The organism is uncultured Pontibacter sp., assembly GCF_947495565.1.
Classification (GTDB): Bacteria; Bacteroidota; Bacteroidia; order Cytophagales; family Hymenobacteraceae; genus Pontibacter.
This window is the reverse complement of record NZ_CANLZM010000010.1, coordinates 115,344-173,014: the sequence shown is the minus strand read 5'-3', so window position 1 is coordinate 173,014 and position 57,671 is coordinate 115,344. Positions and strand designations below refer to the sequence as shown.

Sequence of the window (57,671 nt, the reverse complement as noted above, 5' to 3'; positions counted from 1 at the left end):
CAGATGCGTAGTTTCTGCCATAAACTGCACTCCGGCGAGTGGACCGGCTATACCGGTAAGCGCATCCAAAGTGTGGTGAACATTGGCATTGGCGGCTCCGACCTTGGGCCTAAAATGGTGATTGAGTCCCTGAAAAAGTATCAGAAACCGGATCTCGAAGTATACTTTATCTCCAATGTAGACGGTACCGACGCTGCTGAAGTGCTGCGTAAGCTGGATCCTGAGACGACGCTGTTCATCATCGCCTCCAAAACTTTCACCACCAAAGAAACCATTACCAACGCAGAAACCGCGCGTGGCTGGTTCCTGAACAAAGCTGTGGACCGCGAGCATATCAAAAAGCACTTTGTGGCGCTATCTACCAATATTGAGGCAGTAACAAAGTTCGGGATTGCAGAGGAAAACGCCTTCCGTTTCTGGGATTGGGTTGGCGGCCGTTTCTCGCTTTGGTCAGCCATAGGATTGTCGGTGGCCTGTGCTTTAGGCTACGATAAGTTTGAGGAGCTGCTGCGCGGAGCCGAATCCATGGATAAGCATTTCCGTGAGGAGCCTATGGAGCAGAACATCCCTGTGCTGATGGCGCTGCTAAGCATCTGGTACACCAACTTTTTCGGATGCCAGACCCATGCCATACTTCCATACGACCAATACCTGCGCCTGTTGCCAGAATACCTGCAGCAGCTGCTGATGGAGAGCAACGGCAAAAGCACAGACCGCAACGGCAACCGCGTAGATTACCAGACCCAGCCAGTGGTTTGGGGAGCGGCAGGCACCAACAGTCAGCACTCGTTCTTCCAGCTTATACACCAGGGCACCATACTTATACCGTGTGATTTTATAGCGCCTGCTGAGAGCCACAACCCGATAGGCAACCATCACCCGCTGCTCTTGTCTAACTTCTTTGCACAGACTGAGGCTTTGATGAAAGGCAAAAATGCAGACGAGGTGCGTGAGGAACTGGCTCAGAAAGGTATGGCCGGCGACGAACTGGAGCAGCTGCTGCCCCACAAGCTTTTTGAAGGCAACAAGCCAACCACATCTATCATGATGAAAAAATTAACGCCTTTTGAGCTTGGCAGCCTGGTAGCCATGTATGAGCATAAGACTTTTGTGCAGGGAGTAATCTGGAATATCTATAGCTTTGACCAATGGGGCGTGGAGTTAGGCAAGCAGCTGGCAGGCACAATTGAAGGTGAACTGCTGCACGGCAAGGCCTCCAACCACGACGGCTCCACCAGCGGCCTGATAGAGTATTATACCGGAAATAAATAACCGCTTAGGTTAAGAGTATTTATAGCAGAAAATCAAAAACTATACTTTTAGCTCTTAACAAACAACTACATAAATTATGAAGCAAGCGGTGTTGGTGCTTATTAGCAGCCTTTTATTAAGCGGCTGCGCAGACGAGGATTTTTTTCAGCACGACGCCCTTGCAACAGAAGCAGAGTTAGACGGAAAAGCCGCTGCCGGCCCGGACAGCGCCTGGGTAATTGCCGGGCGCCACTACGACCGCAGCGGCTTTCACCGTTTTTTCTGGGGAGACCACAACCGTAAGCTCTGGGTAGCGCCTGTCCATCTTCCCGTTCTTCAGCTCGACTCACTTTATGGAGGTTTAACGGTAGTAAAGAAAGGCGGTGGCTACCAGACAACTAGTTTTGAGCTAAAAGACGAAGCCGGCCGTTTGTACGCCCTGCGCTCCATCGACAAAGACCCTCGGCATGTAGTCAGCAAATTCTGGCAGGGCACTTTTGTAACCAATATCCTTCGCGACCAGACTACCGCCTCCAATCCTTTTGGCGCATTGGTTGTGCCTGTTCTGGCTGAAGCCGTGGGCATCTACCACACCAACCCTAAACTATACTACGTAGCTGCCAATGATGCAACTTTCGGAGAGTATAGCCCAGATGTACAGGGCAAGGTATTTATGCTGGAAGAAAAGTATGAAACCCCTGCCGACATTACTCCTGCTTTTGCCAGCGATGTAATTAATTTCGAAGAATCAGAAGATGCCCTGCGGAAGCGGTTTAGCCGCAACACAAACCATTTTAACCAGAAAGCTTTTGCCCGCGCCCGCCTGCTGGACCTGCTTTTAGGGGACTGGGACCGACACAAAGGCCAGTGGGATTGGGCTGTGACAACACAGGGCACAGACACTATTTATCAGCCAATACCAAAAGACCGGGATCAGGTTTTCCTGAAAATGAAGGATGGCTTTATTCCGTTTATTGCCACCAGTAAGCTGCTTGCCCGCAAATTCCATACTTTCGACCACGACTTCAGTGACGTGAAAGCTTACATGATTAATGCTGAATTCCTGGATAAAAGGCTGCTGCATGAGCTAAGCTTAGAAGACTGGCAAGGTATAGCCACCCAAATGCAACAGCAACTATCGGATAAGGTAATTGAGCAGGCGGTTCAGCAACTGCCAACCCCGATTTATTCTTTGATAGGCCAGGAAATGACAGGTAACCTAAAAAGCCGGCGTAATTTACTGCCAGAAGCTGCCGCAAAAATGTATAATATACTGGCTAAGAGAGTTACTGTTCCGGGCTCTGATGCTGAAGAGGTTTTCTCTGTTGCTAGAGTAGACGACGAGCAAGTGCAGGTAATTGTTACTCGCCCCGCCTCAGGAGCCTTGCCTGCAAAAACAATCTACCAGCGAACTTTTAAAAGAGGCGAAACAGAAGAAATCATACTTCACGGGTTGGCAGGAGATGACACATTCATACTTACAGGCAATGTTCAGGAAAGTATACTTGTAAAGATTTACGGCGGCCTGGGCGAGGATGAAATTACAGACAAATCCAGTGTCAGCGGCTGGAAAAAGTATACGCAGGTTTACGACACCGAGCGGGGCAATGAAATTATCTTCGGCAAAGAGACAAAAGACATGACCACGGATGATGTGCGCGTCCACGCTTATGACCGCGAAGGTAACTGATGGTGATTTTAGAGAAGGTATTCAGCTGATTTATACTTGCGTACAGCAATTCATCTGCCTTTTGCGCGTTTAATCAGGTAAGAATACAGCACCTTATCAAACGGTGCGCTGATATCTACAGGCACAAAATCAATTTTATACTGCCCGCATTTAAGCGCCAGCTCCTTTTTATACTTTTCAACTGCAGCGCGGTAATGCTCCCGCACCTGAGAGGGTTGCAGCTTCAGCTCCTGCCCTGTTTCCACATCCACAAACACGTAGGGCCGCTCGGCAAACTCGAACTCCTCCTCGGTCTTGCGATCCATCACATGGAATAAAAGGACTTCATGCTTCTGGTGCTTGAGGTGCTGCAAAGCTGCAAAAACGCTTTCCATATCATCTACGCGGCTCAGCATATCACTGAAGATAATAACCAAAGAGCGCTTTGAAATCTGCTGCGCGATCTGGTGCACCACATCCGCCACACGCGTGTCTTTAGCGGTTGGCTGCTGCTCCAGCTGCTGCTGCAAAAGCAATAGCAACGTGTGCAGGTGTGAGGCCGTGGAGCGCACAGGCGTTTGCTGCTCAATGATATCGGAGAAGGTAACCATACCAACGGCATCACGCTGTCGGCGCAAAAGGGTTGCCAGCGCGGCCGCACACAAGGCAGAGAAACGAAGCTTGCCGTTATTCTCCACAGGGTAGTACATAGACGGCGAAACATCCAGCAGGATATGGCAGCGCAGGTTGGTTTCCTCTTCGTAACGCTTAACAAAAAGCTTATCGGTGCGGGCAAATACTTTCCAGTCTATATGGCGGGTGCTTTCCCCGTTGTTGTAGAGGCGGTGCTCCGAAAACTCCACCGAAAAGCCATGGTAAGGCGACTGATGCAGCCCCGTGATAAAACCCTCTACCAGCTGCTTGGCCAGAAACTCCATGTTCTCGAATTTCTGCACATCGGCTAGTGTAAGGGGCTTTTTCATAGGTTACTACTTTGGTGTGGCTTCTGAGTTTGAAACGGCAAATGGGGCTTCTTGTTGTGCCTCCTCCTCTGATACTAGCGCGAGGCTCACTGTGGCTGTTCCGTCGCGCACCATATCCAGTTCTTTGGCAGCAGCTCTGGAAACATCTATAACGCGGTGGCGGCTGGAGGCCATGCGGTCGTTGATGCGCACTATTACTGTTTTTCCGTTTTTCAGGTTGGTAACCTGTACTTTGGTGTTGAAGGGAAGCGAAGCGTGAGCGGCCGTAAACTGTAATTTATCATACTTCTCTCCGCTGGCTGTTCTGTGGCCCTGCAAGCGGTCTGCGTAAAAAGAGGCTTTGCCAGTTGCAGTGTATTCGGCGGTTACCGAAAAGAACGAAAGCAGAGAAATCAATACTACTGAACACATATTCATAGTATTACATGGTTGGTCCGGCTACAAATATAGAATTAAAATTATTTAGGCGAATTTTAAATTACAAAACTTTTATATATCAGAAGTATATATTACTTTTAGGTTCTCAAGGTTGAATTTAACGTCTAAATAACGGTGGAAGAGAACAACGAAAAAGCAGAAATTTATTCCCAGAGAGTAAGAGCCGGGAAGAGAACGTATTTCTTTGATGTAAAGTCAACTCGGTCTAACGACTTTTACGTGACTATCACGGAGAGTAAGCGCAAATTTAAAGACGACAGCTTCTCGTACGAGAAACATAAGATCTTCCTTTACAAAGAGGACTTCGTGAAATTCTTGGATGCGCTTCAGGGAACAATTGACCACGTTAAATCCGAACTCTTGACAGAAGAGGCACTCGCTGCACTGGAGAACCCAGTGATACAAGGAGAAGAAGCCCCTTTTGATGAAGAACTGAAGTGGGAATAACGCACCACTTTTTCATATAAGTTAAACGATAAAGCCCACGGCACCGCTGTGGGCTTTATCGTTTAGCGTTACCTCCTGCCCTACTTCCTTTAATTCAGGGACAAAGGCGCGCATAGCTGGCTAAAATATTGTATATTTGCGCCCTGAAAATAATAACTAAAGTATAAATGGGACTACGATGCGGTATTGTGGGCCTGCCAAATGTTGGCAAGTCTACCCTGTTCAACGCTATTTCTAATGCCAAGGCAGAGTCTGCCAACTATCCTTTCTGCACCATCGAGCCAAACGTGGGTGTTATTACAGTGCCTGATGAGCGCCTGCAGGTGCTGGAAGATCTGGTGCACCCGGAGCGTGTGCTGCCAACAGTAATTGAATTTGTAGACATTGCAGGTTTAGTGAAAGGCGCCAGCAAGGGCGAAGGACTCGGCAATAAATTCCTGGCTAACATCCGTGAGGTAGATGCCATTATACATGTGGTGCGTTGCTTTGAAGATGAGAACATCGTGCACGTGGATGGAAAAGTAAACCCTATTGCCGACAAGGAAATCATAGACACGGAGCTGCAGCTGAAAGACCTGGAGTCTATTGACAAGAAGATTCTGAAGGTTGTTCGCTCTGCCAAGTCAGGGGATGCGAAAGCCAAGAAAGAAATGGCAAGCCTGGAGAAGTATAAAGCGCATCTGGAGGCCGGCTTAAACGCCCGCAGCCTTGATGTGACGGAAGATGACCTGGAAGCCGTAGAAGACCTGAAACTGCTGACCGCCAAGCCAGTAATATATGCTGCCAACGTAGACGAGAATTCTATGATTGACGGCAATCAGTTTTCTGAAACACTGCGTGAGCACGTGAAAGATGAAAATGCCCAGGTTGTGCTTATCTCCGCCTCTATCGAAGCGCAGATTGCCGAGCTGACTGACCCGGAAGAAAAAGAAATGTTCCTGTCAGAGTATGGCTTGAAAGAGTCTGGCCTGAACAAACTGATCCGTGCCTCTTATGACCTGTTAAACTTAATTACATACTTTACTGCCGGCGTGAAAGAAGTACGCGCCTGGACAATTGAGAAAGGTTGGAAAGCACCTCAGGCTGCCGGCGTTATTCACACGGATTTTGAGAAAGGCTTTATTCGTGCCGAGGTAATCAAACTACAGGATTACAAGGAGTACAAGACAGAAGCAAAGATTAAGGAAGCCGGTAAAATGGCTGTAGAAGGTAAAGAATATGTGGTGCAGGACGGAGACATTATGCACTTCCGCTTTAACGTGTAACCAAAAGCTTATCTACTACTATAGAAGCCGCCTTAGCACTTAGCTAAGGCGGCTTTTTTTATAAACTATGCAAAACCAGCCCTTCACCCCAGCTAAAGGGTTAACGCCTCAATAATCAAACATTAGCGCACTTAGCGATGTTCAAAGATATATAGGTTTGTGAAATCTTTCCAGAATCTGTTTTAACCTCTAATCTTTTAAAAGTATGACACCAAAATCAATGGCTTCTATCATGCTAATAGGCTCAGTGCTTTATTTCGTTTATGAAATTATAGCAGACAAGTCGGCATCATAGCGGAGGGGCAACCCTAAATCAGAAAGCACACTTCTTGCCCGTAGTGTAGACACAGTCAGCTTTGCATGGGAATTTCTTTGCCTGCCAAATTTCCGCTCTGCTCATACTTTTCTGAGGTTATTAAAGCATATTAAATTGCCGCTTGATAGTTAATTAAACTCAATCATTTTAAAGTTCTGCCTTAACTTCAAAATACAGTTTGTGATTTAGTTCGTATGTACAGACATGTAACTAAACAATTTGACTATGAAAACAAACTGGAACAGAAATCTAAGACAGGTCTTGGATGCACGGTGGTTAAAAATTCCGTTAGCAACAGGATTATTGCTTGGAGCAGTAGCATGTGCATCAGATACTACGAATGAGCAGGCAACAGAAGCAACAGCTGCTGAGGCAAGTATGGAAACTCAGGACACAGACGCTATAGTAGCCAATCTTACACCTGCAAAACCAAAACCAGCCTGGGCACCTGAAATCACGAACCAGATGCAGGTTGTTTTAGAGGCCTTGGATAGCCTGCAAAGCGGACCGCCACTATCGGAATTATCGGCTGAGCAGGCACGTAAAGCCCCTACGCCAGCAGATGCAGCAATGGCTGTAGTCAAAAAAAATAATATACCGCAACCCCCAATGCAGGTGGATACCACTGGCCAATCTGTGCCTGTAGACGGAGGCAACATTCATGTACGAGTTTATACACCTCAAAACAGCGGCAGCTCCAATCCGGGAATCGTTTACTACCACGGTGGCGGTTGGGTGATTGCCGGCATAGATACCTATCACGCCTCAGCGCGCGCATTGGCAGAGAAAACAGGGGCTGTAGTTGTCTCGGTAGCGTACCGCCAAGCTCCTGAGCATAAGTTCCCGACAGCGCACAACGATTCTTTTGCCGCTTATAAATGGGTTATAGATAATGCACAGTCCCTTAAAATTAACCCGGATAAAGTTGCCGTAGCAGGCGAAAGTGCCGGCGGAAACCTGGCAGCTGCTGTAAGTATGATGGCCCGTGATAACAACACGAAGATGCCTGTGCACCAACTTCTGGTTTATCCTATTGCAGGGCATGACTTTAACACAGAATCTTATAACAAGTATGCGGAGGCTAAACCATTAAGCAAGGCTGGCATGCAATGGTTTTTTGATAAATACTTAGCTAAGCCTGCGGATGCGCAAAACCCAATGATCTCTCTGGTGTCTGCCCCTAACCTCAAGAACCTGCCTCCGGCCACTATCATTAATGCGCAGCTAGACCCTCTGATGACGGAAGGCCAGATGTTAGCAGATAAGCTTAAAGATGCAGGCATACCCGTTGAGACAAAAGTATATGATGGCGTTACGCATGAGTTCTTTGGGATGGCAACCGTACTGCCTCAGGCCAAAGAGGCACAGCAAATGGCCGTTGATGAGCTGAAGAAATCGTTTAACAAGTAATTAATCTCTGCACATACTAAAAAGCCAAAGCCCCTGCTTAGTGAGCAGGGGCTTTGGCTTTTTAGTATGTATAATAATGATTTATCAGAAACCTTCCACTTTAACCATTCCGTGGAAAAGAATTTCTGTTTGATTAGAAACAGGAAGTTTGAGCACTTCACAACCAATAATCTAAGTTAAATCGGTTATTTCCTGTTAAAGAATAGCTGATCATATCCAATCAGGAGATCGGCGCGGGAACCTGGTGGGCGGTAGTAGATAAGTATATCGTAGGTGTTTCCGGTTTCGAAATGGCTGCCTTCAAAATAGCTGTCATCTGGCGTGGCAGATCCTGACTTTAAAGTATAATAGTAATTATAGTAGCCCTGCTTCAGCAACATTCGCCCTGTATAAGCCTGTCGCTCCGGATCAAAGGTAAGTTTAGCATCTGCAGTCGGTCGCCAGTTGGTAAGCTCACCTTGCAGGTATACTTCCCCCGGCACTTTCTCCGACACCTGCAGCTCAAAATCAACCCAGGTATAATCTCCGTTCACGTCGCCGTTGCCGTACTGTCTGTTACCGAAAATACGCTTGCCGTTCACATCCGGATCCTGACTGTAGGCCAGGCCACTGCGGCTTTTGTCGGTATGCAGGTATACTACTGCCGGGTTTTGCTGTAGGTCTATTTCATCAACCCCGATCCCTTTGTAGTTTAAGCTGCGGGTATCGAAAGCGCGGAATTCACTGAGCCCTTTAAAAATCTCATTAGGTTCAAAAAAAACATACTCCAGGCGTCGCTGTGCATCCTGTACATAAGTGGGGCGAGTCAGTCTTTTTGCATTATCCCACCTGAAGTTTTGCCGCATAACCGCTTTTACTTCGGCAGCGGGGTTTACGAGCTCATAATCCGCATAAAACACATTGAACTCAACTGGCTGCCTTGTCTCACGGCCCTGCGGACCAAGCGGTGCCCCTAGTTTGGCTGCCACCGTCACTAACTCCTGGTACACCATGAAGCGCTGCGTCAGAAGCAGGCTGCCGCCCTCCTCCTGCACTACCAGCAGGTAATTTCCGCTGAGCTTTACACGTGGCACCTGAAACTGGTAATGCACATAAGGCACGCGGGTGTTTACAGAATTCTGCGCATCCGTGATGAAAAATTCATTAAAGCCACTTAAGAATTGGGAATCGTTGAGTGTGGAGGGTCTCCAGTGTGCATCGCAGTGAATTAATTTAGCAACTAACCGGTTTGGCGTGGCATTTAAGCGGTCAAACTCCAGCACCATAGGCTGCGCTTGGCTGATTGGCACAACAGGCGGCTCCAGCACCTCCTCCTCAAAACCCGTGGCTACATAAGCCTGCACCGACTGTACACTTTCGTCATACACATAATCCTCGTACAGCAGCTGCGCCTGCGCGGTGTTACTGCTCTGCACCTGCTGCTCTATCGGCACGCAGGCTACCGCACCAACTGCCAATACAGCCGCTAACAAGTATGTTCTAATTGATCTTTTATGCATGATGGTTCATTCTGGCTTTACCTGCAGGCAAGGCCTTATGGTTATCAGAACGAATATAGGTAAAAAGTATAAGAAGTATTTATTGGCGTTTACTTCTCCGCGTTTTATACTTTCGGGATTATACTTTAGAGAAGTTTTGTCTCAACGGAAATGCCTGACATTAAAGTTTTCTGCACCGGGCATTTTCCTGAAATCAGCTTAAGGCGCTTGCGTTGTTCTTCTGTAAGATCGCCGGTAAGGCGCAGGTGTTTGGTAACATGGGTAAGTTTGGCTTCCTTTTCCTCGCATTGCTGGCAGTCATTAGCATGTATACGCTCATGCCGCAGGCTTACTTCCGCACGCTCCAATGGCCAGCCTTTGCGTTGCGCATACATATGCAGTGTAATGACAGTGCAGGAGCCGAGGGCCGCCAAAATATAGTCGTAAGGGTCAGCGCCGGACTTAACGCCCTCCGCTATGCCAGATTCATCGATGGTCATGGTGTCTATGCCTGCGCTAATGTTGGCTACCATTGGGGCATTGCTATCGGCACTTACTGTTACAAATCCTTCTTTTTCTTGTAAGCTCATGAGGTGGGTTTAAATGGATGCTATAGTATATGGGGCGGCCGCAGAAAGGTTACGAAAGTCCGCCAGGCCTCCAGGTTAAAACCGCAGGGCAAAAGTGGTGCCTTGGTCTACGGCTGAGTTAACTGAAATGGTGCCTTTGTGCAACCGCATCATTTGGCGGGAGAGGCTCAGCCCAATACCCGAACCGGTGCTTTTAGTGGAGTAAAAAGGGATGAATATTTTAGACATAGCTTCTTCGGTCATACCCGGTCCGTTATCTGAAATAGAAATGCAGACGCGGCTACGCTCATCCAAAGACGCCTTTAGAACTACCTGCCCGTCCTGCTGATCGTGGGCAGCCTCTGCGGCATTTTTCACCAGGTTTATCAGCACCTGCTCTATCATACTCCTATCCGCTGAGAGCAGCATGTTATCACGGGGAGACTGCACCACCAGCTGCACATGCTGTTTAGCCAGCTGTTCGCGCATGAGCAACTGTATCTCCTGCAGCAGCTCGCCAACCTCAAAGCGGCTAATTTTAGGCACTGATACGGCGGCCAGGCTGCGGAATTCATTTACGAAGCGTATGAGTCCTTGGGAGCGCCGGCTGATAGTTTGTAGGCACTGCCCCACATCCTGTAGCTCCTCGCGCAGCAGGGTGATTTCCTCTGCCTCTGTATCCGTGTAAGTATGAATCTCTTCAGAAGCACTGGCCGAAAGCGAGGAAATAGGCGTAACCGAGTTCATGATTTCGTGCGTCAGCACCCGGATCAGTTTCCCCCAGGCCTCCATCTCCTGCTCCTCCAGCTCCCGCTGAATGTTTTGCAGCGAAGCCAGGCGCACTCTATCCCCCAGCAGCGAAAGCTCAATTACATGCACCGCTAAGTTAGCCTGCTCGCCCCCCTGCCTTACTGGCACTAACTGCTTGTCGCCACTCTGCAGTTGCTGCAGCCCCAAGGCCAGCTCGGGACTAACCTGCTGCAGCTGCTGCACTTTTTGGATATGGCCTACCTGTAGCAGTTTTTTGGCGGCGTTGTTCATTAAAAGTATACTTCCATCAGGCTTAAAAGTGATGATGCCGATGCCAATGTGCTGCACGATCACCTCAAAATACTGCAGATGCGCCTCTTTCTCTGCTCGCACCTGCCGAAATTTCGACATTACATCGTTTAGCCGCTGCGCCAGCTCAATTTGTGTTTTACCCTCACCCTTCGAGAGAAACTGCTCTGTAAAATCATCATACTTGATGGAGTTCAGGAAACGGAGAAAAAGCCTGGACGTGTGCTCCAGATAGCGCACCAGCAGCCATACTTGTACCAGTATAAAAATGCCCAACCCTAGCAAGGTGCCACGGTACTCCTGGCTGAACTCAATCTTAGCAAACGCAAAGACAGAAGCCGCCAGCACCAGCAAGCGCAGCAAAAGCTGAAGTTTATGATGCCTAAAGCTCATACTTTTCCAGTCTTCTGTAGAGTGCGCCCCGGCTCAGGCCAAGCTCTTTGGCTGCTTTAGATATGTTCCCTTCATGTTTCTGCAGCGCCTGCTGCACCGCCTCGCGCTCCAGATCGTCCAGATCCAGGGTTTGTGCCTTAACAGCCGGGAAAGGCGCAGATTCCTCTTCGGCCAAAAAGAAAAAGTCCTCTTCCTGCAGCTCACGGTTGTCGCTCATGATAGACGCACGCTCCAGGGCATGTTGCAATTCGCGTACGTTACCGGGCCAGCTGTAGCGCCTCAGCCGTGCCAAACCAGTATCTCCCAAACGTTTTACAGGCTGCTTATACTTCTGGGCATAAACCTGCAGGAAGTGTTCGGTAAACAGCGGGATATCATCAAGGCGAAGCCGCAGGGGCGGCAGTTGCAGCTCAACCGTATTGATGCGGTACAGCAAATCCTGGCGAAACTCTCCTCGCTGCACCATCTCTTTTAAAGGCATGTTAGTGGCGCAGATCAACCGCACATTTACCGGCACCGGTTTGTTGGTGCCTACCCGTATAATCTCGCGCCGCTGCAAAACTGTAAGTAATTTGGCCTGCATGGCTGGTGATAGGTTACCGATTTCATCCAGGAATAGTGTTCCGCCGTTAGCTGCTTCAATTCTGCCAACCCGGTCTTCTTTGGCATCAGTAAAAGCGCCTTTCTTATGCCCGAAAAGCTCGCTTTCAAACAGGGATTCTGTGATGGCTCCCATATCTACGGTTACAAAAACTTTATCGGCGCGGGAGGAGCGCCCATGAATGGTGCGCGCAATTACTTCTTTGCCAGTCCCGTTCTCACCCAACAAAAGTATGTCAGCATCAGTAACAGCAACCTTATCTATAATGGAGAACAGCTGGCGCATGGCTTTGCTCTCACCCTGGATAATATCTTTGCCTGTATTGAGTTGCGTATTGAGTGTGCGGTTTGCTTCTTTCAGTTGGCTGACTTCTTTATAAGAATTGCGCAGCTTAGCGGCTGCAGACAGCGTTGCAACCAGTTTTTCATTTTGCCAGGGTTTCAGCACGAAATCAGTTGCTCCTTCTTTCAGTGCTTTAACTGCCATCTCTACATCCCCAAATGCTGTAATCATCACCACTACAGCCGATGGATCATACTTTAAAATCTCGTTGAGCCAGTAAAAACCTTCCTGCCCGCTTGTAATATCCTGGCTAAAATTCATATCGAGCAGGATAAGGTCAAAATCCTCGTTGTTCATCAGAAACGGAATCTTCTTCGGATTCTTCTCCATCACCACTTCCCGGGCGTGCTTCTTTAACAGCATTTTTGCTGAGAACAGCACATCTTCGTTGTCGTCAATAACAAGTATGCGCCCCAGATTTTGCTCTTCCATAGATTTGTTGTGCTTTATGATTCCACAGAAACCACCATGTGCCTGGCTCATACTATAAGAATACTGTGCCAGCCTTCAACACTACTAATATAGCGAAATTAAACAGTATTGTGTAGTATGGTGTGTCCGCCACTGGACATAAAGTGTCCGGCAATGGACATAGCTAAAAGTATATACTTGCGCATACTTTAAGCAAGTGTAGTTTCTGCGCTTTGGCACAGCAGTTGGCTTAAGCAAAGTATACTTGCCCAAATTCAGGATGTAAAAATCATACTTTGCTACTACTATACTTACAGAACTATGTTAAAAATGTACTTCCTCACCGCCTTCCGTTCGCTGCTGCGTAATAAGAGCTATACTTTGCTTAATGTTGGGGGACTTGCCCTGGGCATTACCTGCAGCATACTGCTGTTTCTGGTGATACAGTACCAACTAAGCTATGACAGCTTCCACGCCAAAGCAGACAGGATTTACCGCCTCAACGTTGATTTCCCGGAGCGTGATTTCCATACCCCTGCCTCTCATTACCCGTTAACTGACAACATGCGCAGCAACGGCAAGCTCGGCTTTGAGGAGGTGACGCAGATTGAAGGTGCTCTTGGTGCTCAAATCAATATAGCCGGGTCAGATAATGAGCCTCCGCGCAAGTTTCTGGAGGAAGAAAACATTGGATTTGTGGAGCCGTCGTTTTTCAGCATGTTTGATTTTGATATAGGCCCCGCAAACCCTGCCCCATACTTCTCAGAGCCCAACGTGGTTATGCTTACCCAAACACTTGCAGATAAATATTTCCCCGACAAAGAAGCTATTGGGCAGGTACTCCGCTACAATAACCGCTATAACCTAAAAGTGGTGTCGGTGATGCCTGATATGCCAGGAAACACGGAATTCCCGTTTGTTATGCTTATTTCTTACCAAACAATTAAAAATGAGCTGGCCGATGATTGGGGAAATCTTTCCAGCGCCCACCAAACCTTTGTGCTTTTGCCCGAGCAAATGGCAGTTAAAACGGCCAAGTCAACTGTAAACAAATTTGTGGCGCAGCACAACGGCCAAAAAAACATGAAAAACAACTTTGTGTACATGCTCCAGCCTCTAAGTGACCTTCACCACAACCCGCAGTATTACGGTGGCTTCGCCCAAACACCCGTCAGCCGAGAAATGTTACTGGCAATGGGGGCGGTGGGCATTGTGCTCCTACTGACAGCCTGCATCAACTTTATCAACCTTGCCACTGCACAAGCCATTAAACGCGCTAAAGAGGTGGGCATACGCAAGGTGCTGGGCAGTAACCGTTGGCAACTGGTGCTACAGTTCATGAGCGAGACTCTGCTGATAGTGGTTTTCGCATCCTTGATGTCTGTTATACTTGTAGAGCTAACGCTGCCGCACCTCAACGAGCTTCTGGGCCTGAAGATGACCTTCAGCTTGTTAAACAATCAAACACTGCTGTTTTTCCTGATTGCCCAAACCTTACTTGTAACTTTGTTTGCAGGGTTTTACCCAGCTTTTGTTTTGTCTGCCTTTGAGCCCACTACAGCGCTTAAAAGCCGCATGAGTGTACAACGCTTCGGCGGGATATCCTTACGCCAGGTGCTGGTGGTGCTGCAGTTCACCATTTGCCAAGCACTGATCATCTGTACCTTTTTAGTAAACGAGCAAATGATCTTTTTCAATAACAAGTCACTGGGTTTTGACAAAGAGGCGGTGGTGCTGGTTACGCTGCCACGCGAGATAAGCAGCAAAATGCAGGCGTTACGCCAAGAGTTGTTGAAGAACCCCGCTGTGCGCAACGTCAGTTTCGGGTCTGATGCCCCCTCCTCCGGCAATATCAGCTATGGCAACTTTTACTTTAACCATGCCTCGCAGGATGAAGGATTCCAGATCCACAAGAAGTTTGTTGACAAGCACTATTTCCAGCTGTACGGCATGAACTTTCTGGCGGGTACAGCTTACGCCAACGCGGACTCGCTGCAGTACATGGTTATTAACGATGCCTTGCGTAGAAAGCTTGGTCTGCAATCTCCGGAAGAAGCTTTGGGGCAAACTCTTACCTTCGGAGGAAAAGAGTATTCTGGCCCTATAGTAGGAGTGGTGGAAGATTTTCATCAGTCTTCGCTTGCATCGCCCATAGAGCCGCTGGTTATGACTAAAAACCCGGCGGAGTATGTAATACTTTCAGCAAAGATCAGCATGAGCCAGAAGCAGGAGGCACTGCGGCACCTGGAGCAATTATGGGAGCAGGTTTACCCGAATGATGTCTTCAGTTATCAGTTCCTGGATGAAAACATCGCCCAATTTTATGAGGATGAGGCGCGGCAGAATACATTGTTTAAAGTGTTCTCAATCATTGCGATATTTATTGGTTGCCTCGGCTTGTATGGCCTGATTGCCTTTATGGCTGCACAGCGTACCAAAGAAGTTGGCATCCGCAAAGTGATGGGAGCTTCTACGCTGCACATTACAGCCCTGTTTTCTAAGGAGTTTGTGAAGCTTGTGGCTATAGCTTTCTTATTAGCTGCGCCCATTGCCTACTATTTAATTGAACTTTGGCTGCGCGATTATACTTACAGGATCACCATCAGCATCTGGCCTTTTGTACTGGCCGGCTTAGCGACACTCTTTATAGCTCTAATAACCATGAGCACTAAAGCTATTCAGGCTGCACTTGCAAATCCGGTTATCTCACTCAAAAGTGAATAGTTCATTTTGCCCCTAACAGCACAAGAGCCACTTTATATAAGCGGCTCTTGTGCTGTTAGGGGCAATACAAAGTATAGTTTAATAATTAACTTCTGTAGCAGGCACGTCCACAAGTATAAAAGTGGCTTCGGCGCTTCCGTGCAGGCTAACCACATCCTGGCTTTCTAAACGTACCTGGTCGTTTGCGTCAGTCTCTACATTATTGATAAGCATACTTCCGGTCAGCACATACACCAGTGTCTTCCGGATCTTAAAAGTCTTAAAGTCAATCTCCTCGCCTTGCCCCACTTGACCGTAATAAACAGTAGAGTTAGAGTTAATGTATGCGACGTTCTCCAGCACCTTCTGTCCGGTCACTAAAGGCACCAACTTGTTTTTCGTATCCAGAAAATCAATGTTCATGTGCTCGTAAGATGGTGCCAATCCGCGTTTGTTCGGCAGAAACCATAGCTGCAGCAGCTCAGCATCATTATCTGTTTCGTTTGTCTCTGAATGCGTAAAACCAGTGCCCGAGGTCATTCGCTGCACATCACCGGCTTTTAGCGTCACCTCATTGCCAAGGCTGTCTTTGTGCATCACTTCTCCATCCAGCACCACAGACACGACCTCCATTTCTGCATGTGGGTGCAGCGGAAAGCCGTTTTGCCCTTTTATACGGTCATGGTTCAAAACCCGAAGCGGGCCGAACTGTACATTAGCCGGGTCATAATAATCAGCAAATGAGAAAAGGTAGTAAGACTCCAGCCAGTCCCCTACTTTAGCATGATGATGCTCTGAGGCAGGTATTAGTTTTATCATAGTTCTATTTAGATAAGGTGCATTGATTAATTCGAGCACAAAAGTATAGTATCTGCTATGGCTTTACGGAAGCGGCTAATTTCTTGTTAGCAAATGCCGCTTATCAGTTGTTTCAGGCACAAAAAAGCCTGATACTGTTTAATATGAACAGCATCAGGCTTTAAATTCTGATTTGAAATTGATTATTCTGCCTTCTTCAGCTTAAGCATCTCTTTCTGCAGATCAAGCACTATACTTGATAGTTTATCGAGCGACAGGTCAGCAATAGGAAAAGTAGAGCTAATGTAGGATTTCGCTTCCCATATTTCCACTACATCCTCCACATGCACCTCGTAAGGAGAATAAACCGGGTTATCAGAATGCAACCGCAGCATAGACGCGTCTTTAAGCTTATTGAAAATGCGCTTGAACACAATTCCTTCTTTCTGGCTGACAATGACACACGGGGTGCCATCTTTGATCAGGCTCCAGTCCTCAATAAACCGCCCTACTATAACCGTACCTGAAGCAATAGGAAGCATAGAGTCTCCGCTGATCTCAAAAGCACGGTAAGTACCTCCGGCACCCAGCATGGGCAGACGGAAACGTGGCAGCTCCTCAATAAATTCAGAATCGGCATACCCGTTCAGGTAACCTGCGCTGGCTTTATAAGGCACTAGCTCTATATTCTCATTTTCCTGCTCATCTACAGTAATGGCAAGTACGCGCAAATTACCACCGCTTAAACGGTTGCCATCTGCAGCACCTGCCGGAGCTTCATGTATTAAGTTGCGGGTAATCAGGTCATCAAGCGACACATGGAACAATTTAGCAATGTTAACCAGCGTGCTTAGCTTAGGCTCTGCCCTACCCTCTTCATAAGCCCCCACAAGTGAGCGCTTGATATCCAGTTTCTCAGCTAGCTGTGCCTGCGTAAAGCCGGCATGCCTGCGCAAATGTCTTAGATTTGATGTGACTAACTGCATAGTAGCTGTTTTAAATGATCATGGCTTAAAAAACTATCGCCTCAAATGTAAAATTACTTATTCTTTAGCAAAAAAGCTAATTAATTTAGCAATATTAGCAAAATATAACCTACCTGATATTAATCTAATTTCTTGATAGAATTTGATATTTCTAACAAAATTGCAATTTATTAGAAATATGCAATTTTATATAATATACTCACATCATTAATATTTTGATATTACCTTTTTAAAGCAGACTTTTAGGCCATCGAACAAAATATTAAACAACGAGGATATTTAATTTGTAACAACTTTACCACTCCTAAATATTTAGAGTCATACAAAATAGTCCTAATACAACAGGTACTATTCCGATATTAGGTATATTTTTTATACTGAAAGTATTATTTGCGTCTGAAATATAATTATTAAAGGCACTAAATAGTAAAATCTTCTAAAAGCAGTGGAAAATTGTGAACTTTTCAAACAAAGTATCGCGTTACGAGATCTAATAATTAAAGTTGCACATTTAACTAATAACCCAAACCCTATTACTTAATTTCTCCTGCTATGATTAGAAAGTATACACTCCGACGTTCAGTTGCGCTAGCCACTTTTGTAGCTGCCATGTCACTTACAGGTTGCCAGAAAGAAGAGATGCTGGAAAATCAATTTTCCGAGCCCCAGGCTAGCTTCTCTTCTCAAAACGGAGAGGCAATCGAAGGCCAGTACATTGTTGTATTTAAGAAGAACGGCTCCAGTTTATCTGGTTCTGACAGCCAAAGCTTAAAAGCTTCTAAAGTAGAAGCAGCTGTAATACGTGAACGTGTTCTAAACACTTCTAACGTAGACGCTCGTGAGGTGTCGCAGGTTTATGAGGGTATCGTTAATGGTTTTGCTGCTAAACTTAATCCTGAGCAGATTAAAGCATTAAAAAATAACCCGGATGTAGCTTATATTGAGCAGGACCGTATTATTGCGCTGGCTCCGAAATGGAAAGACACTTACACGTCCTCTAAAGGTAATAGCAAAAATAGCTCAGAAGATGACTCTGCTAAAACTAACGCTGTCAAAGGAAACGGCAAAGTTAAAACCAAGCCGACCCCAACCGAACCTACTCCTACTGAACCTACCCCAACGGAGCCTACACCTACAGAGCCTACACCTACAGAGCCAACGGAACCAGCTCCAACAGAGCCTACCCCAACTGAGCCAACTCCTGCTGAACCGGTGCCAACTCAACCTACTGAGCCTGCTCCTGCTTATGCTACTATTACTCCCCTTGCCGGTGAGACTGTTCCTTGGAACATCGAACTTGTTGGTTATGGCGATGGCACAGGCAAAACAGTTTGGGTAATCGATTCTGGTGTTGATACAGATCATGCAGACCTTAACATAGACTTTAATAGAAGTGTCTCGTTTATTTATGGCAACGCATCTGTTGAAGACGGCTATGGCCATGGCACATCAGTTGCCGGTGTTATTGCCGCTAAAAACAACGGTTCAGGTATGATAGGTGTAGCAGCTAACGCTACTATAGTAGCTCTTCGCGTATTCGATGATGCCGGTGCCGGTACAGTATCCAGAGCGATATCTGCTGTAAACCATGTAAGCCTTAACGGTAAACCAGGTGATGTTGTAAACATGAGCCTTGGAAGCGGTATTTCTTCTACCCTTGATAATGCCGTACAGACTGCAGCAGCAAAAGGCATCCTTTTCGCTATTGCGGCTGGTAACAGCTCCGTAGACTGCTCTGGCACATCTCCGGCTCGAGTTAATGCTCCGGGTGTTTATACTATCTCAGCGATGGACAACTATAACAGAATGTGGTCTTCTTCAAACTTTGGTGCCGGTGTTGATTTCGCTGCCCCAGGTGTAAGCGTCACAGCAACAACTAAAAACGGAAGCTTTTCAGGTGGCCACTATGGTACTTCTCTGGCGTCTCCGCACGTAGCAGGTATACTTGCGCTGCGTGGCGAAGTGCTAAGCCAAGGCTACATAACTGGCGATAAGGACTCAACTCCAGACCCAATTGCTTCTTTAAAATAAGTTTCGTTTCACGGCATAAAAAAAGGCGCTCAGTAACGAGCGCCTTTTTTTATGCCGTGAAACGAAAGCCTTAAGCTTACCAAGCATTTTCTTTCTTAAAGATAGACACAGAAAGCCTGATCTTATAGTAAGCAAACTCTTCGCCCAACAACTCGAAAATATCCTTCAGCTTTGCATCAACTCCCAGCTTAGCTATAGCTTTTGAGATAGCCTTATATTCTTCTTTACTCACATAGCGGTTCAGGTCTACTTTGTAACCCTGCTCATAGAGCGTTGCCAAATGAGAGAAAACCGTCACTGGATTCAAGTTACGCTCTTTGGCGATCAGCTCTATACTATAACCTTTCTGGAGCAACTCAAGCGTAGCCAGATGTGTGGCTCCTTTTATTTTATTGCCTTTATTCTGCTCCTCATTTATGAAATCAATAATCTCTGTGATAAAGGCATCGCCGTAACGTTCAAACTTCTGTGCACCAACTCCCGAAATCGCCAGCATCGAGACTTTATTGGTTGGGCGCTCAGCAGCCATTTCCTGCAAGGTAGTATCAGTGAAAATAACATAGGGCGGCACTCCATACTCATCGGCAAGGCTCTTGCGCAATGTGCGTAGTTTCTCAAAGAGGGCATCCTTAATCAATTCGCGTTTCGGACGGGCTTTTACAGCGGCTTCCTCCTGCTTCACCTCCTCAAACTTCACGAGCTGCACCTTACGGCCTTCAAACAGCACTTGCTTGCTTTGATCCGTCAACTTTAAAGTATAGCCTTGGTCGTAGGCCATTTCGATAAGTCCTTCGTTTAGCATCTGATGCAGGTAGCGGTTCCAGTCCAAGGTGCTTACTTCACGGCCTGCGCCATAGGTTTTTACCCGATCAAAGCCTGCCTGCAGCACCTGCGCATTACGGGCTCCACGCAATACGTCTACCAGTAAACTCATATTAGCCCGTTCCTGGGTACGTGCAATAGCAGAAAGAGCTTTTTGCACGATAACTGTTCCATCAAATCGAGTGGGTGGGTTTCGGCAGATATCGCAGTTTCCGCAGTCATGAGGCATGGTTTCGCCGAAATACTGCAACAGGATACGCCGCCTACAAGCTGCAGCCTCGGCAAATTGCTGCATACGCTCCAGCTTAACCAGCTGCAGTTCTGTCTGGTTGGCGTTCTGGCCATCCTGCAGCATGCTCCGCATGTTCATGACATCGGCATAACTATAAAACAGGAGCGCGTCCGAGTTGGCACCATCCCTGCCAGCACGACCTATCTCCTGGTAATAGCCTTCAATGTTTTTTGGCAGGTTATAGTGAATCACCCAGCGGACGTTAGACTTATCGATGCCCATACCGAAGGCGATGGTAGCGCAAACTATCTGCACGTCATCATTTAGGAACTCCTCCTGGGCCTTTGCCCGCAAATTGGCCGACATGCCTGCGTGGTAATATGTTGCGTTGTAGCCGCTCCGCTTCAGTTTATCCGCCAGGCTTTCTGTCGCTTTCCGGCTAAGGCAGTAGATAATACCCGGCTGGTTTTGCCGACGCATCAGAAAATCAGTGATCTTATTAAAACGGTCACGGCCGGGCTTCACCATCAGGTTGATGTTGGGCCTATCGAAAGAGGCTACGTATACCTCCGGATTGCGCAGATGCAGCTGTTCCTGTATGTCTTTCTGTGTGAGCCTGTCGGCGGTGGCGGTAAGCGCTATAACGGGCTTATCAGGAAACTGCTGTTTCAGTGCCTTCAGTTGGGTATACTCAGGGCGAAAATCATGGCCCCAGGATGAAATACAGTGTGCCTCATCCACAGCAAAAAGAGAAATTGTAATGCGGCGCAGAAACGCAAGAAAACCGGATGACAGTAACTTCTCCGGCGAAACATATAATAGCTTTAGCTTTCCCTCCAAGCACTTATTCTCGATCTGGTACTGCTGCTCAGCGCTCTGGGAGCTGTTAATGTAGGCAGCCGGAATACCGTTTGCCAGAAGCGCCTCCACCTGATCCTTCATCAAAGCTATCAGCGGGGATACCACCACGCACATGCCGGGCTGCACAATGGCAGGCACCTGGAAACACACGGACTTCCCTCCTCCAGTCGGCATCAGCACCACAACATCCTTGCCCTGCAGCACACCGTCTATTATCTGCTCCTGCATCGGCCGGAACTGCTCGTAGCCGAAGTATAATTTTAATGCCTCTCTTGCCTCTCGTATCGTTGCCATAGTATTCAATCTCCCGCACGGTTTTGTACCTGCTTCTACTGCATCTTTTTACTTTTCAAAGATAACCATTATGGATTTCAATTACGAGGGCACCGCTTGCTTTTAGCTCTTTGAAAACCATAGGTGCCTGCTACCGTACCTTTAGTCATACAACAAAAAAATTAAAGCTATGAAATCAGAGATAACAAACAACCTGGAGCATGTACTGATAAAGTGCATGACAGCCTGTGAGACTTGCGCTACTTTATGTTTGCAGGAGGATGACGTAAAAAAGATGGTCAGATGCATCATGATAGACCGCGACTGTGCCGACATTTGCCTGCTTACGGCACAATTTGTGGCGCGTAACTCTCCGCATGCCAAGCACGTGATGAAAGAATGTATTGAGATTTGCCGCATATGTGAGGAGGAGTGCCGTAAACATGAAATGGACCACTGTCAGAAATGTGCAGATGCCTGCCGCGAATGCGCAGAAGCTTGCGAAAACTGGATGCAGAATAAATAACAATACATTGCTTTCAATGCGAAGAGGCGGGCCAGTTTTAGGTCCGCCTCTTTGCGTTTATCTATACTTTATACTTTTAGAAAATCATATCAAGTATGGCTGTGATAATGGACAGCAGCAAACTGAAAAGCAGCGCCCATATAAAGCCATCTACCGCAAAACCGGGGACAATGGCGCCTGCCAAAAGTATGATCACGGCGTTAATGACGAGCAAAAACAGACCTAGCGTCAGGATAGTGACAGGTATAGTCAGCAGTATCAGAAGCGGTTTTACAACAGCATTTAATAGTGCTAATACTAATGCAAGTATGATTGCGGCCACGAAACCGGAAATGTGCACCCCCGGCAGCAAGTATGATGAAAGAAGCGCTGCGGCTCCAACTATTAACAATCTTACAACAAATCCCATGATATACTAAATATAGCTTTTACAAATTATTTAAACGTGGCTATGTATACGGCACCTATAGTATAAAGATAGGTTAGCCATAACACCGATAGCAAGTAGCTTCTGTATATCTGAGTATGTTATCATCAAAGATGTTGCATGAAACGGCCCCGCTCCAATTAGAAGAGTTAATGCTTGATTAGAAAAAGAAGCTATGCCCACTTCTCGTATGAAATTGGCACAACAGCCAAGTATAAAAAAAGCCTGCGGCAGGTGCCGCAGGCTTTTTAAAAGTATAGGAGATGAGGCTTGTTAAAACTGAGCCTCTAACCTTTTTTGAGATACAGCCATCCAGTTACACAGCTTCATCAGCATGCGGGCACCAACGTTGCCGTTCCACTCGCTATCGCCCGGGGCCACTTCGCACAGATCAAAGCCAATGATTTCTCGGCCTGACTTTACCAGTTGCTTAATCAGGTATACAGCCTGTTCAAACTCTAACCCGCCTGGTACCGGTGTACCGGTGGCTGGGCAAAGTTTTGGGTCCAGGCCGTCTATATCAAAGCTGATATAGACTTTTTGAGGCAACTGAGCGATAATCTTCTTGCACTCTTTTTTCCAACTGTCGCCACCATACATATTTTCCTTCAGTATGGCATCGTAGAAAATAGTAACACGCCCGTTAGATTGCTCAGCCAACTCGGCTTCTGCCTGGCAAATATCGCGGATACCTACCTGCACCAGCTTTTTTACCTGCGGCAGCTTTAAGGCGTTAAACATAATGGAGGCATGAGAATACTCAAATCCTTCGTAAGCATCGCGCAAATCTGCGTGTGCATCAACTTGAAGTATGCCATACTCCTCATGCTTTTCTGCCAGCGCATGCATCAGCCCGAGCGGCGTACTGTGGTCGCCGCCTAATACGCCAACCAGTTTACCCTGCTCCAGGTGCTTTAGTGCTCTTTGCTTCAACCACTGCAGTAGCTCCTCGCCTTTGGCTGTTACCTCGGCAGGCAGGTTTTCAAACTCAGTTTTACCAACCTCAGGGCTTCCGGCCTCCAGCCAATTAATATAAGCCTCTGCTTTATCTCGAAGTGCATTGCTGGTGGCTACCCACTCTTCAGAAATTTCCTCCATCGCGATACCTAATTTCCAGGCATCTTTTATACTTGGCTCAAACAAATCGAGCTGAGGAGAAGCATCTTTTATGGATTGCGGGCCATTGGCCGTACCAGCGCTGTAAGACACTGTTACCTCCCAAGGCATTGGTATAATAACCACTTCCGATTCCTCTACGGTGAAAGGCAGACCAAACAGGCCACCACTGATATCACCAACACCGTTCGGATCGAAGTTCTGGATTTTCTGTTCTTTACTATTCATCTGTTGGTTCAGCTGAGTATGCTTCAATTGCTTTCTGAGATCCACTGCTTAGCAGCTCCTTCACAAAATTAGGCAAAGCAAAAGCAGCCGTATGAATTTCTTCGTTGTAATACTTAAGCCCCTGCTCTTTAGAGAATCTTGCAGCAGCCTCGCGATCGAACTGAAGCGGTGTTGAGTTGCCTTTGGATGAGTACGAGAAGCTCCAGGTGCCAGTAGGGTAAGTAGGGATAGCAGCCAAGTAGCAATGCACTTTGTTCTCGCCAAAGATCTGCTTGTACGTATCGTAAATTTCTACGAAAACGGCACTGTTAAAGCGCGGCGACTCAGACTGCGTGATCATCACACCGTCCGGTGTCAGGCAACGATGCACCTGGCTGTAGAACTCAGCCGTGAACAAGCCTTCACCCGGTCCAACCGGATCTGCCGAATCCACGATGATCAGATCGTAACGGCCGTCTTCGCACTCGTTAATGTACTTGATGCCATCTTCCACCAGCAGGTTTAGGCGAGGGTTATCAAACGCTACCGCAGTTTCCGGCAAGTGCAGTTTACAAGCCTCAATCACCAGCTCATCTATTTCAACCAGCGTTACCTCCTCCAGTTGCTCATGGCGCAATAACTCACGCACAGTACCTCCGTCGCCTCCACCAATTACCAGCGCGCGCTTCGCTTTGGTATGGCTGAACATTGGCACATGCGTAATCATTTCGTGGTACACATACTCATCTTTCTGTGTGCACATTACCATTCCGTCCAGTGTCAGCATGTTGCCGTAAGCCAGTGTTTCAAACACTTCCACGCGCTGATAGTCGGATTCCTTTTTGTAAAGCTGATTGCCAGAGTGCTTTAGGGATAGTGCAATGTTCTCATCGCGCTCCGTAAACCACACATCGCGGGTGATGGTGCCTACCTCCTCCTGTGGTTTTGCTGAAACATCGCGTAGCGACTCCAGGTTGAAATCGTTGCGCTTCAGCAAGCTCAGCTGGCCGCGGCGCAGCTCCATAGAAGAACCATGGCCTGCCTCGAAAGCTTCTTTCAGGTAATTGTAAGATACCCACGGATCAACAGAATCGCCACAGGTAAAAAGGTCCACAGCGGCATAACCGTATTCAGGCCAAGTATGAATAGCCAGGTGACTTTCCTGAATTACTACCACGCCGGAAACACCGTATGGCGAGAAGTGGTGAAATGTACTGTTGATGACTGTGGCACCGGCTGTTTCGGCAGCGGCTACCATGCTGTTTTCGATATGAACTACATCGTTCATCAGCTCTGGAGAGCAATCGTAAAATTCAACTAAAATGTGTCTGCCTAAAGCGTTCATCAATGGGTATAGAAAGTTAAAAATTCAATATGAAAGCAAAAAAACGAAATCTACCTTTATTATCAAAAGTATAACAAGGCCTCCATGTTATACTTCATTGTGCTTCAATGGGTTAATAATTTCAAGGTATTTGCCTTTATTCCTCTTAAAATGCTTATTCAGCTTATTTCCCCTGCAGCTCCTGCCCTATTATAAATTCTGCTTTATACGACTCGTTCATGTCTTCAAATACATCAAAGACATTATCAAAGGCGTTAAACTCTTTGAGAAGGTTAAATTGGGCAACGTGGTAAATCAGAAATAGCTCGGACTGCGTAAAGTTGGCTTTGGTTATAAAGCTGTAATATTCGCCCTGGTCCTGTGTTTCTGCCCTGTACCGCTGTATCAGCTTAAAGAGCACGCTCAGGTTTTTAAGGTATGGGTTAAGGGAGTTTTGATAGAAGGTGAAATGGTAGGTGAAATAGTCTTTGAAGATATGCTGCAGCGCACTTTCGGATTTGTCTGCCGGCTCCAGGCTCCTTACCTTCTGTACAAATGAGGTGAGTACTTTTTCCTGAAAGAAGACGAAGAAGTTGGTTCCCCGCCAGTCGCTCTGGTTTATGTCATAAGCCACAAGCGAGTCTATGATATCGTTGTGCTTTTGAATGAAGCTGATGTATAACGTCGAGAAGTTCTGCTGCTGAAAGATCTTCTGCGTTTTGTGCAGTTCAAAACGCTGCAACTCAAACTCCCGCTTTTGATAGGTAAGTGTGGCGAAGAAAAGGAAAACGCCCGCTAATGCCCAAAGAGAACCGACAATACCGCCAATAAACTCTCCGTATTGCCCGAAAACACCTTCTCTATCGGCTGGGTCCAGGTACAGCTCCTCGGTAAGGTTGAACTTTATCGTGCCCCACACCAGCACAACCGCTCCGGTTATGATCAGTATATACCCAAAAATTTCATACTTACTGAGTTTTAGCTTAGGCATGTATGCAGTATATCTATATAATGTATGTAGCGGCTGCGCTTTATGGGTTATTTAGCAAATAAACCCTAGTTCTTAATTAAGCTATACTACTGCCAGCTAACTCAGTCGATATTCCGAAAGTTGTTTTTACCGAGGTCAAACGTACGGATAATCTCGATGATGCGAATAAAAGTTTTAGAATCGAAGAAAAGCAGCAGAGGCAGCTCTACGCTCCTGGAGTTGTGCGTAAACTGGGTAATTACGGTAAACACAAGCGGCTGAAACAAAGGGTGCTGCACCAGGATATCTTTCAGAGAATCGGCGATGTGGCCTTTAGGCGCTTTAGGAGGCGACCCGTAGATATTGGCTTTAAGGATGTTTGCCATCTGGGTTACTAATGCTCCAGTAATGATGTTGCTGATCTCCAGAAGCAGCGACTCCTGCATAACCGACAGCTCCCCCTTCTGCACATCCAGCAAGGCAAGGCATACTTCTGACAGCCGAACGATATGATCATCAGAGAAGAGCATAAGGGTGGCTCCGTTGAAGTCGCCTTTAATGTCTGATTGGATGATGACATGCGTATCCTCATACTTTGATACTAGGTTCAGGAGTTCCTTCACCTCTATCAGTTTAATATCTGGCACTTTCAAGAGCACCCTGTCCTTGGCAATGGCAGCAAAAGAGTCAGCGGCCCTTGCTAAGCCGATGTTGAGTATCTCTTTTATAATATCTCTTTCTAACTCTGATATTTCAGCCTCCATCATCATAGTTGTCTCATTTATAGTTGACTTACCCATCGCTTCAAGCCTGCTTTTTGGTTATAAAGTAGCGTGTGATCGCCGGCACATCCAATACCAAACATACTTTTCCGGTGCCTAAAAGCGTAACGCCTCCATAAATATCAATTTTATCCAGCGGTTTACTGAGTGCCTTCACTACAATATCCTGCTGCCTGTACAGTTTGTCTACAATAAGACCGAGCTTCCTGTTGTTGTAAGATACAATTATTATATTCTGTACCGCACCGTTCAGCCGGCTTTTGTCTCCGAGATTCATACTTGCCTCTGGGGCGTTCAAGAGCTCGTTCAGGTATACTACCGTTACGGTCTCTCCTTTTAAATTCGCAATCAGCACGCCACCTACCTCATGCAGTTCGTCCTTATCCAGCGACACCACCTGATCTGTGTGTATGAGCGGTATAGCAAAATAGATGCTGTCTACCTCAAATAACAAAGCGCCTTTAACAGCAATAGAAGATGGCAGCTGCAGCGAGAAAGTCGTTCCTTTTCCTTTTTCGGAGCTTATGTTTATACGGCCGCCTATCGAGTCTATAGCATTTTTCACCACATCCAGCCCAACGCCACGGCCAGAGAACTCCGTTATTTCCTTTGCAGTAGAAAAACCGGGCTCAAACAATAAAGACAGAGCTTCATCGTCGCCCATCCCATTTGCAGCTTCCGCAGAAATAAGCTGTTTTTCTACAGCGGTGCGCTTTACCTGTCTCAGGTCTATGCCTCTTCCGTCATCCTCAAGCTTTATCAGCACGTTGTCGCGATCACTTTGGGCGACCAGCCTCAGAATGCCGGCTGTATTTTTCCCATTAGATTCCCGCTCCTCCGGCTGCTCCAGGCCATGCGTAATAGCATTTCGCACCAGGTGCAGCAGCGAGTCTGCCATAATCTGAAGTATATTTCTGTCTATCTGGATGTCGTGCCCATCTAGTTTCAGGTTTACTTCTTTGCCTTCGGCAGAGGCAATGTCACGCACGATGCGTGGAAACTTGTTAAACAAAGACCCAATGTTTACAAGCCGGGCATCCATAACACTGTACTGCAAGTCTTCGGTTATGCGGTACAGGTGAGAGCTTACGCTCTTAAGTTCATCGTTATTGAGTTCGCGGCTGATAGACAGAATGCGGTCGCGGTCAATCATCAACTCACCAACCAGGTTCATCATGTGGTCCAGCTTTTTGATCTGGATATAGATGAGCTCCGATAGCGACAGTTTTTTAGAAGTGTTATACTTCTGAACCTTCGTTAGTTCAATAGTGCTATCGGAGAGGTTCTCCACTATAATATCGAGGTTGCGCAGCAGCACCGGATCAGGCTCCCCGTAGTTTGCATTGTCAATGTTGTGAATCAACTCGCCTAATAGGTCGATGCCATCAAAAAGCACCTTCACTACCTCATCACTAAACACAAGCTCTTTGTTGCGGATAAGGCTGAAAGCAGTCTCCAACTTGTGCGAAACGTCCGAGATCTGTAAGTAACCTATAGCCTTTGAGTTAGCTTTCAGGTTATGCAGCAAACGAAAGATCTCGGCAAGCGTTTTGTCGCTGTCCGGCTCTTTTTCTAGGGTGCTGATATGCCTGTTTAGAGCGTCAAAATACTCTAGGGCCTCGGCTATAAATATTTCTTTATACTCCTGTTCTCTCGATTTCATAGTTACTGTCAGTTGTACTGACCTGCTGCCCTGCAACATACTTGTTCAGGAAGTCTGCAATTTCATGCAAAGGGAGCACCTTGTTTATATACCCGCTGTCAATGGCGGATTTTGCCATTCCGAAAATGGCTGAGGTTTCCTCATCCTGTGCTACCACAATGCCTCCACGCGCTTTAATAAAGGCGGCACCAGCAGTGCCATCCTTTCCCATACCCGTTAATATTACGCCCACCACCTGCTTTACAGCGCTTTGCGCCACAGACTTCATCAGCAAGTCTATGGATGGTTGATCAAATAAAACAGGTACTTCTTCTGTAAAATCAATTGTCAAGTTTTTCTTATTGCCCATCACAGACTGCACCACCATGTTTTTGCCTCCTGGTGCTACAATCACCTTTCTCGGCTTCAGCTTAAGTCCTTTCCGGCCTTCTACAACTCTTAGCGATGTCTGCGTTTGTAATCTTTCAGCATATGCCCTGGTAAAATTGTGGGGCAGGTGCAGCGCTACCAACACAGTTGCATTCAGGTTAGGGGATAGTTGCCTAATGATACTTTCGACAGCCTTTGTCCCCCCTGTTGATGCGCCAATAATTACAACAGTATTGGCACTATCCATACTTGTATCTGGATCAGGAGTATCCCGCAGAAGCGCCACCTCCTGATGCATGGCATCATAGCGTAACTGCGGATCATTTAAATTTGAGCTGCGCACAGCCATTACTTTCTGCAGTACATCCTGGGCTATACTTCGGTAGCTGGTATAAAACCGGCTTCTGCCGGGCTTCAGCACAACACCGTAAACTCCCAGCTCAACAGCCTGTTTCAGTAACTCCAGGTTTAGCTCCTGCTGCTGCAAGAGCAATAAAACAGGTACAGGCGCTTCGCTAAAAATCCTTTTCAGAGCCAGCAGATCCTTGTTCTCTGGCAAATCATGGTCCAGCACAACAAGGTCCGCCTTTGCTATCTTCAGCTTTTCGAGTAGTTCATTAACATCACTGGCCAGCCCAGTAATATGCACACCAGCCGCTGTACCAATAATGTCTTGTAAAACTATTCTTGAGTAACTGGAGCCGTCAGCAATCAGCACACGCAACATTTTACCGTTCTCCTCCACTTCTATAAACTTTGAAGCACTCCTCGCCCAACTTAGTTTTTACCTGATTTACTCTTCTGCCAGAACTTTGCTTACCACCTCCAGCACATTCTCCTCTGAAAAAGGCTTCACAATGTATGATTTGGCACCATTTTCCATTGCCTCATTCACGATCACCTCCTGGCCAACGGCACTTACAATAATCACCTTCTGGTCAGGCTGCTCCGCTCTGATTCCTTTTAAAACTTCTAACCCCGTGTTATCGGGAAGTATAACATCTAATGTGATCAGGTCAGGCTTGGTTTCCTTAGCGAGTTCCAATGCTGTCTGCCCGTTCGGAGCCTCCCCTACAATTTCGTAGCCGGCATCCGAAAGCATATTTTTCAGCATCGTGCGCATGTAGAAAGAGTCATCTACAATTAATATTCTTTTCATACTTTATAAAGTATAGTTTCTAGTTTGATTAGTTTGGCAATTGGTTTATCTCATCCTGCGTCAGGATTTTGTGCATGTCCAGCACGATAATAAGCCTTTTGTCTGTCTTGGCAATCCCTTCAATGAAATTCTCGTTGACACTCACATCCTGCAGAAAAGAAGGAGTTTTGTCGATTTTAGTTAAAGCAAGATTCAGTGACTGCGGCACCTCCTTCACATCTACACCAATGCTGTATTCCTCAGCTTCCACCACTAGCGTATAACTTGTAGCCGCACCTTCAACCTCTGGGTTTGGCCTGATGTTAAAGCGCTTCTCCAGGTCTATAATGGCAATAATATCACCGCGGATATTTGCCACGCCTTTCACAAAATCTGGCGTTCGGGGCATACGGGTTACATTTGGCGTAACGGTAACCTCTTTTACCTGATCGATTCTGATGGCATACTCTTCAGTGCCTAATCTGAACACAATAAGGTGTACCATTTCCGAATTTACCTGCTCGCTTGCTGCTTCTGCGGCAGAGCTTTTCCTTTTATCAGATGCAGCTTGTGCCTTAGCCGCTGCAGGTTGCCCCTCGGCAGTGGCAGCTTGCTTTGAGTTTTTACTTTCGGTCACCATTATTTATTCTTTCCCTCTCCTAGCCTAGCTGCTGCACCATTCATTTTCCGTGGAGAGTCTGTTGCCACTCTTTTATTGCCAGTCTGGCTGCGTTGCTTGCGCTGATTAGACGGGATAGTAGTCATCAGTCCTTTTTTCTCATTGAAAACAAGGTTGCCGTCAATTAGCTTGAAGGCAGATATACTTACCTGCAGGTCTGCGGCAATGTCGTTCAGGTTCTGAGATGAAGACGTCAATTCCTGCATCGAGCCTGACAGTTGCTTGGCAGTACTTGCCACCTGCTGCGTACCGGATGCAGTTTGCTCGGCAATGGCAACCACTTCTTCCACATACTTTACAACATCTCCAATAGTGGTTTTCTGCACTTCCGTGGCTGTTAATATGTCCTGCGCTGTACGAAGCGTTTCGCCACTGGAAGCAGCAATGTTTTTGAAAGCCCCAGATGCCTCAAATGTGGCATTCTTACCTTTCAATACTCGGCCCTCCATGGTTGAGATCGCAGTTGCGGCAGAGGCTGTATCTTTTTTCACATCGTCTACAAGCGTCGCAATCTCACTGGCTGATTTACGGGATCCTTCTGCAAGTTTTCTAATTTCCTCGGCAACCACCGCAAAACCGCGTCCTGCTTCACCGGCACGAGCCGCCTCAATGGCAGCATTCAGCGCCAGAAGGTTCGTCTGTGCAGCAATATCCGTGATTACGCCAAGTGATTTGGAGATCTCCTGAGAGCGCGTGCTAAGTACTTCAATCGTTTTGGAAGTTAGGGCGGCTGAGCTAGAGATTTCTTCCATGTTCTTAACCACTTCCGCCACAGTCTTCAGGCCAATCTGAGAGCTTTCCTCACCTAGTAAGGCTGATTTATTCACTACCTCAGCTCGGTTAGCGGTTTCCTTTGTCGCTTTCATGATTTCTTCAATCAGCTTGAAGGCCTGATCTGTTTTTAGTGCCTGGTTCTGAGCGCCCTCTGCCATTTGCTGCATAGCCAAGGCCACATCCAGTGTCACCTTGTTCATCTCTAACCCTTTGGCTGCCATTTCTTCAGAAGAAGAACCTACTACCAAAGAAGAATCATTGATTTCGCCAAGAAGAGCATTCAGATTATCAACGGCAAGGTTCAGCGCGTTTGCCATGTCCAAAATATCACCGGCTGTTTGCGCCTCCACTTTCTGAGTTAAATCACCCTCAGAGATGGCACGTACCACACGAGATACATCTAACACTGGCGTTACAATGGATTCGAGCAGGTCGTTAAGCGTATCAACCAATTCTTTCCAGCTACCGCCCACACCTTGCAGTGTCGCGCGCTCTGTCAGTTTTCCTTCCACACCGGCCACTCTGGCCACACGAGATACCTCACCGGCCAAGCGGTTCAGGTCAACCACCATGGTATTAATTGTATCAGCCAGATCAGCCATTTCTCCTTTCGCCTCCAGCATCAACTTTTGCGTCAGGTCACCTTTTGATACTGCAGTTACAACTTTTACGATACCTCTCACCTGCGTTGTCAGGTTAGAGGCCATTGTATTTACATTGTCTGTCAAATCTTTCCATACGCCGGCCACATTCGGAACATTCGCCTGGCCGCCCAGACGCCCCTCTGTACCCACTTCCAGGGCCACACGGGTTACCTCGCCGGCGAAGATGTTGAGGGAGTCCACCATGCGGTTCATGTTCTCCTTCAGCTCGTTCAGCTCGCCTTTCACGTCCACCGATACTTTTTGGGTCAGATCACCTTTCGCTACTGCTGTGGCTACTTTGGCAATATCCCGTACTTGCAGCGTCAGGTTGCTGGCCATGGTGTTCACATTGTCCGTCAGCTCTTTCCAGGTGCCACGTACTTTTGGCACATTGGCCTGACCACCTAAACGTCCTTCCGTTCCAACTTCTCTAGCCACACGGGTTACTTCGTCAGCAAAGATGTTAAGCGAGTCCACCATCTGGTTCAGGTTTTCCTTCAGGTCGAGAAGCTCGCCGCGGGCCTCCACCGTGATTTTCTGGCTCAAGTCGCCTTTCGCCACCGCTGTAGCTACTTTAGCGATATCGCGCACCTGAGAAGTCAGGTTGCTGGCCATGTAGTTCACATTGTCTGTCAGGTCTTTCCAGGTTCCGCCTACGTTCGGCACGTTGGCCTGACCGCCCAGCTTACCCTCCGTACCCACTTCACGGGCCACGCGCGTTACCTCGTCACCGAAGATGTTGAGCGAGTCCACCATCTGGTTCAGGTTTTCCTTCAGGTCGAGAAGCTCGCCGCGGGCCTCCACCGTGATTTTCTGGCTCAAGTCGCCTTTTGCCACCGCTGTGGCTACTTTAGCAATACCTCGCACCTGCGTTGTCAGGTTAGAGGCCATTATATTTACATTATCAGTCAGGTCTTTCCAAACACCGGCCACGTTCGGCACATTCGCCTGGCCGCCCAGACGACCCTCTGTACCCACTTCCAGGGCCACACGGGTTACTTCACCGGCGAAGATATTAAGCGAGTCCACCATGCGATTGATGTTCTCCTTCAGCTCAGCCATCTCCCCTTTCACATCTACCGATACTTTCTGGGTCAGATCGCCTTTCGCAACAGCGGTAGATACGTTGGCGATGTCGCGAACCTGAGAAGTCAGGTTACTAGCCATCGTGTTCACGTTGTCCGTAAGGTTTTTCCAAGTTCCGCCTACGTTCGGCACATTGGCCTGACCGCCCAGCTTACCCTCCGTACCCACTTCACGGGCAACGCGCGTTACCTCGTCAGCAAAGATGTTGAGCGAGTCCACCATCTGGTTCAGGTTCTCCTTCAGGTCGGCTAGCTCTCCTTTTACATTTACAGTAATCTTCTGGCTCAAATCGCCTTTCGCCACCGCAGTTGCTACGTTTGCGATATCCCGCACCTGCAGTGTCAGGTTAGAGGCCATTGAGTTCACATTATCTGTCAGCTCTTTCCAGATGCCAGCTACGTTAGGCACGTTGGCCTGACCGCCCAGCACACCCTCTGTACCCACTTCACGAGCCACACGCGTTACTTCCGCGCCAAACACGTTCAGTCGGTCCACCATTTCATTCAAGATATCTTTCAGCTCGCCTAGCTCGCCTTTTACATCCACGGACACCTTCTGGGTCAGGTCGCCTTTCGCCACCGCGGTAGCCACATTGGCGATGTCTCGTACCTGAGAAGTCAGGTTACCTGCCATCAGGTTCACGTTGTCCGTCAACTCTTTCCAGGTACCCTCTACTCTTGGCACATTGGCCTGTCCGCCCAATTTACCTTCAGTTCCAACTTCTCTAGCCACGCGGGTTACCTCACCGGCAAAGATGTTCAAAGAGTCCACCATTTGATTGATGTTCTCCTTCAGTTCGGCCATTTCACCACGCACGTTCACGGTAATCTTCTGCGTCAGGTCGCCTTTCGCCACCGCAGTAGAAACATTGGCGATGTCACGCATTTGGGAAGTCAGGTTGCTAGCCATCGTGTTCACGTTGTCCGTCAGGTCCTTCCAAACACCGCCTACGTTTGGCACTTTGGCCTGTCCGCCCAATTTGCCTTCAGTTCCAACTTCTCTAGCCACGCGGGTTACCTCACCGGCAAAGATGTTCAAAGAGTCCACCATGCGATTGATGTTCTCCTTCAGTTCACCCAGTTCGCCTTTAACATCCACCGATACTTTCTGCGTCAGGTCACCTTTTGCCACTGCGGTAGCCACGTTAGCAATGTCTCGCACCTGAGAGGTAAGGTTGGAGGCCATGGTATTTACGTTATCGGTCAGGTCTTTCCATACACCGGCCACGTTCGGCACGGATGCCTGACCACCTAAGCGACCCTCGGTACCCACTTCCAGGGCAACACGCGTTACCTCACCCGCAAAAAGGTTAAGATTATCGATGGTGCGGTTGATGGTTTCAGCCATCACCTTAAAGTCACCTGATACCGGAATCTGGAACGTTTCGCCGAGGTTACCGCGCGATATGTTTTTAAGTACTTTGCCTACCTCAAGAACCGGAACCGCAATAGAGTCAACCAGACCGTTGATATTGTTGATCATGTCCTTCCAGAAACCGGAAGCGTTCTCGGCAGAGGCACGAGCTTTCAGGTTACCTTCCACGCCGGCTACTTTCGAAATGCGCGACACCTCGCCACCTACACCACCGATCATTTCCACCATCGAGTTATAAGCCTCGGCTATATCGGCAAAAATATCATCGTTCTGCTTTGTCAGGCGCACCGATACGTCACCTTTCTTAAAGGCATCCAAAGCGTAAAGCACCCTGTTCAGTTGGTCGCTGATGTAATCCGGGTTGCTGGGAAGTTTGCCTTGGCGTAATTTTTTTACTCCTGCCGGTTTATCAGGGGAGGGTTTAGCAGGTCCGGCAGACGTATCTTTCATAGCAGGAGCCTCAGCAACGGCTGTGCTGGCATCACTTTTATCAGCTTTTGCTTTAAGAGTGCTCTGCTTATCTTCTTTGGCTTCTACATCACTGATGAGCTTCTCTTTACTCAACTTCAAGTTTTTACCTAAGGCCATAGTTAGTTTGGTTGGAATAGGGTATCTCTAAACCTTTTGCAGCACTGGCCAGCAAGTATAAACGCTGGCAACAATTGCTGTAGATTTACAAGTAGTGCAATTTACTATAAAAGTATAAAATAATCTGATCTAGAGAAGCAATATCTTCTATGCTTCAAGGTATTCCTCAGCAAGAGCCGCATAATCACGGGCTCCGTTAGACGATGCATCGTAATCGAGCACACTTTTTCCGAAAGACGGTGCTTCTGCCAGTTTCACGTTCATCCTCACCTGGCTTCGGAATATTTTCTCGCGCACGTTCTCCTGCAGATACTCCAGCACCTCGATACTTAGCTTGCGGCGCACATCAAACATCACCACTACGATACCTTTTATTTTAAGTTTCGGGTTGAATGCCTTTCTTACTTTTTGCACCGTATTCATGATCTGATCCAGCCCCTGCAGGGTTAGCACTTCCATCTGCAACGGAATAAGCACCTCCTGGGCGGCGGTTAGTGCATTAAGCGTCAGCACAGACAAAGATGGCGGGCAGTCGATAAGTATATAATCAAAATCTTTTACTTGGGCAAGTATACTTTTCAGGAATTTCTCCCGATCAGGCTGCGTTACGAGCGAGATTTCGATATCGACCAGCTCATTGGAACCAGGCACCACCCAAAGCCCGTTTTTCTCCACCATCACATCCGTTATACTTTTCTCGCCCTGAAAAACTTCAGCCAGCGTGGCAGCTGTGTTAGAGACAGCCAGCGAGTAAGACAGGTTACTTTGCGGGTCCAGGTCAAGCAGCAGCACTTTTTTCCCGAGTTTGCTTAATGCACTGCCAAGATTAATGGTTGTAGTTGTTTTACCAGTGCCGCCTTTCTGGTTGATAACGGCCACCACATTCGTCCTCATTACGTTGGTGTTAAGGGTGCATCATGGCGGTTACAGCACCGGCCATGCCACTAAACTAGAGAATTTAAGTATAATTTGAAAATGCAAGCACGGTATTTGCGCGGGCACAATCACCTTTTAAACTGATCCAGCAGACAACCTGAAGCTGCGTGTATGTCCTGCCACTGCTCAAGCTCCAAGGCCACGGCCATTACCTGAGCAGGCTCCATGTAGCCCAAACTATACTCTCCGGTCAGTTCTCGGGCTAGGCGGGTTATACCAGGGTTGTGCGCCACCAGCAGCACCACTTTTACCTGATCAGGAAGCTCACCCAGGCTTTTTATAAGTTGCGTTTCGCGGGCGATATATATGTCAGGATTATAGCTGATTTGCTCCTCCTCAAAGTATACCTTGCTGGCAACGATTCTGGCCGTGGCATTAGCGCGGGTAGCCGGGCTAGCCAGAATGGCATCTAATTTTGAAAATTTTTCACGTAGCCATTTTCCGGTGTTACGGGCCTGCTGCTGGCCCTCCTGGGTTAGCTCCCGCTCAAAGTCGGGCTGTAGCGGAAAAGGGTCATACGCATCGGCATGGCGGCAGAGGAGTACGATTCTTTGCATATAAAAATAAAAGTGACCGTATAGTTTATAGCACCTGTTAGGGTAAAGCTTAAAGGGTATTTAAAACGTAGTTAAACCCCACTTATACGTATGGGGTTGTAATTGTTAAAAAAAATATTTGAACTTTGGGCAAAATTAAGCCTGTTCGCCCTGTAAATATAAAGGATGATAAAAAACTTAGTCATAGTAGAGTCGCCTGCAAAGGCAAAAACTATAGAGGGATATCTTGGGAAGGATTTTGTGGTGAAGTCCAGCTTCGGCCATGTGCGCGACTTGCCTAAAGACAATAATGCCATTGATGTAGCGCACGGCTTTAAGCCTACCTACGTCATATCCAGTGATAAAAAAGAAGTAGTATCGCAGCTCCGGAAGCTGGCCAAGGAAGCCGAAACAGTATGGCTCGCATCGGACGACGACCGCGAGGGAGAGGCTATATCGTGGCACCTGACTGAAGCGCTGAACTTAAACGACGCTAAAACACGGCGCATCGTTTTCAGGGAAATCACTAAAAATGCCATTCTCAACGCCATCAGTACTCCGCGCGGCATTGACATGGACCTTGTAAATGCGCAGCAGGCACGCAGAATACTGGACCGTTTGGTAGGCTTCGAATTATCGCCGGTGCTTTGGAAAAAGATCAAGACCGGCCTATCGGCAGGGCGCGTGCAGTCGGTGGCGGTACGCCTGGTGGTAGAGCGTGAACGGGAGATTGACCGCTTTAAAGCTGAAGCTACTTTCCGCATCACAGCATCGTTTGACGTACAGGGACGCACACTTGAGGCCGAGCTTCCTCAGAAATTTAAGACCGAGGAAGAGGCGCAAGCATTTCTGCAAAACTGTATTGGGGCCACCTATACTATAGAGAACCTCGAGAAGAAGCCTCTGAAGCGTAGCCCAGCGCCGCCCTTCACAACATCTACCCTGCAGCAGGAAGCAAGCCGCAAGTTATACTTCTCGGTGGCACAGACCATGACGATTGCGCAGCGTCTGTACGAATCAGGTAAGATATCTTACATGCGTACTGATTCCCTTAACCTTTCGGATGAAGCTATACAAGGTGCAACTAATGAGATCCAAAGCTCTTTTGGGGAGAAGTTTGTTAAAACGCGTCGATTCAAAACAAAGTCCGCCTCTGCACAGGAAGCCCACGAAGCCATCAGACCGACTAATTTCTCGCAAATGGTTGGCAGCTCTGACCGAAACGAGCAGCGCCTGTACGAGCTGATCTGGAAACGTGCCATCGCCTCACAAATGGCCGATGCCGAGATAGAAAAAACAACTGTTACCATTGGTATCTCTTCCCAACCTGACCAGAAACTGCAGGCCACCGGCGAGGTAATCAAGTTTGAAGGCTTCCTGAAAGTATACATTGAATCGAAAGACGATGAAGAGGAAGGTGCGGATGAGGACGTTAAAGGCATGCTGCCGCCTCTTAGCATCGGCCAAAATATAGATTTGCGCCAAATGCTGGCCACACAGCGGTACAGCCGCCCTGCCGCCCGCTACACAGAAGCTAGCTTGGTAAAAAAGCTGGAGGAAATGGGTATTGGCCGTCCTTCTACCTACGCTCCTACCATTTCTACCATCCAAAAGCGCGGGTACGTAGAGAAAGATACCCGTGAGGGAAAAGAGCGCAACTACCAGCTTCTCACGCTAAAAGGCAGTGAAATAACCACTCAAACCAAGACGGAGATAACTGGTGCTGAAAAAGCCAAGCTGTTCCCAACAGACACGGCTATGGTAGTGAATGACTTTCTGGTAGAGCACTTCCCGAACGTAATCGACTACTCTTTCACGGCTCGTGTGGAGGCGGAGTTTGATGAAATTGCGCAGGGCCACAAAGAGTGGGAAAACATGCTGGATGAGTTCTATCAGAAATTCCATAAGCGCATTGAGTCGAGTGAGAGCATTTCCAGAGCCGATGTGTCTGGGGCACGAGAACTAGGCGCAGACCCGGCAACTGGCAAAACCATCATGGCTAAGCTTGGTCGGTTTGGCCCTTATGTGCAGCTTGGCGAGGAAAATGAAGAAACTGGCGAAAAGCCTGTATATGCCAGCCTGCGCAAAGGTCAGTTTATCGAGAACCTTTCATTAGAGGATGCTCTCGATTTATTTAAGCTGCCGCGCATTGTAGGCACATTTGAAGACAAGGATATGACAGCGGCAATCGGCCGTTTCGGCCCATACATACGCCACGACAGCAAGTTTTACTCTCTGCCCAAAACATTGGACCCGATGAAGGTTACAGCGGAAGAAGCCGTAGATCTGATTCAGGCAAAGCGCAAAGCAGATGCAGAGAAGCTGATCAAATCATTTCCGGAGAACCCTGACATACAGGTGCTGAACGGACGCTACGGCCCCTACATAGTAGCGGGTAAAAAGAACGTGAAAATTCCGAAGGATAAGGAGCCAAGCGAGCTGACGCTGGAGGAATGCATTGCCTTGGCAGAAGCAACTCCGGAGAAAAAAGGACGCGGAGGTTTCAAGAAAAAAGCTGATGCCGACAAGCCAGCCGCAGAGAAAAAAACGGCATCTAAGACAAAGGCTAAAGCTGCTACTAAAAAATCGGCAGCCAAGAAACCGGCAGCCAAAAAAGCTGCGCCAAAGAAGAAGGCTTAATTAAAATATAACTTAAACAGAAAGAGCACCTAGTTAAGGTGCTCTTTCTGTTTTTATTTAAATACGATTATTCTGCCTCACCCCCTCCTTTTCTAGAGCCACGATAAAGTTCATACTTTAGCAGGCGGCATTCTATGGATCCGTTAAAAAGTGGCACACGGCGCGAAGTGCGCAGGCCAACATTTTTAGCCGCATCCAGGTTACCCGTAAATACAAAGGCATCATAGCCCTGGTAATTATTCTTCAAGGTATCCCCTATCTTCTTGTAAAGCTCGTAAATATCATCTGACTGAATACGCTCGTTGTAAGGCGGGTTCATCACCACTACACCCGGAGCTTGCGGTGCGTTTGTTTCAAAGAAGTCTGCTTTCTGTACTTCTATGATATTCTCCAGTCCAGCGTTTTCTATGTTATTGCGAGCTGCCTCCACATAGTCTGCATCCAGATCGTACCCGATTATCTGCGCCTGGGCAGTAGTTTTACCTTTTGCCTCGGCTACATCCCAAACCATTTTAAAAATCTGCTCATTGTAGTCTTTCCATTTCTCAAACCCGTATGGGTCGCGGCGGAATAGCCCTGGAGCCATGTTCTGCGCCATTAGCGCAGCCTCAATCAGAAAGGTGCCTGAGCCGCACATTGGGTCTACAAGAGGAGATTTTTTATCCCAGCCTGACAGGCCGATGATACCAGCAGCCAGAACTTCGTTAAGCGGGGCCACGTTTGTCTGCAGGCGGTACCCACGGCGGTGCAGCGAGTCGCCGGAAGAGTCGAGCGAGAGCGTCACTAGATTGTCGTGCATGTGCAGGTTTAGGCGTATATCCGGCCTCACACGGTCTACAGAAGGTCTTTCTCCGGTCTTTGCCCGAAACTGGTCTACAATGGCATCCTTTGTTAACTGAGAAACATAAAGTGAGTGCTCAAAGGTAGAATGGCTAACCACTGCATCAATGGCGAAAGTCATTCCCAAGTCCATGATTTCGGCCCAATTCGTTTTCTGCACCTGCTCATAAAGGCTTTTCTCATCGAGAGCCTTAAACTGGCGGATAGGCTTAAGAATACGGATGGCGGTGCGGCACCACAGGTTTGCCTCATAAAGTTGGCGCAGATTGCCTGAGCAGGTTACAACACGGTTGCCTACTTTTACAAACTCCATATCCAGTTCGCGCAACTCCTCTGCCAGCACCTCCTCCAGGCCAAACAGGGTTGTAGCCACTATATTAAAATTCTCGTTCTGAGTCTTCTTCGCCATAATTTATACTTTATCAAAGTGCAAAGATAGCAGATTGAGAAACCCTTTCCGAATAGGGTGCGGCAAAGCTTAATTTATACTTTGTGGCTGGGCTACCAAGTATGGCTTAGAAAGCTACCCCAAGTGCAAAACCACCTATAAAATAAAGCCCGGAATAGCCAAAATCCATGGCGTTCCGCTCGTAACGGGTATACAGGTAATTGGTATCAACGGAGCTGTTTTTTATACCTGCACCTGAGTAAAAATCAAACAACAGATGACCGTCTAAAGAAGACGTCTGAAGCCCAAGCATAGCTACCCCTCCTAGTTGGTTGATTTTCTCGTTAAAAGGGCGCAAGCGGTATTTATACACCTCAAGCCCCTCCTGATCCTTTTCCTGCAGCCAACCATTTCTCTCAAACTCGACATTATAGTGATGGTAATTCACTCCGTAAGCGAGGTAAACTTTGCGGTGGTGCAAACTAGCGGAGTTGTTTATGTAAATTCTATGCTGCACCTCGGCTCCGTACCCAAATACTTTGGCATGTTCATCTTCCCAACCTCGCCCTGCCAAGATATCCACCGTGTTGGTTTTGCCCGAGTAAAACCGTGGTGATAATACCAACCCATGCCTGCTGCCCTGCTTCGGAATACGCTCGATATACAGATGCAAACCGTTTATAAGTAAATGCTGAGGACTAAACTTTATACTGATAGTCTTTTCAGGAGCAGGCTCTGCAACCTGCGCCTGGCACGGCGACAGCCACGGGAACAATAAAAGCATAGAGCAAGCTACAATTCTGATTATCATATAGTAAGCGATAAAGAATTAAATAGCCGGTTTAATAAGAATAGTGCTTAGCAGCTCCAGTTTATCCTGCTCAAACTGGTACTGATACAGGCCGTCGCTGCCAATAACCAGCAACCTGTTTTCATCTGGTATCACATCAAAAGCGTTAATCTGAAAGTGCTGTTCCAACTCCAGGTTGGTCACATCTGTGGCGTCGTATACTTTTAAGCCTTCATCGCAGACAAAAAGCTTGTTGTTGGCTATGCCTAAACCTTTTGGGTTAGTCATACTGTACTGTTTCAGGAGTTCTGGCGCAATGATGTTTTGCAGGTCTATTACCTGCAACTCGTTTATGGCAAACCTGCAGGCGGTGCCGGTGCTTAAGGTTACATAGGCATATCGCCCGTCCGTCACCACAGGGTCGCAGCTTACGACGTGCTGATACTGCGATATATACTTGGGAAAAGCCGGATTTTGGATGCTATAAATATGCATGCCTGTCTGAGAGCCGATAAACAGCTTGTCCTCAAAAGGAAATATGGTCTCGATGCCGAACCCAACTGAAATTTGCTGGCCTTGTTGCGGGTCTTCCGGCTTGCTGACATCAAATAAGTTCAGGTTGGAGTGGTCTACGGTATAAAGATAGTCTCCACTGATGGCGAACCTAGCCATAGAACCGCCCTTGCCGGACACGCCATCAACTGAAGGAGAGGCAGCGTTATCGCTGGAACAGGAGATTAAAGCCAGGCAACCCAGCATGGCCAGAGCGGCAGAAAGTATACTTTTTTTCATGTTATTCCGGCTTTTTAAGTTCCCAACCCACAATTACGGCATCTTCAGGAGCGCCAGCCATACTATAGCCGACTGTAAAATTATCTGGCGGCAACAAGGCAGGCAGCGCATTACGCACCCGCTTGGCAACTTTTATATCGTTAAGCTCACCCAAGTTAATGGCCACAAGGTCAACGGCATTGTCAACGTATAGTATATTGTCTTTCACAGCCATATCTATGCACCCCGGCACTTGTATAAACGCCACGTTCACTGGCGCTTTCGGGTTTTGATTATCAATGATGTGCACACCCTTGTACTGTTCGTTTACAAGTATATGGTTGCCGTAGAGGTAGATTTTGCCAGCATTAGAAATGGTACGGGGCTCTGTTTTAAGTATTGATGCCTCCAACTGTTGGCGGCTCATCAAAATTGGCGAATACGCCGAATCTGGTAAAGGATCCACGCTGCCGGGGCAGGAACAGAGCAGCGGCAGCATAAGCAGCAGCAAAAAAGTTTTAACTCGTTTTATCATAGTTCAGGCAGTTTTAAGTTCATGAATATCAGCCATTAAATATATAAAACACTTTACAAAACACAACAATAACTTTACGTAATTATATGCCAAATATTCTTTTGAAGTATAAATCGAAGCTATTTTAGAGATTTTGGTTGTAAGGCCTACACCCGCCATTGTTGGTGCTTTTCACTAACAATTAAAATGCAGATGCTGTTAATCTTGCTGGTGAAAACACGCAGCAAGGGCAGGCAGTGTAGTATTAATAAACTTTAAACAGGCTCATCAGATTTCAGGCTACTACCTAACCATTCGTTGCTTATTTAGGCGCAACGGCTACATGCTGCTTATCAGAATGTAGAGACCACTAATGCAAAACCCTTATCTTTGCTTTAAAATTTACCGCTTATGCAACTTCAGACCGACTTTTCTTTAAAACCTTTCAACACTTTCGGCATTGATGTGAAAGCAAAGCTTTTCGCGCGGTTCGATTCTGTGCAGGAGCTGCAGGAGCTACTTCAGATGCCGGAGCTGCAGCAAAAGCCAAAACTTATACTTGGCGGCGGCAGCAACCTGCTCTTCACTAAGGATTTTGATGGCGTAGTGCTGCAGAACGGCATTAAAGGAATTGAGAAAGTAGCTGAAGATGAAGAGTATGTATACCTGAAAGCAGGCGGCGGTGAAGTATGGCATGAGTTTGTGCTACATACTCTAGACGTGAACCTGGGCGGTGTAGAAAACCTGTCTTTGATACCTGGCACAGTGGGCGCCGCGCCACTGCAGAATATCGGTGCGTACGGCGTGGAGTTGAAAGATGTGTTTCAGGAGCTGGAGGCGGTAAACATGGAGACAGGTCAGGTGCGGGTGTTTGATAATGAGGCTTGCCGCTTTGGCTACAGAGAGAGCGTGTTTAAGAATGAGCTCAAGGGGCAGTACATTGTAACGCATGTAGTTTTTAAATTGCACAAAAAGCACCGCTTTAACACCTCGTACGGGGCTATAAAAACCACGCTGGAAGAAATGCAGGTGCAGGAGCCGAGTATTCAGCACATAAGCGCCGCGGTATGCCACATACGCCAAAGCAAGCTGCCAGACCCAAGGCAAATAGGCAATGCCGGTAGCTTTTTCAAGAATCCAGAAATCCCTTTAGCTCAGTTTGAGGAGTTACAGCTACAGTATCCAGCCATGCCCTCCTACCCTGTTTCTGAAACCACCGTTAAAGTGCCAGCAGGCTGGCTTATAGAGCAATGCGGCTGGAAAGGTAAAGTAATCAATAACTATGGCGTACATAAAAACCAGGCCTTGGTGCTGGTAAATTATGGAGGTGCCAAAGGTGACGATATCCGCAAGCTTGCCTTCGAAGTGATCGCATCCGTTGAGGACAAATTCGGGATTAAGTTAAACCCTGAAGTAAATATCATGTAGCCCATCGCAGCTAAAGAAATTTATACTTGGTTTGGCCTAACTATTTCGGAATTCCTACGCTATATGTTGTATACTAAAACCGCTATATGGCTTAAGATAAATTAATATTATGCACTCAAAGAACTTTTTACTCTACCTGGCCTTATTATTCTCCTTTACCTTTTTGGTTTCTTGTGATGATGACGATGATGATACGCCACCAGAGCCTACCAACACAGAGATAATCACTTCTGGAGAATGGAAGGGCGATAAGGTGCTGCTCAATAGCATTGATGTAGCGAACATACCCGGAATTGGTGCTAATGCCAATACTTTTCAGACGCTTCGCCTCACTTTTAAGGAAGACAACACCTACAATGCTATTTTTGAGGCTAATGGGCAGGAGCAGAATTTTGAAGGCACTTGGGAATTTAACAGCGATGAGTCAGCGATTACAGTGGAATCCTTAGGCGAGTTGGATATTAAAACCTTTACTCCTGATAACCTGGACCTTACCACAAGTATAAATCCTAGCAACATCAACCTGATTGGAGAAATTTTAGGTATCGACCCAAGGTTAATCGCAGTTTTTACCGGTGGAAACGATGTACAAGCTGAAATGAGATTTGTAAGATAGGCTTCAAGAAACTTTACTTAAAAGGGCGGCCCCGGTACTGTAACAGTACCGGGGCCGCCCTTTTAAGTAAGCTGTTATCCCTCTTTCTCTATCTTCTGCGTCTCTACCTTCACGGCGTTATCCTGGGGCCGTATGCCGCGATCGTGCTCACGTGAGTAGACTTGCGTGAACTCCGCCCCCAGTAAGAAAATTACCGATGTATAATAAACCCACACTAGAATCAGGACTAAAGACCCTGCTGCACCATACGTATCTGCCAGTGGGTCGTGCTGGAAGTAGATGTTGAGGATAAACTTGCCCAGCACAAAAAGTATGGCTGTAACTGTGGCACCTACCCAAACGTTTGGCCACCGGATTTTGGCATCGGGCAGCACTTTAAAAATGGTCGCAAAAATGATGATGCTGATAAATATAGACACCACCACATTGCCAGCCATAATCAAGTATACTGCTATACCCGAGAACTCCTCCCGCAGAAACTCATTGATCAGCCCCATCACCACATCAACGGACAGCGACACCAGCAGCAGAAACCCAAGGCTCACCACCATAGCCAGCGAAAGAACACGGTCTATGACCAACTTAAGCCAACCCCGCTCAGGCTTTGCCCGCACCTCCCACATAGCATTTAAAGAATCCTGCAGCGCTACAAAAACCGTGGTGGCTGAGAAAACCATGGTTGCCACGCCTATAACAGTTCCGATAGTAGTTGCCGCGGATTGGCCGGCGTTTTCGATGATGTTCTGTATCTGCTGCGCTCCGTTACGGCCTATTATGCCGCCAATCTGATTCGCCAGCTCACCCCGGACAGCCTCCTCGCCAAACACAGCGCCTGCAATCCGGAGCGTAATGATGAGCACGGCAGGCAAAGAGAAGATAGTATAAAACCCGATAATTGCCGCCCAGTCCAGAGGCCTGTCGCTGCTAAATTCAGAAAAGGTGCGTTTTGTTAGACTCCAAGTCAGTTTTAACTTCTTGTTCATAGGCTTAAATGCTTTTTCCTGTACAAGGCAGGTAAAGAGCTCCTATGTACGGTGCAAAACCAAGTATGATACCTTTTTTAGGATCAGGTATACCACTCGCTGACCTCCTCCAGCGGCTTGCGCTGAAGATCCGGCACTTGTACTTCATCCGCAGCATAGCCCACAGGAAGCAACAGGAAAGGCCTTTCATTTTCAAGCCGCGCCAGCAGCTTTGTCAGAAAGTTCATGGGGCTGGGTGTGTGGGTTAGCGTAACAAGGCCGGCTTGATGGATAGCCGAGATAAGAAACCCGCACGCCAGCCCCACCGACTCGCTTACATAGTAGTTATTGCGCTTGCTTCCGTCAGGCTTGCGCTCATAGGCTTTCTTAAATACTACAATCAGCCAGGGAGCCACCTCTAGAAACGGTTTTTGCCAGTCGGTGCCCAGCGGAGCAAGATCTTCCAGCCATTCCTGGCTCATGCGGTGCTGGTAACTCTCATACTCCTCTTTCTCGGCAGCCTCACGTATTTGTTTTTTCAACGCAGGATTGGATACCACGCAGAATGTCCAGGGTTGTTTATGAGCTCCGGATGGCGCAGTTGAAGCCGTTAGCAGGACGTTTTCGATTATCTCGCGTGATACAGGTTTATGCGAAAACTGCCGGACAGACCGTCGGCGATCCATGAAAGTATAGAACTGCCGCGCCTGCTCCTCCATCTCTTCCTCTGAATACGAAACGGGCATATAAGGCACAAAAGGGTAGCTCTTGATGGTCATTGGGATAGGCGTTGGTTCACTTAAAACTAAGAAAATTTAGGTAACCTAAGGCAGTGACAGCTTTGCCAGGTAATTGCCTGCATCGCCCTGCTGCAGCATTACAAAAGTATAGCCGTGCTCAGTAGCATAGTCCTCTAAAATAGCTGGGTCGATAAACAGCCAGTTAAACCAGCCGCTTTCCTGGTCTTTATACTTCATATTATACTTCACCTCACCGTAATAACCGGCATTCAGGTCCAGCGTTACAGACCCGTCTTCTTCCTCAAACATGTATAAAATATCCGACGACTCAAGCAGAATCTGCCCTCCGGACTTCAGCAGTTGTTTTGCATGCTCCAGAAAACGCTCCAGGCCTGCCAAGGTTCCTGCAATGCCGATACCGTTCATCAGCATCAGCAGGGTATCGTATTTCGCGCCTTGGATATCAAATAAATCCTTGTGCAGCACATGCTCCACCCCCTGCCGTTGCATCGCTTCTACAGCTCCGGCAGACTTATCCAGGGCTGTAACGCTTATTTTTTGCCGCTGCAGCGCCAGCGCATGGCACCCGGACCCCGCACCTACATCCAGCACCTGGCCCCGACAGTTTTCAAGCGCCAGCAGCTCCATTTCTGGCATTTCCTCCTCTTTTCGGAACAGATACTGCACCGGAATCACATCATCTTCGGCCAGGTTACTCTCTACAATTATTTCCGCGTCTTCGGTGCCTGCCAGGTAATCCTGCAGGGCTACGCCTATGGGGTCATTCTTCATGCGTACGTATAGGTTGTAACTGCAATTACGGCACAAAAGGCGTACACGCAAACAGTTATTTATAATAATCAAGCGATAATTCATAGCCACGCCACATACATCCAGCACAGCATCAAGCGTTTATATATTAAATAGTAGTCTTTAGATATTGCATATATGCTAAACTTCTGTAGCTTTAGCATCTGTTTTTGAAGTATAAGCCTATGCCAACTAACGCTTACAGCCTGAACATGCTTATGGATCCTAAACTGGAAGATAGATACCTGCGCCTGGAAGACTCGCGAAACCGTCTGTTAGATGAGCTAGCCGGCCTGGACGATGATCAGCTAAACACAGCTCCCGCTGCCGGAAAATGGAGTATAAACCAGCATATAGCCCATCTGGTTTTGGTGGAAGATGCCGCACTGGCTAATATCCGCTATAAGCTGCAGCAGCAGGACGAACTTAAGGACAATGGTTTTGCGCAGGCTATTCGAGCATTCCTGATGAAGCTGGCTCTGCAGTCGGGCCGCAAGTATAAAGCCCCAGCTGTGGTGGCCGACGTACCGGCATCATGCCACCTGCCCGAGCTAAGGCAGCAGTGGGACCAGGTGCGGTTTGAGCTTGAAGACGAGCTGACAAGTTTTCCGCAGCAACTTCTGGAGAAGGGCGTTTTTAAGCATCCTATGGCAGGTTACTTAACCATTAGCCAAACCCTCGCCTTTATACAAGATCATTTTATCCACCATAAACGCATTGTGCAGGCGCAAAAAGAAGCTCTTGTGGGGTAATTTTTATCTTACTGCTCTTGCGCACCTGCCTTACCCCTAGCATCACCCTCTCTAAGGTTCCTCAGCCTGAAATCCCCACTTTCCTAGTGCTGCATCTCCTTTGCAATTCTTTTTAAAATCAATAATGTGAATCAACTTCATAAAAACCCATAACAAACTATCAATCAAAGGCTTTAAACTCCTAACTTTAATTAAAACCTATACTTCAAACTATCCTTCACACCCGTTTTATTAACACAGCAGTCATGCCTGGAATCCGGTTAGCAGGTGTAAAGCTCTGAGGTACTTCAGCCTTAAATTAGTAGGCAAAACCTCTGTAGTATAGGAGGCAGTATAAGATGAGATGCGGAGGCAGAAAAAACTAAGCGTGTAAGGTATGCAAGACAATCATTTGGGAGTGGATTATGGGGCGAAGCTAGCCGGCACCACAGCAGCAGCCATGGTAGTAGACAACGAGCTGCACCTGATGCAGTGCGGAAAAAATCTGGATGCTGACGTGTGGCTACAAAAGTTAGTGGCTGAGTTAAACCCGAAAGTCCTATACATGGATGCTCCGCTTACCCTGCCAAAAGTTTACAGCACGGAGGCTCCTCACGCCGAAGCGGATTTCTTTTACAGGCAGGCAGACCGGGAAGTAAATGCTATGTCACCGATGTTTATCGGGGGGCTTACGGCACGGGCTATGAAACTACGCACGCAGCTAGCCGCTCAAGGTATCGCCATGCTGGAAACTTATCCAACGCAGGCTAACAGACTCTTGCTGCCGCACCTGCAGGGTTATAAAAAATACCCAATAGCGATACCTGAATACACAGATGCGCTAAAGGGACTGGTTAAGTATAAATTGGCACAGGAGCCTCAAAACTGGCATCAGGTAGATGCTATATTGACATGGTTATCAGGCTACAGGCACAATTTAGGCAAAGCCATACTTTACGGTGATGCTCGTGAGGGCCGGATAATTGTGTAAGGGTTGGCCTAAATATCAGCAGCGGTTTCTAACGTGCGAAACTCCATCTGAAGCGCTTTAATTTTAACCTCTGTTTCGGTTGGGATATTACCTTCTATCTGATCCTTCCGCTCGTTAAGTTCTTCTAACACCCGCTTTGCCATTTCCCAATCCTGGTTATCCCAGTTACTTTTCTTGGCACGTACGTTTTCCATAAAAGTAATGTAAGCATCCCGTACGGTATTCTCGTTGATGGTAGCAAAATCGGCCCATCGGTCTAACAGTCCCCGTTCCCATTCAGCTATACCTGGCTCCTCCATGTTTTTCTGGTATTCCTCATCAGCCTCCTGAAACTCTCTCTTAAGGCTCTGATAATCTTGTTTTAGCTCATCGGTAAACTGATCTTCCTTTTGGTCCAGCTCCTGTGTGCGCATATTGAAGTCCTCACGGGCACGTTTCCAGTCTTCCTCTGTTCTATCAGCCACATTAGAGGTGGCATTGCTCACCCACGACCTGAAGTCTGCCAGATCATCTTCCATTTGCTGTTCTTTAGTTGCAGAACAACCACTGGCTAATAATGCAACACTGATAAGTATAGCCGACAATATTTGAAATATGCTTTTCATGTTTTCTTTGCTCTATTGGTTCTACACCATTTACCTACGGTGCATCTGCCTTTAAGATATGTTTAGCCTAAATGAACCTCACTAGGTATAAGCGTGATCTTCTCTTGGACCATTTAAGCGTCCAATCTCATTTACATTTAAATTATTATAACTTAACTGCTAACGCCTCGTAAGTACATCAAAAGGAATAGTTAAATATAAAATAAATATAAGTATATTTAATAACCACTATCACCCAACCTCATTGCCTCTCAGGGGCTCCAATTGCAATAGCTTATACTTCGAGTATGCATTAACACCGCACAAGTGAAGTATAAGCTATTTATTTTTTGACTCTTAAATCAAGTATAGGCTACTTGGGCTAAACTGCCTTAATACCAATTTGTCATCAGCCACCTCTATTATCTCCCATCTATACATCATGGTGCTAAGTATGGATCCGCCGTCCACCTGCCTTGTCTGCAGACTAATGTACCTTTCAGGAGCCTTCAACTCCCACTTTCCCTCTTCTATACTTCCTGCACCAGCAACACCGTAATGCCGGTTTAAAGTATAGGTGCCATTTTCCCGAAAGGTCAGTTCCACTTTTTCGTGTGGCCGCACGGGCTCTTTCTCACTATTGTGTGCGTGAAACTGCTCGCGCAGCACCCAGGTCTTAGCAAGCATGCTTACTGTATCCGATTGCTGCACAGAGGCAGGCGAAACTGCATCCAACTTTGCAGGTGCGTTTACAGTAAGAGTCAGAAATAAAATCAGTGTTGATAACATGGATCAGGCATATTGGTCTACATAAGTATAACTTACGCAAAACGAGGAGTTTGCACAACAATCCTGTAACAAAAAATGGAAAACGACAAAGCACGCCACCAAGAGTATATGCGGGAGGCAATCAGCCTTTCGAATGTGAAAATGCTGGAAGGCTATGGCGGGCCTTTCGGGGCGGTGATTGTACGCAATGGAGTTGTAATTGCCAGAGGCTACAACAAAGTGCTGCACACCCATGACCCGACGGCACACGCCGAGGTAGAGGCTATCCGCTCTGCTTCTAAAACGCTTGGCACCCACGACCTCTCCGACTGCGACATATACGCCAGCTCCGAGCCCTGCCCTATGTGTCTGGGCGCGATTTACTGGGCGAGGCTCAAGAAAGTATACTACGGAAACCCGCACCAGGAGGCGGCCCGCATTGGTTTCGACGATTCCTTTATCTATGAGGAGCTAGAGAAGCCCGTAGCGCAGCGGCACATCCCGATGGAACAGCTACTGCCGCAAGAAGCCATTAAGGCATTTGAACTGTGGCAGCAGAAGGAGGACAAGCAAGCCTATTAAGTTAGAGAGTTAGAGAATCAGAGAGTTAAGGTATACTTTAACTTTAGCAGCAAAGTATAAAAAGCCGCTGGCAATACTTTAAAAGTATAACCAGCGGCTTTTTAGGAGCCCGGTTTTTATTAAACTGAGCGAGATCTATGTTTTAGTCTAGGACTAACGCTGCTTCATCATGTTGGCCAGGTTGCCAAGGCCACCGCGCTTACCCGACATCTTGTTCATAGAGCGCATCATTTTGCGCATGTCGTTAAACTGTTTCATCAGGTTGTTAACCTGCGTTACATCAGTACCACTGCCTTTGGCAATACGGGCACGGCGGCTGCCGCTGATCATGTCAGGGTTTTCACGCTCCTGCGGTGTCATCGATTTGATGATGGCCTCAATTGGCTTGAAGGCGTTCTCATCAATCTCCACATCCTTCAGGGCTTTGCCAACACCCGGTATCATACCTACCAGGTCTTTGATATCACCCATTTTCTTGATTTGCTCCAGCTGCGTGAGGAAGTCATCGAAGTTAAACTGGTTTTTGCGGATCTTCTTGTTGATACGCTTGGCCTCGTCCTCGTCAAAAGCCTGCTGCGCGCGCTCCACCAGGGAAATCACGTCGCCCATGCCCAGAATACGCTGCGCCATACGATCCGGGTAGAACAGATCCAGCGCTTCCATTTTCTCACCGGTAGAGATAAACTTGATCGGCTTCTCCACTACCGCACGGATAGAAAGGGCTGCACCACCACGCGAGTCACCATCCAACTTGGTCAGCACTACGCCGTCGAAGTTAATGCGCTCGTTGAAGGTCTTTGCCGTGTTCACCGCATCCTGGCCTGTCATGGAATCAACCACAAAAAGCGTTTCAGTTGGGTTTATAGCCTTCTTGATCTCAGCAATCTCATTCATCATCGCCTCATCCACAGCCAAACGACCGGCGGTGTCAATGATGACTACTTTTTTATGCGTTCTCTTGGCGTGCTCAATCGCGTTGAGGGCAATTTGCACCGGGTTTTTGTTATCCAACTCGGTATAAGCCTCTACACCAACCTGCTCGGCTAATACCTGCAGCTGGTTAATAGCCGCCGGACGGTACACGTCGCAGGCAGCCACCATAACAGAACGCCCTTGCTTTTTAATATGGCTGGCCAGTTTACCAGTAAAAGTTGTCTTACCGGAACCCTGAAGTCCGGAGATCAGGATAATAGCAGGGTCGCCTTTCAGGTTAATGTCCTGCTTCTCACCACCCATCAGTTCGGTCAGCTCCTCGTGCATGATCTTCACCATCAGCTGGCCCGGAGACACAGCAATCAGTACATCACGCCCTAAAGCCTTCTCCTTGATGTTATCGGTGACAGTTTTGGCAACTTTATAGTTTACGTCGGCATCCACCAAGGCGCGGCGCACCTCTTTAATGGTTGTCGCCACGTTGATTTCGGTAATGTTACCCTGGCCTTTCAGCGTTTTAAAGGCACGGTCTAACTTGTTACTTAAATTATCGAACATGTTCTTTTCTGGATTTACCTACAAAAATAAGGAATATCAACAATACTTGCTACTCAAATCTACGACATATAGCCGAACGGGTATAGTTCCAAATACAACAGCAGCCTTATTGGCGCGTAAAGCCATTATCGGAATGTTTTATTCCCTATATTTGAAAAAGAATGCTTATTCCGAATCGCTTTGAAAGAAACTGATTTAACCGACATACTTTATATTTCATACTACTGGCCGCCTTCCGGTGGCCCGGGTGTGCAGCGTGGCCTCAAGTTCTGTAAATACCTGCCACAGTTCGGGGTTTGCCCCACCGTGCTTACCGTAGATGAAAAGCAGGCCTCCTACCCGCTACTGGACGAAACCTTTACGCAGGAAGTTCCGGCAGGGCTGCAAGTATACCGCACAGCCACCTCAGAGCCGTTTGAGTATTATAAGAAACTCTCTGGTAAAAAAGAGATCCCGTATTCCGGTTTTGCAAACCAGCAATCAAAAGATACGCTGGTAGACAAGGTTTTTAAGTTTGTGCGGGGCAACCTGTTTATACCTGATGCACGCGTAGGCTGGAACAAACACGCATTGCGCAAGGCCGATGAACTGTTGCAAAGCGGCAAGTATAAAGCCATCGTCACGACCAGCCCGCCGCACTCTACACAACTTATCGGCTTAAAGTTAAAAAAGAAGTATAACCTGCCCTGGATTGCGGATTTGCGCGACCCCTGGACCAATATTCACTACTACGACCAGCTGCTGCACACGCCCATGGCCAAACGCCTGGACGAAAAGTATGAGCGCCAGGTGCTGGAGCAGGCCGACGCCGTTGTGGTGACCAGCGAAGACACCAAGCGCCTGTTCCTAAACAAGCCGGCAAGTATAGATGCCCGGAAAATCCATGTTATCCCAAATGGTTACGACGGGGCTGATTTTGTGTACGAGAGCAAACCGCCTAAAAATGAGCTGCTGATAACGTACACAGGCACTATTACGGAGCAGTACAACATAGATGTTTTCCTGAAAGTGCTGGCCCACCTGCTGTCTGTGCACAACGAGATAAATTATAAGCTGCGGTTTGTTGGCAAGGTATCAGAGGGCCTCAAAAAACGGATCGAGAAAGCGGGCGTGTTAGGCATCACGGAGTTTATACCTCATGTGCCACACCAGGAGTCGATTAAGTATATGATGGAAAGCACCGTGCTTTTCCTGGCGATTGCTGATGTGGAGAACGTTTATGCCAATGTGCCGGGCAAACTGTTTGAGTATTTGGCTTCCAACAAACCTATTATCGCGCTTGGCCCCGTGCATTCGGACATGGACCGCATTATAGACGAGTGTGGCGCAGGACGGCTCTTCCACTACACCGCCTATGACCTGATGCTGGACCACATGAACCAGTGGAGCAAAGCTTGGAAGATCAACCCGAACCTTGATTTGCCATACATCAATCACTCCCGCTTCTCCAGGGAGGCGCTGACGCAGGAGCTGGCGAAAATGATCTTAAAGCTGGCAAAGAAGTAAATTACTTTAAGTTAAAAGCTTTTAAGCCGGCACCGCATCTTGGCAATTTTATACTTTCGAGTCATGTAAAAGTATAAAACCATTTTTCAGCGCTTGATAAGTAAAAGTAACGGCTGCAGAAACCACTATTTTTTTGCGGCTACACATGTTAGAAATCGTAATCATACGTAAAGTGTTTTTCTTGGAAACGCCAGATTTATACTTTGCTAAAGAGCCTCGGCCTTCGGTTTGAAATCGTAACTACATAGGCCTGTCTGTTCGTTTAGAGAACGCGTATACTGAAATTGAAGGACTAACAACCTTATAAAGTATGCTTACTCTTTCCTATAGCCACGGCGCCAGCACCACGCCTTTACGCGGTGAAACCATCGGTCAGAGCCTTCGAAGCACAGTAGAAAAGCACGGAGACCGCGAAGCGCTTGTCATGGTGACGCAGAATTACCGCGCCACCTATAACCAACTTTGGGAGCAGGTGGAGCAGGTGGCAAAAAGCCTGTTAGCCTGCAACATTCAGCACGGAGACCGCGTGGGCATCTGGTCTCCCAACCGCTACGAGTGGGTACTGGTGCAGTTTGCCACAGCCCGCGTAGGCGCTATACTTGTCACTATTAACCCCGGCTATAAAATCAACGATCTGCAGTACGCGCTGCGGCAGAGCGAGATAAACCTGCTGATTGCAGCCCCTAACTTCCGGAGCACAAGCTATGTGGAGATGCTGGAGGAAATCCGGCCTTCGTGCGAATATCCGCTGCAAACCATAATCCTGGACCGGGACTGGGAAACATTTCTAAAAGCCGGAGAAAGTATAACAACCGCTGAGTTGGAGGCGCGGGAACAGACACTGCAGTTCGACGACCCTATCAACATCCAATACACTTCCGGCACCACCGGCCATCCAAAAGGAGCCACGCTTTCGCACCACAACATCCTGAACAACGGTTTCTTTATTGGTGAGCTGCTAAAGTATACGAAGCAGGACCGCGTTTGTATTCCCGTGCCTTTCTATCATTGCTTCGGGATGGTGATCGGCAATTTGGCCTGCATTGCCCATGGGGCCTGCATGGTTGTACCAGGTGAGTTCTTTGAGCCTGAACAGGTGATGCGGACCGTGCAGGAGGAAAAATGCACCTCACTTTACGGCGTGCCTACCATGTTTATCGCCGAACTGGATCATCCGAATTTCCATAAGTATGATTTTTCTTCGCTGCGCACCGGCGTTATGGCCGGCTCTAACTGCCCTATCGAGACAATGCGGAAAGTGCAGCAGCTAATGAATATGCAGGAGGTAACCGTTTGCTACGGCATGACGGAAACAAGCCCCGTATCCACCCAAAGCAGAACGGATGCTCCCTTAAATAAGCGAGTATCTACAGTTGGCACTGTGCACCCGCACCTGGAGGTAAAAATTGTGGACCCGGAAACTGGCCAGGTAGTGCCGCGGGGTGAGCGAGGCGAACTCTGCACCAGGGGCTACTCCGTCATGCTCGGGTATTGGGGCATGCCCGAAGCCACGGCCAAAGCCATTCGCAATGGTTGGATGCACACCGGTGATTTGGCCGTGATGGATGAAGAAGGTTATGTGCAGATAGTCGGCAGAATAAAGGACACGATCATTAGAGGCGGTGAAAACATCGCTCCGCGCGAAATAGAGGAATTCCTGATGACCCACCAGGGAGTTGTAGATGTGCAGGTAATCGGTGTGCCGGACGCCAAGTATGGCGAAGAGGTAATGGCCTGGGTAAAACCGAAAGAAGGCTTATCCGTTGACGCCTCCCAAATGGCAGCTTTCTGCAAAGGGAAAATAGCAACCGTTAAAATACCTAAATACTGGAAATTTGTAGAAAGCTTCCCAATGACCGTGACAGGCAAAATCAGAAAAGTAGAGATGCGGGAGATTTCAACCAAAGAGCTTCATTTAGAGCATATCACACAAGTATAAATTACTGTAGTTAAGAGGCGGCCCGTAATTGGCTACCTCTTAAATTTTGCTGCTTAGCACAGGTCCCGCCTATGTTCCCTTCCGTTAAAATAAGTATCTTGCAGCATGATTGGGTGACCATTTTGCACCCAAAGTATAAAGCGAAAAAAGTAGGATGGCGTTAGACCTCAACAACAAGGCTATATTAGTTACGGGCGGCACAGGCTCGTTCGGCAAGAAATTCGTGGAGATGGTATATGCCCGCTTCCCGGATGTGAGAAGAGTGGTAATTTATTCCCGCGATGAGCTAAAGCAGTTCGAAATGTCGCAGGTATTCCCGCACAGCAAGTATAACTCTGTCAGGTATTTTATTGGTGATGTGCGCGACGGAGAGCGATTTAAGCGCGCCTGCGAAGGAATTGACATTATTGTGCATGCCGCTGCCCTTAAACAAGTGCCTGCTGCCGAATATAACCCAATGGAGTGCATCAAAACCAATGTGCTGGGAGCTGAAAACGTAATTAACGCTGCCCTGGACTGTGGCGTGAAGGATGTAGTAGCCCTTTCGACAGACAAAGCCGCTGCGCCAATCAACCTGTACGGTGCCACCAAACTTTGTTCCGATAAGCTTTTCGTGGCCGCCAACAACATGCGTGGCAAGCGCGACATCCGCTTTTCAGTAGTCCGTTACGGCAATGTAATCGGCTCCCGAGGCTCCGTTGTGCCATTCTTCATGAAAAAACGTGCCGATGGCGTGCTCCCGATTACACACCCGGACATGACCCGCTTTAATATATCGTTGGAGGAAGGCGTTGAGCTAGTATTCCATGCGCTTGAAAACCATTGGGGCGGAGAGATTTTTGTGCCTAAGATTCCTTCTTACCGCATAACGGAAGTAGCCGAGGCTATTGGCCCAAATTGCGAGCAGGAGATCGTTGGTATCCGTCCGGGCGAAAAACTGCACGAGGAGATGATCACCGAAACCGACTCGCTCAACACCGTGGAGCTGGACAAATATTATGTTATACTTCCGTCTACGCCTATTTGGAGCACAGAGAAATTTCTGGAAGCACACAACGGCAAAATGGTTGAAATGGGCTTTAAATACAACTCCGGCACCAATACTGATTGGTTAACTGTAGAACAGCTGCGCGATCAGATTCGTGAGCACGTGGACCCTAATTTTACTGCGTAAAAGACTAAAGTATTAGAACTTAAGATTTCACTCGTGACTCAGAACTCAGAACTCAAAATGCATATACCTTACGGCCGCCAGCACATCAACGACGCCGACATTCAGGCGGTGGTAGAGACACTACAGTCGGACTTTTTGACGCAGGGGCCGAAGGTGGCGCAGTTCGAGGAGGCCTTCGCCAGTTATGTGGGCGCCAAGTACGCCGTGGCGGTGAGCAACGGCACGGCCGCGCTACACCTGTGCACGCTGGCGCTGGGCGTGGGCCAGGGGAGCCGGGTGATCACCACCCCCATCACCTTCGTGGCCTCTGCCAACTGCGTGCGCTATTGCGGCGGCGAGGTGGAGTTCGCCGACATCGACCCTGAGACGGCGCTGCTGAACGTGGAGAAGGTGCGCCAACTGGTGGAGAGCAAACCGAAGGGACACTACGCCGGCATCATCCCCGTGGACTTCGCCGGCAACCCGGTGAACCTGGAGGCGTTCCGGAACCTGGCCGACGAGCACGAGCTGTGGCTCATCGAGGACGCGGCCCACTCCCCGGGCGGCTACTTCACCGACAGCCGGGGCGAGCGGCAGCACTGCGGCAACGGCCGCTACGCCGACCTGGCGATCTTCTCCTTCCACCCTGTGAAGCACATCGCCACCGGCGAGGGCGGCATGGTGACCACCAACGACGAGGCGCTGTACAAAAAGCTGCTGCTCTACCGCACCCACGGCATCACCCGCGACACGGAGCTGCTGGAGGAGAACCACGGCGGCTGGTATATGGAGATGCAGGAGCTGGGCTACAACTACCGCATCCCCGACATGCTCTGCGCCCTGGGCCTCTCGCAGCTGCAGCGCGCGGACGCAGGCCTGGCCCGGCGCAGGGGCATCGCCAAGGTATACGACGAGGCCTTTGCCGCGGTGCAGGGCATCGAGACACTCGC

At 47.8% G+C, this 57,671-nt stretch carries 49 protein-coding genes (2 of these 49 cut by a window edge); 18 read left to right on the top strand and 31 right to left on the bottom strand.

Translation table 11 applies throughout. The features are described 5' to 3' along the window. Both pgi and Q1B04_RS13825 read left to right on the top strand, forming a co-directional pair. On the top strand, positions 1-1,272 hold the 3' portion of the coding sequence (gene pgi / locus Q1B04_RS13830) for a glucose-6-phosphate isomerase (RefSeq protein ID WP_299759710.1). It extends 375 nt beyond the left edge of the window; 1,272 of the gene's 1,647 nt are visible here — the last part of the coding sequence; its start codon lies beyond the left edge, outside the window; the stop codon is at positions 1,270-1,272. Between the two features lie 76 nt (positions 1,273-1,348). Beyond that, the gene (locus tag Q1B04_RS13825) at positions 1,349-2,941 is read left to right on the top strand and encodes a hypothetical protein (RefSeq protein ID WP_299759708.1); all 1,593 of its coding nucleotides are present in this window, start codon (positions 1,349-1,351) and stop codon (positions 2,939-2,941) included. A 50-nt stretch (positions 2,942-2,991) separates the two neighbouring features. Here the strand turns inward: Q1B04_RS13825 and Q1B04_RS13820 are convergent, their stop codons facing one another. Continuing rightward, positions 2,992-3,903 (bottom strand): DUF58 domain-containing protein, encoded by a 912-nt coding sequence (locus Q1B04_RS13820; protein ID WP_299759706.1) that lies wholly within the window; start codon positions 3,901-3,903, stop codon positions 2,992-2,994. Positions 3,904-3,909: 6 nt separating this feature from the next. Continuing rightward, positions 3,910-4,320, bottom strand: coding sequence for a septal ring lytic transglycosylase RlpA family protein (locus tag Q1B04_RS13815; protein ID WP_299759704.1), 411 nt, complete (start codon positions 4,318-4,320; stop codon positions 3,910-3,912). A 135-nt stretch (positions 4,321-4,455) separates the two neighbouring features. Here Q1B04_RS13815 and Q1B04_RS13810 point away from each other — a divergent pair, with 135 nt between their 5' ends. From Q1B04_RS13810 to Q1B04_RS13800, 3 genes are all read left to right on the top strand, one after another. Then, positions 4,456-4,788 carry a DUF3276 family protein gene (locus tag Q1B04_RS13810; protein ID WP_299759703.1) on the top strand — a complete coding sequence of 111 codons (333 nt, stop codon included), beginning with the start codon at positions 4,456-4,458 and terminating at the stop codon, positions 4,786-4,788. A gap of 167 nt (positions 4,789-4,955) precedes the next feature. Further along, the gene (ychF, locus tag Q1B04_RS13805; protein WP_299759702.1) at positions 4,956-6,053 is read left to right on the top strand and encodes a redox-regulated ATPase YchF; all 1,098 of its coding nucleotides are present in this window, start codon (positions 4,956-4,958) and stop codon (positions 6,051-6,053) included. 541 nt (positions 6,054-6,594) lie between these two features. Beyond that, positions 6,595-7,779 carry an alpha/beta hydrolase gene (locus Q1B04_RS13800; protein ID WP_299759701.1) on the top strand — a complete coding sequence of 395 codons (1,185 nt, stop codon included), beginning with the start codon at positions 6,595-6,597 and terminating at the stop codon, positions 7,777-7,779. 185 nt (positions 7,780-7,964) lie between these two features. Here the strand turns inward: Q1B04_RS13800 and Q1B04_RS13795 are convergent, their stop codons facing one another. The 4 genes from Q1B04_RS13795 to Q1B04_RS13780 form a co-directional block, all read right to left on the bottom strand. Then, entirely contained in the window at positions 7,965-9,278 is a 1,314-nt protein-coding gene (locus Q1B04_RS13795) for a DUF5103 domain-containing protein (RefSeq protein ID WP_299759700.1), read from the bottom strand. Between the two features lie 125 nt (positions 9,279-9,403). After that, positions 9,404-9,847, bottom strand: coding sequence for an OsmC family protein (locus Q1B04_RS13790; RefSeq protein ID WP_299759699.1), 444 nt, complete (start codon positions 9,845-9,847; stop codon positions 9,404-9,406). Between the two features lie 75 nt (positions 9,848-9,922). After that, the gene (locus Q1B04_RS13785; RefSeq protein WP_299759698.1) at positions 9,923-11,278 is read right to left on the bottom strand and encodes an ATP-binding protein; all 1,356 of its coding nucleotides are present in this window, start codon (positions 11,276-11,278) and stop codon (positions 9,923-9,925) included. After that, complete coding sequence (locus Q1B04_RS13780; RefSeq protein ID WP_299759773.1) at positions 11,268-12,653, bottom strand: sigma-54 dependent transcriptional regulator; 1,386 nt, start codon at positions 12,651-12,653, stop codon at positions 11,268-11,270. Before Q1B04_RS13780 ends, Q1B04_RS13785 begins: the two co-directional genes overlap by 11 nt. 300 nt (positions 12,654-12,953) lie before the next feature. Here Q1B04_RS13780 and Q1B04_RS13775 point away from each other — a divergent pair, with 300 nt between their 5' ends. Further along, a complete protein-coding gene (locus tag Q1B04_RS13775) occupies positions 12,954-15,356 on the top strand; it encodes an ABC transporter permease (protein ID WP_299759696.1) in 2,403 nt (800 codons plus the stop codon). 78 nt (positions 15,357-15,434) lie between these two features. Here the strand turns inward: Q1B04_RS13775 and Q1B04_RS13770 are convergent, their stop codons facing one another. Together Q1B04_RS13770 and Q1B04_RS13765 are read right to left on the bottom strand one after the other, a co-directional pair. Next, positions 15,435-16,154: a pirin family protein gene (locus Q1B04_RS13770; protein WP_299759694.1), complete on the bottom strand. Its 720-nt coding sequence runs from the start codon at positions 16,152-16,154 to the stop codon at positions 15,435-15,437. A gap of 182 nt (positions 16,155-16,336) precedes the next feature. After that, a complete protein-coding gene (locus tag Q1B04_RS13765) occupies positions 16,337-17,119 on the bottom strand; it encodes an XRE family transcriptional regulator (protein WP_299759691.1) in 783 nt (260 codons plus the stop codon). Positions 17,120-17,671: 552 nt separating this feature from the next. Here Q1B04_RS13765 and Q1B04_RS13760 point away from each other — a divergent pair. Continuing rightward, positions 17,672-19,150, top strand: coding sequence for a S8 family serine peptidase (locus tag Q1B04_RS13760; protein WP_299759689.1), 1,479 nt, complete (start codon positions 17,672-17,674; stop codon positions 19,148-19,150). A gap of 76 nt (positions 19,151-19,226) precedes the next feature. On the opposite strand, the gene recQ is transcribed toward Q1B04_RS13760, so the two are convergent. After that, positions 19,227-21,359: a DNA helicase RecQ gene (gene recQ, locus Q1B04_RS13755; RefSeq protein WP_299759687.1), complete on the bottom strand. Its 2,133-nt coding sequence runs from the start codon at positions 21,357-21,359 to the stop codon at positions 19,227-19,229. A gap of 169 nt (positions 21,360-21,528) precedes the next feature. Between recQ and Q1B04_RS13750 the strand changes: the two genes are divergently transcribed. Continuing rightward, on the top strand, positions 21,529-21,864 hold the full coding sequence (locus Q1B04_RS13750) for a four-helix bundle copper-binding protein (RefSeq protein WP_299759685.1): 336 nt from the start codon (positions 21,529-21,531) through the stop codon (positions 21,862-21,864). Between the two features lie 76 nt (positions 21,865-21,940). On the opposite strand, the gene Q1B04_RS13745 is transcribed toward Q1B04_RS13750, so the two are convergent. From Q1B04_RS13745 to Q1B04_RS13690, 12 genes are all read right to left on the bottom strand, one after another. Next, complete coding sequence (locus Q1B04_RS13745; RefSeq protein WP_299759683.1) at positions 21,941-22,273, bottom strand: phage holin family protein; 333 nt, start codon at positions 22,271-22,273, stop codon at positions 21,941-21,943. 291 nt (positions 22,274-22,564) lie between these two features. Next, positions 22,565-23,635 carry an agmatinase family protein gene (locus Q1B04_RS13740; protein ID WP_299759681.1) on the bottom strand — a complete coding sequence of 357 codons (1,071 nt, stop codon included), beginning with the start codon at positions 23,633-23,635 and terminating at the stop codon, positions 22,565-22,567. Continuing rightward, entirely contained in the window at positions 23,628-24,959 is a 1,332-nt protein-coding gene (gene speE / locus Q1B04_RS13735; RefSeq protein WP_299759772.1) for a polyamine aminopropyltransferase, read from the bottom strand. Before speE ends, Q1B04_RS13740 begins: the two co-directional genes overlap by 8 nt. Positions 24,960-25,122: 163 nt before the next feature. After that, positions 25,123-25,929 carry a putative phage abortive infection protein gene (locus Q1B04_RS13730; RefSeq protein WP_299759679.1) on the bottom strand — a complete coding sequence of 269 codons (807 nt, stop codon included), beginning with the start codon at positions 25,927-25,929 and terminating at the stop codon, positions 25,123-25,125. A 101-nt stretch (positions 25,930-26,030) separates the two neighbouring features. After that, positions 26,031-26,708 (bottom strand): chemotaxis protein CheC, encoded by a 678-nt coding sequence (locus Q1B04_RS13725; RefSeq protein ID WP_299759677.1) that lies wholly within the window; start codon positions 26,706-26,708, stop codon positions 26,031-26,033. A 4-nt stretch (positions 26,709-26,712) separates the two neighbouring features. Continuing rightward, a complete protein-coding gene (locus Q1B04_RS13720; protein WP_299759675.1) occupies positions 26,713-28,353 on the bottom strand; it encodes a chemotaxis protein CheA in 1,641 nt (546 codons plus the stop codon). Further along, the gene (locus Q1B04_RS13715; protein WP_299759673.1) at positions 28,328-29,467 is read right to left on the bottom strand and encodes a chemotaxis protein CheB; all 1,140 of its coding nucleotides are present in this window, start codon (positions 29,465-29,467) and stop codon (positions 28,328-28,330) included. The genes Q1B04_RS13720 and Q1B04_RS13715 overlap by 26 nt, the downstream gene beginning before the upstream one ends. A 48-nt stretch (positions 29,468-29,515) precedes the next feature. Beyond that, positions 29,516-29,881 (bottom strand): response regulator, encoded by a 366-nt coding sequence (locus Q1B04_RS13710; protein ID WP_299759671.1) that lies wholly within the window; start codon positions 29,879-29,881, stop codon positions 29,516-29,518. A 28-nt stretch (positions 29,882-29,909) separates the two neighbouring features. After that, on the bottom strand, positions 29,910-30,500 hold the full coding sequence (locus Q1B04_RS13705) for a chemotaxis protein CheW (protein ID WP_299759669.1): 591 nt from the start codon (positions 30,498-30,500) through the stop codon (positions 29,910-29,912). Then, a complete protein-coding gene (locus Q1B04_RS13700) occupies positions 30,500-34,987 on the bottom strand; it encodes a HAMP domain-containing protein (protein WP_299759667.1) in 4,488 nt (1,495 codons plus the stop codon). Before Q1B04_RS13700 ends, Q1B04_RS13705 begins: the two co-directional genes overlap by 1 nt. Positions 34,988-35,152: 165 nt before the next feature. Beyond that, positions 35,153-35,899, bottom strand: a complete 747-nt coding sequence (locus tag Q1B04_RS13695; protein ID WP_299759665.1) for a ParA family protein — start codon at positions 35,897-35,899, stop codon at positions 35,153-35,155. Positions 35,900-36,009: 110 nt separating this feature from the next. Then, entirely contained in the window at positions 36,010-36,498 is a 489-nt protein-coding gene (locus Q1B04_RS13690; protein ID WP_299759663.1) for a histidine phosphatase family protein, read from the bottom strand. A 165-nt stretch (positions 36,499-36,663) separates the two neighbouring features. Here Q1B04_RS13690 and topA point away from each other — a divergent pair, with 165 nt between their 5' ends. After that, the gene (gene topA, locus Q1B04_RS13685) at positions 36,664-39,117 is read left to right on the top strand and encodes a type I DNA topoisomerase (RefSeq protein WP_299759661.1); all 2,454 of its coding nucleotides are present in this window, start codon (positions 36,664-36,666) and stop codon (positions 39,115-39,117) included. Positions 39,118-39,184: 67 nt separating this feature from the next. Here topA and Q1B04_RS13680 read toward each other — a convergent pair whose 3' ends face one another. The 4 genes from Q1B04_RS13680 to Q1B04_RS13665 all read right to left on the bottom strand — a co-directional run bounded on the left by Q1B04_RS13680 (position 39,185) and on the right by Q1B04_RS13665 (position 42,441). Next, positions 39,185-40,366: a THUMP domain-containing protein gene (locus Q1B04_RS13680; RefSeq protein ID WP_299759659.1), complete on the bottom strand. Its 1,182-nt coding sequence runs from the start codon at positions 40,364-40,366 to the stop codon at positions 39,185-39,187. Between the two features lie 106 nt (positions 40,367-40,472). Further along, positions 40,473-41,156, bottom strand: a complete 684-nt coding sequence (locus tag Q1B04_RS13675; protein WP_299759657.1) for a hypothetical protein — start codon at positions 41,154-41,156, stop codon at positions 40,473-40,475. Positions 41,157-41,174: 18 nt separating this feature from the next. Next, complete coding sequence (locus tag Q1B04_RS13670; protein ID WP_299759655.1) at positions 41,175-41,927, bottom strand: hypothetical protein; 753 nt, start codon at positions 41,925-41,927, stop codon at positions 41,175-41,177. A 1-nt stretch (position 41,928) separates the two neighbouring features. Next, entirely contained in the window at positions 41,929-42,441 is a 513-nt protein-coding gene (locus Q1B04_RS13665) for a hypothetical protein (RefSeq protein ID WP_299759653.1), read from the bottom strand. Between the two features lie 390 nt (positions 42,442-42,831). Between Q1B04_RS13665 and murB the strand changes: the two genes are divergently transcribed. Then, positions 42,832-43,848: a UDP-N-acetylmuramate dehydrogenase gene (murB, locus tag Q1B04_RS13660; protein WP_299759651.1), complete on the top strand. Its 1,017-nt coding sequence runs from the start codon at positions 42,832-42,834 to the stop codon at positions 43,846-43,848. A 109-nt stretch (positions 43,849-43,957) separates the two neighbouring features. Further along, positions 43,958-44,464 (top strand): DUF5004 domain-containing protein, encoded by a 507-nt coding sequence (locus tag Q1B04_RS13655; protein WP_299759649.1) that lies wholly within the window; start codon positions 43,958-43,960, stop codon positions 44,462-44,464. A gap of 74 nt (positions 44,465-44,538) precedes the next feature. Here the strand turns inward: Q1B04_RS13655 and Q1B04_RS13650 are convergent, their stop codons facing one another. From Q1B04_RS13650 to Q1B04_RS13640, 3 genes are all read right to left on the bottom strand, one after another. Next, positions 44,539-45,447: a YihY/virulence factor BrkB family protein gene (locus Q1B04_RS13650; RefSeq protein ID WP_299759647.1), complete on the bottom strand. Its 909-nt coding sequence runs from the start codon at positions 45,445-45,447 to the stop codon at positions 44,539-44,541. 83 nt (positions 45,448-45,530) lie between these two features. Further along, positions 45,531-46,205 carry a nitroreductase family protein gene (locus Q1B04_RS13645; RefSeq protein ID WP_299759645.1) on the bottom strand — a complete coding sequence of 225 codons (675 nt, stop codon included), beginning with the start codon at positions 46,203-46,205 and terminating at the stop codon, positions 45,531-45,533. A 45-nt stretch (positions 46,206-46,250) separates the two neighbouring features. Continuing rightward, positions 46,251-46,958, bottom strand: a complete 708-nt coding sequence (locus Q1B04_RS13640; protein WP_299759643.1) for a methyltransferase — start codon at positions 46,956-46,958, stop codon at positions 46,251-46,253. Between the two features lie 203 nt (positions 46,959-47,161). Here Q1B04_RS13640 and Q1B04_RS13635 point away from each other — a divergent pair, with 203 nt between their 5' ends. Continuing rightward, complete coding sequence (locus Q1B04_RS13635) at positions 47,162-47,728, top strand: DinB family protein (RefSeq protein ID WP_299759641.1); 567 nt, start codon at positions 47,162-47,164, stop codon at positions 47,726-47,728. 376 nt (positions 47,729-48,104) lie between these two features. Further along, entirely contained in the window at positions 48,105-48,698 is a 594-nt protein-coding gene (locus Q1B04_RS13630) for a DUF429 domain-containing protein (protein WP_299759639.1), read from the top strand. A gap of 8 nt (positions 48,699-48,706) precedes the next feature. Here Q1B04_RS13630 and Q1B04_RS13625 read toward each other — a convergent pair whose 3' ends face one another. Both Q1B04_RS13625 and Q1B04_RS13620 read right to left on the bottom strand, forming a co-directional pair. After that, positions 48,707-49,303: a hypothetical protein gene (locus tag Q1B04_RS13625; RefSeq protein WP_299759637.1), complete on the bottom strand. Its 597-nt coding sequence runs from the start codon at positions 49,301-49,303 to the stop codon at positions 48,707-48,709. Between the two features lie 336 nt (positions 49,304-49,639). Beyond that, on the bottom strand, positions 49,640-50,071 hold the full coding sequence (locus Q1B04_RS13620) for a hypothetical protein (RefSeq protein WP_299759635.1): 432 nt from the start codon (positions 50,069-50,071) through the stop codon (positions 49,640-49,642). A 75-nt stretch (positions 50,072-50,146) separates the two neighbouring features. Between Q1B04_RS13620 and Q1B04_RS13615 the strand changes: the two genes are divergently transcribed. Further along, complete coding sequence (locus tag Q1B04_RS13615) at positions 50,147-50,632, top strand: nucleoside deaminase (RefSeq protein WP_299759633.1); 486 nt, start codon at positions 50,147-50,149, stop codon at positions 50,630-50,632. A gap of 153 nt (positions 50,633-50,785) precedes the next feature. Here the strand turns inward: Q1B04_RS13615 and ffh are convergent, their stop codons facing one another. Beyond that, entirely contained in the window at positions 50,786-52,123 is a 1,338-nt protein-coding gene (gene ffh, locus Q1B04_RS13610; protein WP_299759631.1) for a signal recognition particle protein, read from the bottom strand. A gap of 180 nt (positions 52,124-52,303) precedes the next feature. Here ffh and Q1B04_RS13605 point away from each other — a divergent pair, with 180 nt between their 5' ends. From Q1B04_RS13605 to pseC, 4 genes are all read left to right on the top strand, one after another. Then, entirely contained in the window at positions 52,304-53,629 is a 1,326-nt protein-coding gene (locus tag Q1B04_RS13605) for a glycosyltransferase family 4 protein (RefSeq protein ID WP_299759629.1), read from the top strand. 310 nt (positions 53,630-53,939) lie between these two features. After that, positions 53,940-55,568 (top strand): AMP-binding protein, encoded by a 1,629-nt coding sequence (locus Q1B04_RS13600; RefSeq protein ID WP_299759627.1) that lies wholly within the window; start codon positions 53,940-53,942, stop codon positions 55,566-55,568. 154 nt (positions 55,569-55,722) lie between these two features. Next, on the top strand, positions 55,723-56,742 hold the full coding sequence (gene pseB, locus Q1B04_RS13595; RefSeq protein ID WP_299759625.1) for a UDP-N-acetylglucosamine 4,6-dehydratase (inverting): 1,020 nt from the start codon (positions 55,723-55,725) through the stop codon (positions 56,740-56,742). Between the two features lie 57 nt (positions 56,743-56,799). Continuing rightward, positions 56,800-57,671 carry the 5' portion of a UDP-4-amino-4,6-dideoxy-N-acetyl-beta-L-altrosamine transaminase gene (pseC, locus tag Q1B04_RS13590; protein WP_299759623.1) on the top strand. Its footprint extends 301 nt past the window's final position, so only the first 872 of its 1,173 coding nucleotides appear in the window; its start codon is at positions 56,800-56,802; its stop codon lies beyond the right edge, outside the window.

Excerpts from the sequence above, each read along its gene's own strand:
- Q1B04_RS13770 (WP_299759694.1), bottom strand. The coding sequence starts at position 16,154 with ATGATAAAACTAATACCTGCCTCAGAGCATCATCATGCTAAAGTAGGG.
- murB (WP_299759651.1), top strand. The coding sequence starts at position 42,832 with ATGCAACTTCAGACCGACTTTTCTTTAAAACCTTTCAACACTTTCGGC.
- Q1B04_RS13800 (WP_299759701.1), top strand. The coding sequence starts at position 6,595 with ATGAAAACAAACTGGAACAGAAATCTAAGACAGGTCTTGGATGCACGG.
- Q1B04_RS13780 (WP_299759773.1), bottom strand. The coding sequence starts at position 12,653 with ATGGAAGAGCAAAATCTGGGGCGCATACTTGTTATTGACGACAACGAA.
- Q1B04_RS13750 (WP_299759685.1), top strand. The coding sequence starts at position 21,529 with ATGAAATCAGAGATAACAAACAACCTGGAGCATGTACTGATAAAGTGC.
- Q1B04_RS13665 (WP_299759653.1), bottom strand. The coding sequence starts at position 42,441 with ATGATAAAACGAGTTAAAACTTTTTTGCTGCTGCTTATGCTGCCGCTG.
- Q1B04_RS13615 (WP_299759633.1), top strand. The coding sequence starts at position 50,147 with ATGGAAAACGACAAAGCACGCCACCAAGAGTATATGCGGGAGGCAATC.
- Q1B04_RS13635 (WP_299759641.1), top strand. The coding sequence starts at position 47,162 with ATGCCAACTAACGCTTACAGCCTGAACATGCTTATGGATCCTAAACTG.
- Q1B04_RS13600 (WP_299759627.1), top strand. The coding sequence starts at position 53,940 with ATGCTTACTCTTTCCTATAGCCACGGCGCCAGCACCACGCCTTTACGC.
- Q1B04_RS13645 (WP_299759645.1), bottom strand. The coding sequence starts at position 46,205 with ATGACCATCAAGAGCTACCCTTTTGTGCCTTATATGCCCGTTTCGTAT.
- Q1B04_RS13730 (WP_299759679.1), bottom strand. The coding sequence starts at position 25,929 with ATGCCTAAGCTAAAACTCAGTAAGTATGAAATTTTTGGGTATATACTG.
- Q1B04_RS13725 (WP_299759677.1), bottom strand. The coding sequence starts at position 26,708 with ATGGGTAAGTCAACTATAAATGAGACAACTATGATGATGGAGGCTGAA.
- Q1B04_RS13765 (WP_299759691.1), bottom strand. The coding sequence starts at position 17,119 with ATGCAGTTAGTCACATCAAATCTAAGACATTTGCGCAGGCATGCCGGC.
- Q1B04_RS13825 (WP_299759708.1), top strand. The coding sequence starts at position 1,349 with ATGAAGCAAGCGGTGTTGGTGCTTATTAGCAGCCTTTTATTAAGCGGC.
- Q1B04_RS13690 (WP_299759663.1), bottom strand. The coding sequence starts at position 36,498 with ATGCAAAGAATCGTACTCCTCTGCCGCCATGCCGATGCGTATGACCCT.
- Q1B04_RS13695 (WP_299759665.1), bottom strand. The coding sequence starts at position 35,899 with ATGAGGACGAATGTGGTGGCCGTTATCAACCAGAAAGGCGGCACTGGT.
- Q1B04_RS13640 (WP_299759643.1), bottom strand. The coding sequence starts at position 46,958 with ATGAAGAATGACCCCATAGGCGTAGCCCTGCAGGATTACCTGGCAGGC.
- ychF (WP_299759702.1), top strand. The coding sequence starts at position 4,956 with ATGGGACTACGATGCGGTATTGTGGGCCTGCCAAATGTTGGCAAGTCT.
- Q1B04_RS13790 (WP_299759699.1), bottom strand. The coding sequence starts at position 9,847 with ATGAGCTTACAAGAAAAAGAAGGATTTGTAACAGTAAGTGCCGATAGC.
- Q1B04_RS13760 (WP_299759689.1), top strand. The coding sequence starts at position 17,672 with ATGATTAGAAAGTATACACTCCGACGTTCAGTTGCGCTAGCCACTTTT.
- Q1B04_RS13720 (WP_299759675.1), bottom strand. The coding sequence starts at position 28,353 with ATGAAATCGAGAGAACAGGAGTATAAAGAAATATTTATAGCCGAGGCC.
- speE (WP_299759772.1), bottom strand. The coding sequence starts at position 24,959 with ATGAACGCTTTAGGCAGACACATTTTAGTTGAATTTTACGATTGCTCT.
- Q1B04_RS13795 (WP_299759700.1), bottom strand. The coding sequence starts at position 9,278 with ATGCATAAAAGATCAATTAGAACATACTTGTTAGCGGCTGTATTGGCA.
- Q1B04_RS13710 (WP_299759671.1), bottom strand. The coding sequence starts at position 29,881 with ATGAAAAGAATATTAATTGTAGATGACTCTTTCTACATGCGCACGATG.
- Q1B04_RS13740 (WP_299759681.1), bottom strand. The coding sequence starts at position 23,635 with ATGAATAGTAAAGAACAGAAAATCCAGAACTTCGATCCGAACGGTGTT.
- Q1B04_RS13620 (WP_299759635.1), bottom strand. The coding sequence starts at position 50,071 with ATGTTATCAACACTGATTTTATTTCTGACTCTTACTGTAAACGCACCT.
- Q1B04_RS13775 (WP_299759696.1), top strand. The coding sequence starts at position 12,954 with ATGTTAAAAATGTACTTCCTCACCGCCTTCCGTTCGCTGCTGCGTAAT.
- Q1B04_RS13670 (WP_299759655.1), bottom strand. The coding sequence starts at position 41,927 with ATGAAAAAAAGTATACTTTCTGCCGCTCTGGCCATGCTGGGTTGCCTG.
- pseB (WP_299759625.1), top strand. The coding sequence starts at position 55,723 with ATGGCGTTAGACCTCAACAACAAGGCTATATTAGTTACGGGCGGCACA.
- recQ (WP_299759687.1), bottom strand. The coding sequence starts at position 21,359 with ATGGCAACGATACGAGAGGCAAGAGAGGCATTAAAATTATACTTCGGC.
- Q1B04_RS13820 (WP_299759706.1), bottom strand. The coding sequence starts at position 3,903 with ATGAAAAAGCCCCTTACACTAGCCGATGTGCAGAAATTCGAGAACATG.
- ffh (WP_299759631.1), bottom strand. The coding sequence starts at position 52,123 with ATGTTCGATAATTTAAGTAACAAGTTAGACCGTGCCTTTAAAACGCTG.
- Q1B04_RS13655 (WP_299759649.1), top strand. The coding sequence starts at position 43,958 with ATGCACTCAAAGAACTTTTTACTCTACCTGGCCTTATTATTCTCCTTT.
- topA (WP_299759661.1), top strand. The coding sequence starts at position 36,664 with ATGATAAAAAACTTAGTCATAGTAGAGTCGCCTGCAAAGGCAAAAACT.
- Q1B04_RS13625 (WP_299759637.1), bottom strand. The coding sequence starts at position 49,303 with ATGAAAAGCATATTTCAAATATTGTCGGCTATACTTATCAGTGTTGCA.
- Q1B04_RS13815 (WP_299759704.1), bottom strand. The coding sequence starts at position 4,320 with ATGAATATGTGTTCAGTAGTATTGATTTCTCTGCTTTCGTTCTTTTCG.
- Q1B04_RS13675 (WP_299759657.1), bottom strand. The coding sequence starts at position 41,156 with ATGATAATCAGAATTGTAGCTTGCTCTATGCTTTTATTGTTCCCGTGG.
- Q1B04_RS13745 (WP_299759683.1), bottom strand. The coding sequence starts at position 22,273 with ATGGGATTTGTTGTAAGATTGTTAATAGTTGGAGCCGCAGCGCTTCTT.
- Q1B04_RS13785 (WP_299759698.1), bottom strand. The coding sequence starts at position 11,278 with ATGAGCTTTAGGCATCATAAACTTCAGCTTTTGCTGCGCTTGCTGGTG.
- Q1B04_RS13630 (WP_299759639.1), top strand. The coding sequence starts at position 48,105 with ATGCAAGACAATCATTTGGGAGTGGATTATGGGGCGAAGCTAGCCGGC.
- Q1B04_RS13650 (WP_299759647.1), bottom strand. The coding sequence starts at position 45,447 with ATGAACAAGAAGTTAAAACTGACTTGGAGTCTAACAAAACGCACCTTT.
- Q1B04_RS13680 (WP_299759659.1), bottom strand. The coding sequence starts at position 40,366 with ATGGCGAAGAAGACTCAGAACGAGAATTTTAATATAGTGGCTACAACC.
- Q1B04_RS13705 (WP_299759669.1), bottom strand. The coding sequence starts at position 30,500 with ATGGTGACCGAAAGTAAAAACTCAAAGCAAGCTGCCACTGCCGAGGGG.